Raw genomic sequence first — 57,671 nt, forward strand, 5'->3', positions numbered from 1 at the left:
GGCAACCAGATCGCCGCATCGGCGTCGCTGTCCAGCGCTGCATCCAGTTGCAGTTCCCTGTCGATCTGCGTGTCCCGCACCAGTTGCAGAATGTCGCGTTGCAACTCGCGGGCACGGCGCGGATCGAGCAGTTGCGCCTCGTAATATTCGTCGGCCAGCAGCTCCAGATTGCGCAGCGGGCCGTAGGTTTCGGCGCGGGTCAGCGGTGGCATCAAGTGGTCGATGATCACCGCCTGCGTGCGGCGTTTGGCCTGGGCGCCCTCGCCCGGGTCGTTGACGATGAACGGATAGATATTCGGCAGCGGCCCTAGCAACGCATCCGGCCAGCAGTTTTCCGATAGCCCAACGCCCTTGCCCGGCAGCCATTCGAGATTGCCATGCTTGCCGACGTGGATCACGCCGTGGGCCCCGTAGGTGTTGCGCAACCAGAAATAGAACGCCAGATAGCCGTGCGGCGGGACCAGATCCGGGTCGTGATACACCGCGCTCGGATCGACCTGATAACCGCGTGCCGGCTGGATGCCGACAAAGGTCAGACCGAAACGCAGACCGGCGATCATCAGCCGGCCGTCGCGACACATCGGATCGTTGTGTGGCGATCCCCAACGCTCGACTACCGCCGCGCGATTCGCCTGCGGCAACGCATTGAACATTGCCAGGTAATCGTCCATCGCCAGGCTCTGCTGGCACGGGCGCAAGTCGAGACTGTCGAGGTCGTTGCTGACGCCGCCGAGCAGTTGCTGGATCAGTTCGGTGCCGCTGTCGGGCAACTCGGCCGTGATCGGATAACCTTCGGCACGCAATGCGCGGAGGATGTTCAGCGCCGCCGCCGGCGTATCGAGGCCGACGCCATTGCCGATGCGGCCGTCACGGGTCGGGTAGTTGGCGAGGATCAGCGCGATGCGTTTTTCGCCGTTCGGCACGCGTGCCAAAGCTACCCAGCGCCGCGCCAGTTCGGCGACGAAATCCATGCGTTCGGGCTGGGCGCGGTAGCAGACCACATCGGACTGGCTGCGCTCGCTGCGCCAGGCCAGATCCTTGAAGCTGATCGGTCGGCTGATGATGCGCCCGTCAAGCTCTGGCAAAGCAATGTGCATCGCCAGATCACGCGGCCCGAGGCCCTGTTCGCTGTCGCGCCAGCCGGGCTCGTTGTCCTGGGCGCAGATCGCTTGAATTACCGGGATGTTGCGGCGAAACGGGCGCAGATGCGGTGCTTCGGGACTCGATTGGGCAAAACCGGTGGTGTTGATAATCACCCCCGCCTCGACTTCATCCAGCCAATCCTCGACCACCGACAAGCAACCGGGTTCTTTCAGACTGGCCACCGCGATCGGCAGCGGACTGAGCCCGGCTGCCTGTAAGCGCTGGCAGAACACATCGATGAACGCCGTGTTCGCCGCTTGCAAATGCGAGCGATAGAACAACAGCGCCGCCACCGGTTGACCGGGCAGCCATTCGGCTTGCCAGTCGCTCAGGGCAGCGCTGTTTTTCTGTGGGTGATAAATCGCCGTGCGCGGCAGGGTTTGCGGCTCGTTCCACGGGTAATCGCGGGCGAACCATTGGTGGCCCAGGCAACGGAAGAAATCCAGTGCATTGCCCATGCCGCCCTGACGCAGAAATTGCCAGAGTCTATCGCGTACTTCGGCGCTGACCGTGCTCAAGTCACTGAGCTCGGGGTCCGGGCGGTCATCGCCGGGCACCAGAATCAGTTGCACGCCGCGTTCGGACAACTCGACCAGCCGCTCGACACCGTAGCGCCAATAGGCAATGCCGCCGTGCAGTGAGATCAGAATGACCTTGGCGTGGCGCAGCACTTCGTCGACATATAGATCGACCGAGGCATGATTCTGCACCTGCATCGGGTTGGCCAGACGCAGGCTCGGGTAGTCATCGGGCAATTGCTGCGCAGCCTCGGCGAGCAGCGCCAGGCTGGAATCGCCGCTGCACAGGATCACCAGCTCGGCGGGGGTTTGTCCGAGATCGGCAATGTTGTCGTCCGAGACGAATCCGCCGGGCTGGGTCCTGAGCAGGTGCATGGCTTAAACGCTGAGCGCAGCGCGCAATTGCGCTTCGAGTTGCGCGGCATCGAGTTCCTGACCGATCAGCACCAGACGCGTGACGCGCGCTTCTTCGGCGCCCCACTGACGGTCGAAATGCTTGTCAAAACGCGTGCCCACACCCTGGATCAACAGGCGCATCGGTTTGTTCGGAATCGCCGCGAAGCCTTTCACGCGCAGGATGCCGTGCTGCACCACCAGTTGCGTCAGCGCGTCGAGCAGCAGGCTTTCATCGGCTTGCGGCAATTCGATGGAGATCGAATCGAAGGCGTCGTGATCGTGGTCGTCGTCATCACCGTCATGGTGGTGATCGTGGTGGCTGTGGCGGCCGTCGATATGCTCTTCAGAGCCGGCGCCGAGGCCGATCAACACGTCGAGCGGCAGGCGGCCATTGCTGGCTTCGATGATTTTTACCGCTGGCGGCAGCTCTTCGGCGACTTCAGCGCGCACCCGAGCCAGATCTTCCGCGCTGGTCTGGTCGGCCTTGTTGAGGATGACCAGGTCAGCACTGGCCAGTTGATCGGCGAACAATTCGTGCAGCGGCGACTCGTGGTCGAGGTTCGGATCGAGTTTGCGCTGGGCATCGACCTGATCCGGGAACGCTGCGAAGGTGCCAGCAGCGACGGCCGGGCTGTCGACCACGGTGATCACCGCGTCAACGGTGCAGGCGCTACGGATTTCCGGCCACTGGAAGGCCTGCACCAACGGCTTTGGCAGGGCCAGGCCCGAGGTTTCAATAAGGATGTGGTCGAGATCGCCGCGACGGGCAACCAGTTCGCGCATTACCGGGAAGAATTCTTCCTGCACCGTGCAGCACAGGCAGCCGTTGGCCAGCTCATATACGCGGCCGCTGGCCTCTTCTTCGGTGCAGCCGATGGTGCATTGCTTGAGGATCTCACCGTCGATGCCGAGCTCGCCAAACTCGTTGACGATCACCGCGATGCGCCGGCCCTGAGCGTTGTCGAGCATGTGCCGCAGCAGCGTGGTTTTGCCCGAGCCGAGGAAACCGGTGACGATGGTGACGGGGAGTTTGGCCAGTGTTTTCATCGGTATGCCCTTTGGCAAGCGGCGGGCATACGGGACGAGAACCGGCAGCGCGCATGCACGCCGGAAGCATTCGCCACCGGATCACCCCGCCCGGTTGTAGTGAGAATCTGTGACGAGGCAGGTCTCCTGGCTGACGGCGTTCAGGCGCGAGACCTGGCGTCCATTGCGCCTTCCCGCTGGCTCATCGGTTGAGCTGGCAGTGGCGTGGCAACGAACATCACCGTTCACAGTTGCGGGGGCAGCCGCGGCTTTGACCGCGTTCCCTTCTTAGCTTCGGCGAGTGCCGAAGAACCTCGAAAGCGCAAGGCTACGCATGGGTCCGTCGTGGGTCAATGGTCGGTGAGTCTGAAACTGGGGGTATATCCGTTGCTGCGGTAACGGCTTCTTATGGTTTCGCTCTTACAGCGAGTCCCTTTTTCAAACGCCGGAGTGCCGGCCCAGCAAAAAAGAAACCAAAAGGCTTTGCCCCGGCGTACGGCCCGCTCGCTGGAGCTCGGGGTACCTTCGTTACGGAGGGGCAAAAGATCAAAAGCAACAGCAAAAGCAAAAGCCAGATCAAAAGATCGCAGCCTTCGGCGGCTCCTACAGTTGGATTGGGTACCACTTCAAGAACAGGTCGGCTGTCAGGCCGCCTTCGCGAGCAGGCTCGCTCCCACAAAAGCAAAAGCAAAGCAGCGCAGCTGCCCGCGGCGAAGCCGCCCCACTCAACAATGAGCGCAAGCTCGAGTGCTCTTGATCTTGATCCACCGGCGACGTCGGAAGGCTGAGTGGAGGGATTGATCCGGGCGTGGGAGCGCAGCGACCGTTCGACGAAGTCGAACACAGCGCAAGGAGGTGCAGCGAAGCAAACCGGAGCCGCTGCGCCCGGATCAGTCCCGTAGCGAAGGAACCCGAGCCTGCGAGGGCCGAACGTAGGAGCAAGCGTTTTTTTGCTTACTTTTTTTAGGCGTTTGTAAAAAAAGTGAGTCGCCGTAAGGGCGAAACCCTAAGCAGCCGTTACCGCAGCAACGGATATACACACAAAAACATCAGAAAAACCCCCCACCGCAGCACCGACAACTCCCCGGAAATTGACTAAAAACCCAAACCCATGTTCTCCTGCCCACCTTGTTACGGGTGCCCTTCACAGGGTGAAACGGGAAACCGGTGAATCATGTGCTTTACTCAAAGCCATGTCAGTCCGGTGCTGCCCCCGCAACGGTAAGCGAGCGAAGCGTCAGATCCACTGTGCCCCGGCATGGGAAGGTGATGCTTGCAGGTCGGCGACCAGCCAACCCCTCGCGAGCCCGGAGACCGGCCCGCAACACCCAGCGCGCGCAAGCGCCGCTGACCACAAACAAACCCGCGGTGGGCGGGCGCTGTTCGAAATCCCTGCGTGCCCGGCTCGCAGGGATTTTCATGCGCTCTGTTTACCCGCTGACATTTCAGAGGGAAGCGCTATGTCGATCATCAGCAATACCGTCAGCCACACTGACCACATCTCCAGCAGCACCACACTCGGCCAACGCGTGGCCGCCGCCCTCTTCGCCTCGATCCTCGGTGCCAGTCTGGTCTGGTTCGCCGGCTTCTCGCACATCGAAGCGGTGCACAACGCCGCTCACGATACCCGCCACAGCGCCGCGTTCCCGTGCCACTGAGGCTTGCCGAGATGATCAAGCGTATTGCGCAAACCGCAGGCTTCACCGGCTTGCTGGCCGCCCTGCTGCTGACCCTGCTGCAGAGTTTCTGGGTATCGCCACTGATTCTGCAGGCCGAAACCTTCGAGAAATCCGAACCGGTCGCGCAAGTTCACGAACACGCCGCCGGCACCGCCGCCCACAGCCATGATGGCGAAGCCTGGGAGCCGGAAGACGGCTGGCAGCGCGTGGTCTCGACCACTGGCGGTAATCTGGTGGTGGCGGTGGGTTTCGCCCTGATGCTCGCCGGCCTGTACACCTTGCGCGCGCCAACCAAAACCTCGCAAGGGCTGCTCTGGGGTCTGGCCGGTTACGCGACGTTCGTACTCGCGCCGACCTTGGGCCTGCCACCTGAATTGCCGGGCACTGCGGCTGCCGATCTGGCTTCGCGGCAGATCTGGTGGATCGGCACCGCCGCTTCGACCGCCGTCGGCCTGGCACTGATCGCCTTCAGTCGTCACTGGCTGATGAAGCTTCTCGGTGTGGCGATTCTCGCCGTGCCGCATGTGATCGGCGCGCCGCAACCGCAGGTGCATTCGATGCTTGCCCCAGAGGCACTGGAAACCCAGTTCAAAATCGCTTCGCAGCTGACCAACGTCGCGTTCTGGCTGGCCTTGGGCTTGATCAGTGCATGGTTGTTCCGCCGTAAAAGCGCAGGTCCATATCAGGCATGACCGATGACCGCGCAGCGCCGACCCTCGTGGTCGGCCTCGGCTGCCAGCGCGGCTGCCCGGCCAGTACGTTGCGTGCATTACTCGATCAAGCGTTGCAGGCGCACCGCATCGAGCTGCGAGCGGTCAAGGCTTTGGCGAGTATCGACCTCAAGCGCCACGAACCGGGGTTGCTGGAACTGGCCACACAATTGAACCTGCCCCTGCAGTATTTCAACAGTGCCGAGTTGGCGCCCTATCAACAGCGCCTCAGTCATCAATCGCAGATCGCCTTTGAGCGCACCGGCTGCTACGGCGTGGCGGAAAGCGCCGCGCTGGCGCTGGCCGAGCAACTGATTCAGGCTCCGGTGAAACTGCTGATTCCCCGGCTGAAATATGCGCAGGCCACGCTGGCGTTGGCCGGCGCCGGGTAAAATCCCGATAATCCCCGCCATTGATCATGAGCACACTTCATCTGAGGTGCGGCTGCGCTTCTTCACAAGGATTCAACGATGACCGTCTACTTCATCGGCGCCGGCCCCGGCGACCCGGAACTCATTACCGTCAAAGGCCAACGGCTGATTCGCAACTGCCCGGTGATCATTTATGCCGGTTCGCTGGTACCCGCAGCGGTGCTGGAAGGTCATCAGGCCGAAATCGTGGCCAACAGCGCTGAACTGCATCTGGAACAAATCATCGATCTGATCAAAACTGCCCATGCTAAAGGCCAGGATGTTGCCCGTGTGCATTCGGGGGATCCAGGTCTGTACGGCGCGATCGGTGAGCAGATCCGCTACTTGCGTGAGCTGAACATTCCTTTCGAGATCATTCCGGGCGTGACCGCGACGGCAGCATGCGCAGCGCTGCTGGGCGCCGAGCTCACTCTGCCGGATATCTCGCAAAGCGTGATTCTGACCCGTTACGCCGACAAGACCGCGATGCCGGCCGGCGAGGAACTGGCCAGTCTGGCGCAACATGGCGCGACCATGGCGATTCATCTGGGGGTCAATCATCTGCAAAAGATACTGCTTGAACTGTTGCCGCATTACGGTGCGGATTGCCCGATTGCGGTGATTCACCGGGCAACGTGGCCGGATCAGGATTGGGTGGTGGGAACATTGGCGGACATTGCCGCAAAGGTCGAGGCCAAAGCGTTTCGGCGCACGGCGTTGATTCTGGTCGGGCGGGTGCTGGGCAGTGAGGTGTTTAGCGAGTCTTCGTTGTATCGCGCCGGGCATGCGCATCTGTATCGACCGTGAGTGGAACGCGGAGCGTCCCGGGCTGCGTACCCACGCAGAGCGTGGGCACGATCGAACCACAGGCATAAAAAACGGCGCTCACGGGGCGCCGTTTTTCATGTTCGCAGCGAACGCCTTAGTAGTAGGCGTTTTCTTTCTGCGTGTGGTCGGTCACGTCGCGAACGCCCTTGAGCTCCGGGATGCGCTCGAGCAGAGTGCGCTCGATGCCTTCCTTCAAGGTCACGTCGGCCTGGCCGCAGCCCTGGCAACCGCCACCAAACTGCAACACAGCGATGCCGTCCTCGACCACATCGATCAGGCTGACCTGACCGCCGTGGCTGGCCAGCCCCGGGTTGATTTCGGTCTGCAGGTAGTAGTTGATGCGCTCGTTGACCGGGCTGTCGGCATTGACCATCGGCACCTTGGCATTTGGCGCCTTGATGGTCAGCTGGCCGCCCATACGGTCGGTGGCATAGTCGACAACGGCGTCGTCAAGAAACGCTTCGCTGAAGGAATCGATGTAAGCGGTGAAGCTTTTCAGCCCCAGCGCGGTATCTTCAGGCTTCTCTTCGCCCGGCTTGCAGTAGGCAATGCAGGTTTCGGCGTACTGGGTGCCAGGCTGGGTGATGAAGACACGGATGCCGATGCCCGGGGTGTTCTGCTTGGAGAGCAGATCGGCCAGGTAATCATGGGCGGCGTCGGTAATGGTAATAGCGGTCATAAAAACTCCTCGCAGGCTTGGGCGCAGTTTACGCCAATCGGCGCGACTGACAAAGTCCTAGTTTTTTTGTCGGGAAAGAATCCCGGCATATGCCTGCGAATGCTCAAAGGTTCTCGTACCGGTTCATATCCAGCACACCCTCTTCCACCGGATCGGTTTCGTGGATGTACTGGCTCAGATCGTGGAAATACAGCCAGAACTGTGGATGACTGCGACGAATGCCCCAGCGTTCGACGATTTTTTCGAACCGATTGGCATCCCTGGCATTCTCCATCGCATCGACAAACGCTGGCACCTGCTCGGCCGGTACATTGAACATGAAGTTCGGGTAACTGCTGAGCACGCCCGGATAGATTGTCAGGGTGTCGAGCCCTGGCTGATAGCGCCGCGACTCACCGAGCAAAAACGCCACGTTGCTGTGCGCGCGGTTTCGCAGCACGCTGTAGACCTCGCGCTTGCCGCTGGCGGTTTCGACGCGCAGCAAGGTCGCCTCGGGCAACTGGTCAATGACTTTCAGTCCCGCTGCCGGTCGCGAGGCCAGACGGCTCAGGGCCTGCTCGGCGTTCTGCAACGCCGGATCGATATTCGGTCGCGAGCAATAAGCGCCGTCGCAGCGATTGATCGGGTCCGGCCGCGCGTTCAGATCACCGTAGCGCGCCAGCAACTGCATGGCGAAATCGTGTTTCGGGTCTTTTTCGTCGAGTTTGAGCGCGGTCGGTTTGTCGTCATCGATGGCCTCGTAATCGAGCCACATCTTGAACTGGCCGCCGTCCTGGTACCAATCGTTGAGGTAATCCTCGCGCGAGTCAGCGGGCATCAGGCGCAGGAAGTTCTGCTCGGCGCCGTTACGGATCAGGTCGAAATACAGACGGGTCTGCGCCTGATGGGAGACGTTGCCGAACACGTCGAAGTTGACCGCGAGCTGATAGTAGGTGCGCTCGAGCAGTGGATAGTCGAACAGCCACATGGTTTGCGGCACCTCACCGATCAGCCCCTTGGTCACCGAAGCACTGTCGAAATGGCGGAAAATGCTCAGCAAGGCATTGTCGTTGCCGGCCCACAGCGTCGACCAGCTCGGCGCCGGCAGATCGGCATAGCTGTCACGGCGCAGTGCCTCGTATTCGTTGCGCTTGTCGCGGTAGTTGCGCCACAGACTCAGCACGCTGCCGACATCGTCGTTCTGCCCCGGCATCGCCAGCAGCGGCGTGGCCTGGCCGCGGTAGTTCGGGTCGGTGATATAGAGATCATGTTCCGGCGCCTGGAACAGCGCCCAGAAGTTGTCGCGGATCACGTCGGTCGCGATCTGCCCACGGCACACCGGGCCGCGAATGAAGGTGCGGACGAAGTATTCGGCGTTATCGAGCATGAACTGATAGCGCGCCTGCGCCGGAATCGCCTCGAAAGTGGCAAACGGATTGGCACGGCTCTGCGGGCCGTAACCCGGCAGCGCATTGACCTGCCAGTTGCCGCTGTAGAACAGGCTCTTGATCCGGGCCATTTTCGCCGCGCTCAGCGGATAAGTGATGTGCGTCTTGTGCACGATCACCCCCTGCACCGGCCACAAGCGGTAATACACCTGCGTGCCCGGGTCGTCGTTGGGGCGGCGCGTGGCGATCAGGTCGATCGGCTGGCCGCTCGGCGTACGCGACCGTACCCACTGGAAATAATGCCCCGGCTCGCCGTCCTTGAAATAGATGTGCGCCAGATACCAGTGCTCGAACAGCCAGCGCCCGACCAGACTTTGCCGGGCGCCGGGGGCATTGAGCAGGTTTTCCCACTGCAGGATCTGCATCGCCTCTTTGGCACTCGGTGCCAGGCTCTGTTCGTCGATCGGCGCGCCAGACGCCAGCCAGCGCTGCAAGGTCTGGTATTGCTGTTCGGTCAGGCCAGTGACCGCCAGCGGCATGCCCTCTTTCGGGTGCGCGCCGGCATATCCGTCGAACTCCGCAGGCATTGCGCATAGATTGTTGCGATTGAGCCCAAGAACAATCTCTTCCGGCAGCTTGGCGTTGGGCGTCAGCGGCGTCTTGTGGCCGAGTTCGAGCATGCGTGCCATCAGCGCGGCCTGACTGCCCTGGGCGTCGAGCACCGAATAGAAGTCTTTCTGCTGCCAGGCGCGCTTGCCGAAGGCGTCGTAAAACAAGCGCGTGGTCGGTGCTGCCTGGGTGCGTTCGCCGTCATATACCGGCATCTTGCTCGCGCCACGGGCGGCGCCTTCGCCACTGCCGAGATTGAGCTGACAGGCCGAGTCATAGCACGCATGGCAGGCTACGCACTTCTCGGTGAAGATCGGTTGGATGTCTCGGCTGTAGGAGATGGAAGAAGAAATGGCGGGATCTTGCGCCGCAACGCTCCCGCTCAGGACCAGCAACCATAAACTGATGAAGCGGTGCGGCATGCTGCTGATCTCGATGGTAAAAAAAGGCTGCGATTCTACCGTCATGACGCTCGCACCAACATGAGCGATATTCATGCAAAAGCTGCACATGCTCCAAAAGCGCACAGGTTTGCTATGATCGCGCTCCTTCATAATGGTCTTTTCGAGTAGTCCACATGTCCGATCGCAGCGTCCGCCTTCAAGCTCTCAAGCAAGCCCTCAAAGAGCGCATCCTGATTCTCGACGGCGGGATGGGCACGATGATCCAGAGCTACAAGCTCGAAGAGCAGGATTATCGCGGCAAACGCTTCGCGGACTGGCCGAGCGACGTCAAGGGCAACAACGACCTGCTGGTGATCACCCGTCCGGACGTGATCGGCGGCATCGAAAAAGCCTATCTGGACGCCGGCGCCGACATTCTCGAAACCAACACCTTCAACGCCACGCGGATTTCCATGGCCGATTACGGCATGCAAGAGCTGGCGTACGAGTTAAACGTAGAAGGCGCACGTCTGGCGCGCAAGATTGCCGACGCCAAGACCGCCGAAAACCCGGCCAAGCCGCGCTTCGTTGCCGGCGTGCTCGGCCCGACCAGCCGCACCTGCTCGCTGTCGCCCGACGTCAACAATCCCGGCTACCGCAACGTGACCTTCGATGAGCTGGTGGAAAACTACACCGAAGCCACCAAAGGCCTGATCGAGGGCGGCGCCGACCTGATCCTGATCGAAACGATCTTCGACACCCTCAACGCCAAAGCGGCGATCTTCGCCGTGCAGGGCGTGTTCGAGGAGCTGCACCTCGAACTGCCGATCATGATTTCCGGGACCATCACCGACGCCTCCGGCCGTACCTTGTCCGGCCAGACCACCGAAGCGTTCTGGAACTCGGTGGCCCACGCCAAGCCGATTTCCGTAGGTCTGAACTGTGCCCTCGGCGCCAGCGAACTGCGGCCGTACCTGGAAGAACTGTCGAACAAGGCCAGTACCCACGTTTCCGCGCACCCGAATGCCGGCCTGCCGAATGAATTCGGCGAGTACGATGAACTGCCGTCGCAGACCGCCAAAGTCATCGAAGAATTCGCCCAGAGCGGTTTTCTCAACATCGTCGGCGGTTGCTGCGGCACCACACCGGGCCACATCGAAGCCATCGCCAAAGCCGTGGCCGGTTACGCGCCGCGGCAGATTCCGGATATCCCCAAGGCCTGCCGCCTCTCCGGTCTGGAGCCGTTCACCATCGATCGCAGCTCGCTGTTCGTCAACGTCGGCGAACGCACCAACATCACTGGTTCGGCAAAATTCGCCCGCCTGATCCGTGAAGACAACTACACCGAAGCCCTCGAAGTCGCTCTGCAGCAGGTTGAGGCCGGCGCGCAGATCATCGACATCAACATGGACGAGGGCATGCTCGATTCGAAGAAGGCCATGGTCACCTTCCTCAATCTGATCGCCGGCGAACCGGATATCTCGCGCGTGCCGATCATGATCGACTCGTCGAAATGGGAGGTCATCGAAGCCGGCCTCAAGTGCATCCAGGGCAAGGGCATCGTCAACTCGATCAGCATGAAAGAAGGCGTCGAGCAGTTCATCCATCACGCCAAGCTGTGCAAGCGCTACGGCGCTGCGGTGGTGGTGATGGCCTTCGACGAAGCCGGTCAGGCCGACACCGAAGCGCGCAAGAAAGAAATCTGCAAACGTTCCTACGACATCCTGGTCAACGAAGTCGGCTTCCCGCCGGAAGACATCATCTTCGACCCGAACATCTTCGCCGTCGCTACCGGCATCGAAGAGCACAACAATTACGCCGTCGACTTCATCAATGCCTGCGCCTACATCCGCGATGAGCTGCCGTACGCGCTGAGCTCCGGCGGCGTGTCCAACGTGTCGTTCTCGTTCCGTGGCAACAACCCGGTGCGTGAGGCGATTCACTCGGTGTTCCTGCTCTACGCGATCCGCGCCGGGCTGACCATGGGCATCGTCAATGCCGGCCAGCTGGAAATCTACGATCAGATTCCGGTCGAGCTGCGCGACGCGGTCGAAGACGTGATCCTCAACCGCACCCCGGACGGCACCGACGCCCTTCTCGCCATCGCTGACAAGTACAAGGGCGACGGCAGCGTCAAGGAAGCCGAGACCGAAGAGTGGCGCAACTGGGACGTCAACAAGCGTCTGGAACATGCGCTGGTCAAGGGCATTACCACGCACATCGTCGAAGACACCGAAGAATCCCGCCAGTCGTTTGCGCGGCCGATCGAAGTGATCGAAGGCCCGCTGATGTCCGGCATGAACATCGTCGGCGACCTGTTCGGCGCCGGCAAAATGTTCCTCCCGCAAGTGGTGAAATCCGCGCGCGTGATGAAGCAGGCCGTGGCGCACTTGATCCCGTTCATCGAACTGGAGAAAGGCGACAAGCCGGAAGCCAAGGGCAAGATCCTCATGGCCACGGTCAAGGGCGACGTGCACGACATCGGCAAGAACATCGTCGGCGTGGTGCTTGGTTGCAACGGCTATGACATCGTCGACCTCGGCGTGATGGTTCCGGCCGAGAAGATCCTGCAGGTCGCCAAGGAAGAAAAATGCGACATCATCGGCCTTTCCGGCCTGATCACGCCGTCGCTGGACGAGATGGTCCACGTTGCCCGTGAAATGCAGCGTCAGGATTTCCATCTGCCATTGATGATCGGTGGCGCGACGACGTCGAAAGCGCACACCGCGGTGAAGATCGAGCCAAAGTACAGCAACGATGCCGTGGTCTACGTGACCGACGCGTCGCGCGCCGTCGGCGTGGCGACACAATTGTTGTCCAAGGAACTCAAGGCCGGTTTCGTCGAGAAGACCCGCCTGGAATACATCGACGTGCGCGAGCGTACGTCCAATCGCAGCGCCCGTACCGAACGCCTGAGCTACGCCGCCGCGATCGCGAAGAAGCCGCAATTCGACTGGGCCAATTATCAGCCAGTGGTACCGACTTTCACCGGCAGCAAGGTGCTCGACAATATCGATTTGAACGTGCTGGCCGAGTACATCGACTGGACGCCGTTTTTCATCTCCTGGGACCTGGCCGGCAAGTTTCCGCGCATCCTTGAAGATGAAGTGGTCGGTGACGCCGCCACTGCGCTGTACAAGGACGCCCGGGAAATGCTCACCAAACTGATCGACGAAAAGCTGATCAGCGCCCGTGCGGTGTTCGGTTTCTGGCCAGCCAATCAGGTCAACGAAGACGACATCGAGTTGTACGACGATAACGGCAAGCCGTTGGCCAAGCTGCATCACCTGCGTCAGCAGATCATCAAGACCGACGGCAAACCGAACTTCTGCCTTGCCGACTTCGTTGCGCCGAAGGACAGCGAAGTCACCGATTATGTCGGCGGCTTTATCACCACCGCTGGCATCGGCGCCGAAGAAGTCGCCAAGGCCTATCAGGACGCCGGCGACGATTACAACTCGATCATGGTCAAGGCTCTCGCCGACCGCTTGGCCGAGGCCTGCGCGGAATGGCTGCACCAGCAAGTGCGCAAAGAGCACTGGGGTTACGCCAAGGACGAGACCCTCGACAACGATGCGCTGATCAAAGAGCAATACCGTGGCATCCGCCCCGCTCCCGGTTACCCTGCCTGCCCGGATCACACCGAGAAAGCCGCGCTGTTCACCCTGCTCGACCCGGAAGCCGCGGAAATGCGCGCCGGGCGCAGCGGTGTGTTCCTCACCGAGCACTATGCGATGTTCCCCGCCGCTGCGGTCAGCGGCTGGTACTTTGCTCATCCGCAGGCGCAATACTTTGCCGTGGGCAAAATCGACAAGGATCAGGTACAAAGCTACACCGCGCGCAAAGGCCAGGACCTGAGCGTGACCGAGCGTTGGCTGGCGCCGAATCTGGGTTATGACAGCTGAGTCGGACCTCAGACCTGGGAGCGCCCTGCTCCCAGGTCTGCTCGATCAATCAGTCGCGGCGCCACGAAGGCCCGGGTTTCGGTGAGGATGGGGCCGGTGGCGACGCTCCCGCATCCTGCGACGCCAGGCTCTCCAGTTCTGTGCGAGTCAAAGCCTTGAGTTTCTCGATACGCGCATCCGCCAGTTCGATTTCAAGCACCCTCATCGCGTCCAGATAATCGCTGTTTTCTTTATCGGGGTAGGCATCCTCGACCGCTTCGTGCCGCCGGGTGGCTTCGCGCTCAAGTGCCTCGAACGCCTCGATGTGGCGATCCTGCAGATAGCGGATCCAGTAGTCCCGCGCAATCAGATCTTCCAGAAACATGGGGGATGCCTCGTCCGCGAGAACCGCGGCGCGCGCGGCGAGCAATCGCCGCCCGCGAATCGGTGAGGCGTACAACATGTGTTCGGGTTGCGCCGGCAACTCCAGGTCGTCCGGCCAGCCGCGCGTCATGCCGATGCGGTATTGCAGGCGGACTTCCGCGCGGTCCTTGTTCCTGGCGGCGGCTTCGGCCAGTCGATCCACCCTTTCCAGGCGGAACAGCCGTCGAGTCAGATCAAGCAACGCCCTGCCGCGTTGCAGCGGACGATGCCGTGGAATGTCGCGCAGGGCGTTGAACTCATAGACGCGGGTTTCCAGTTCGCTGAAAGACAGGATCCGGCCATCGGGGCACGTGCCGTGGGTTTCGGCGTTGAGAAACAGCAGCTCGCGCAGTTCAGCGTTTTCCGTGGCAGCCTGGATCACCTGCCAGACCCGGTGGGTCAGATCGGCACCGGCAAACCTGAATTCCAGGGTGTCGGGCAAAGTCGAGAGCAAATGAAAGAACGCCTCATGGTTGGCCTGTCGAGCCAATTGCAGCCATAGCGCTTGCCGCGCTGCACGCGCATCTGCATGGGTATAGGTCATCCATATATCCATCGCCGGTGCCGCCACGTCCTGCGCCGGATTGGCAATCACCTCCGCTGCCTCCACACCGGCATGCACATCCACGGGCCTGCTACCGCCACCGCCTCCGCCACGCGGGTCATCATCGTTGTCGCTGTCGGAGCCAGAGCCAGAGCCAGAGCCTGAGCCCGAATCCGATTCGGAACCGGTATCGCTTTCCGAGTCGCTCATACGCTCGGCGATCAGGCGCTGCAAGGTCTCCGGCGTGTAGCCCAGCACGTCACCGCCGCCATGCGCAACGCTGTAGTCCCTGATCTGCTCCAGCGAGTTAAGCTCCAGCGAATTCTCCGACAGATCGGTGCCTGCCACGAGCGCCTCATGATTGCCGCCCAACAGCCGGTCCGGGAAAACCATGATGTTGTTGCCCGACAGGTCCAGCCTTTGCAGATGCGCCAGTTCAAGCACGCCTTCAGGCCAGCGTTCCAGGCCATTCTGGCCGAGGTTGAGGGTTTCCAGACGGCTGAAGGTTGCGGCGTTGAATTCTTCCAGCTGATTGTGACTGAGGTCGAGCCAACGTAGCCGCGCCCCGCTCGCGTGCTGATACACCGATTGCGCCTCGGCCAGGCGATTACCGCTCAATTCCAGCCGTTCGAGCCGGCTCAGACTGGCGACAGCTTCCGGCAGGCGTGCCCGGCCAGTGCCATTGAGCATCAGAGTGGTCAACTCAGGAAAGGCCGGGCAGAACAGGTTGAAGCTCTCGACGGAAAACTTTGCCCCGGTCAGGTCCAGTGTTCGCACATGGGAAAACACGTTCGACAGCGCAGGCAAATCACCCATGCCACCCGCTGAAAGGCTCAGCGTCCGCCCGGCGGATTCGGTATGGCCCGTGAGTCCGTCCCGCCAGCAAGCGCGGATTCTGGTCGCATCGAAGTACCTTGTTGATGGCTGCGCCCTTTCACCAGCCCCTTGCGCCGCGTTGAAGATCCAGCCGTTCAACTCACGCGTCAACGCCTCGTTACTTGCTCGCCACTGATTCAGTCTGCCGACCATTTGCTCAGGGGACAGACCTTCATTGCGTAAACGCTCAACGCTGGCCTGGGCATTTTCAAGCGAAAGTGACGGAAAGATTTCCACCACGGTACGGCTCATGTCGGCGCCTTGCGTAATGGCCGTGGCGGGTGGCAGCGGCAATAGATGAGCGGCGCGATTGGATGCCGTGTCAGGCGTGGCACCGCCGAAACCGGCGGGTAACGAAGCCGATTGCGATTCGAACCGTTGCAGCGCCCCTTCGGGCAAACCCAAGGTCATTTCGACACGTCGCTGCGCCGCCTCCATGCTCGCTTCGCCGCTGACACTGAAGCGGTTGTTCAGCAGCCGGGTCTTGAGCAGCACGGTGTCGTTGGCAAGCACCTGTTCCGGGAGCGATCCGATGGTGTTATGGCGCAGATCCAGTGCCTGCAAATGCGCCAGGTTCTCCGCCCCCCTCGGCCACTCATTGAGCCCGTTTGAGCTGAGGTTCAGCGTCCTGAGCCCGGTCAGGCGAGAAACGTCCAGTGTGTCCAGCCGATTGAGGCGGGCATTGAGATGTTCCAGATTGCTCAGCGCGTTGAATTGACCTTGAACCTCAGGGGTCACGGCGATACGGTTGAAAGACAGGTCCAGCTGTGCAAGCCGGGTCATATCGGCTGCCCGGACCGGCACTTCTGTCAAACCGCAAGCAGTGACTTCCAGGCTTGTGGCGCCACTGAATGCCTGGAGAAAGCCGCGGATCTGTTCGACCGGCACAGTCAACCGGTCCAGCCGAACCCTCTGCACATGAGCAAACGTACCGGCCGGCAATTGCGGCAGCTCACTGACCGACTCCGCGCCCTGCGTCCAGGCGGTGTCAATCAGTTCAAACATGCTGGCGTCGTCCAGATCGCTGGCGGATATCCCGTCCTCAGCATCGAAGGGACGAACGTCATCGTTCAAGCGATAACGCCGGCGTATGGCCGCGCGCCAGTTTTTTTCCAGTGCACGAACCACCCGGGCATTGGGCGGCGCTTGCCAGCGCGCTGCCGGCGTCGCCGTACGCAACTCCGCGGATGCGCTGGCCTCGTAGAACTGGCGGAAAATTGCGTTGTGTTCCACGCGCAGAATCTCCACGGCTTTAAGTCGGGTTTCCGGCGTGTTCCACAGACTCATGATGCGCTGAGGTAACGGGTTGAGACGCCCGGCCTCACCCGTCAGAAACTTCAGTTCCCCGGCGCAGTAGCGGCGGACCATCGAATCCAGGTCAACCAGATGCCCCCACTCCCCCATGTAGTTTTTTACATAGTCGTAAGCCGGTTTGAACGCTCCATGGGAGAACCTCGACCAGTCCAGGGACAAACCGGCCCAGAGTTTCTCGTGCCCGGCATAGAGGGTCTGTGGTAGGGAAGCGATGGCGGTCTGCGTCAGATCCAGACGCTCCAGCTCAGGCAGTTGTTCCACATAAGCCGGCCACTGCCTCAGACCCGCCGCTTCGATCTTGAGTTTCTTCAGTCCTGCAAGGGGGGCCAGATCCAAATCAGGCGGACTGCCTGCGCCGCCGAGAAAATCGAGATGAAGCTCCTCAAGGGCGGTCAGCCTACGCAATCTTGTCGACAGATCGGAAGCCATCACTCTGGCTGGCGTTCTGAACTTGAGCTTTTTTAGCGCGGACATGCGAGTCACGCTCAGGGGCAAGGTCGTCAGTGACTGCTCGCGCGCCATATAGGTGCCGAACAGACTGCCCCGCTCCCCCAGCGACAACTTTTCGATATTGGCAAATCGTGCCAGGAAGGCGTCAGCATTGGCGTCGGTCAAGCCGCCGCCGCCAATCGAAAGTTCACGCACGTGAGCAAAGTCGGCGGTCAGCTCTGGCAGAGGATCGTAGGTGAGAATCAAGAGCTGATCGGCACCCGCGAGCCCAGTGGACGAAGCGTTGCGCCAGCAGGCTTTGAGCGCTTGAGCGGTGCGAAACTTGTAATTGGTTCCGGAACGTTCCCAGGGCGCCGCCGTCGCTGTCCCTGCCCATTCATCCAGCGTCGCATTCAGTTGTTCCCACTCACGCCGACGGGATTGCAACAGCTCGAAAATGGCGCGGTTGTCTTTTCCTGCCCGATATTGGTCAAGGAGGAAGCCGCGAGCCTGTTCGTCGGTCAGTTGCGGGTAGATATCCTGCACATGAGCCAGCAAATTCGGTGCCCATCCCGCGCCGCGTCCACTGGCGGGATAACCGATCAACGTGCCGTGCACCCGCACCGGCGGTTTCATCCACTTGGCCTGGGGGGCCAGCAGCGCGTGGGCATCACCCTGGTGCTGGTCGGCGTAATCGATGATCTTGGCTTGCAACTCTGCGGACTGCCCGACCTCAGGGACACCGAGGCTGCGGCGCGCATGATCAGGCAGGGCATGCATGATCGAGGAGTAAAAATTGTCGCCGTTGCGAGGCAGGCTGTTGAGTGCCTCACCGCGCTCGTTGTATGCCTGAAACTGAACGCCTGTTTTGATCAGGTATTTTTTCTCGCCGGCGGTTTCACTGCCGATGCTGTCGAGCAGCATGCCGGCGTCGTGGCCTTCGCGTACTTCAATGCGAAGGCTGTCGGGCCAACCCGCCAATTGCTCCAGCGTGTGCAACGCCAGGCGCCGGCTGTCCGCAGAAGCGACGTTTTCGCTGCGCAGACCGGCATATGCCGCTACCTGTCGACTCTGGCGCGCGTACCAGCGGGCCTCCTCCAACAGACGCAGCGGTATTCGTTGCCCTGCGCCGAGTTGCTCAAGATCATCGGGGCGAGCATGTGCCAGCACCGTTTGTGCCGCCGGTTCACTGAGTCCCGGGCAGGCCTTCTGTAAACGCACGACCTGCGGATCGACGGGGTCGGTCCCCAGGTAAATGCTGTCGTAAATCGCCGGCTGGCGGGTGCTGGCGTAGTCGGCGATCTGCTGGCCGAACTCTGCCGGCCGGGCATTGCGCACCCGTGCACCCTGCTCGCCCAGCAGCCGAGTGATTTCTGACTCGTCCAGCGCCGCGAGGATACGTGCTGGCAGTTCACCGCTGGAGATATCGGCCCGCGATATCTGAATGGGTGACTTGACGCCGATGTCGCGAAACCGCCGCGCGGAGCCATACCTGACGGACTTGCCGGACAATTGCTCGCCGTCGAAGACTTCCAGCACCCGGTTCTCCGGCCAGCGCGGCATTTCGGTGATCAGCGGCAACGCGTAGAGGTACAGTTCATCGATCGGTTTTATCCCGCGCAACTGCTCGACAACCAGTGCCGCGTTGCCGTCTGCTTGCATCATGCGCATGGCCTGGGTCAGTTCCGGTGGTGGCAGCGAAGAATCAATGTGCATCTTGCGCAATGCGGCTTCACTGACACCGCTGATATCGGCAGCCTTGATCAGCTGTGCATCGGAGAAGGCTTCGGTTGCATGGCCGATGCGCCGCAACAGTGTCAGACGATCCCAATCCTGCGGACGTTCCAAAGTATGCCGCCAGGCACCGCTTCCATTGCTGTGGAGCACCGGCTGCCAGGCGTTGATGTCGGTCGGATGCCTGATTCGCCATTTGCCGATCGATGCATCGAAAAACTGCTCATAGACCTTGCCGCTCTGGCGAATATAGGTTTTACCCTCAAGCACGTGCTGGCCGGCACTGTTTGGCCCGGGACTGTCAGGCAGTGCAACAGTCGACTCGTAAGCGCTCAGGTCGGGTTTCCACAGCCGGGTTTCGCCGTTGGGCAACTTCACCGGATGCAGACTTTCAATGACCGGCACGGCTTTGGCGCTCGAGATTTTCCTTACGGCGGCGCCCACACCGGCCATCAGCGCAATCTGCGCAAGGTTTTCCGCCACATCGATCAAATGATCCTTGGCCGCACGCCGATCGCCCTCGGCCCATTCGATTGCGCCCTCAAGCGTTTCATAGAGCAGTTGCCCGGCCATCACCACCATCATCACTTCGCCCAACACAGGCACGAACATCGAGACCATGTTCAGACCGAGCATGCCAAGTTGCATCAGATGGGCCAGTTTGGCGTCCCTTGCTCGCGCGTCTACCTCGGCAGTCGGTACCGCGTGGCTTCGGGCATCATCGATCAGCTTGGTGCGGTTCTGGCTATAGAGGTATTGCCACAGGTCCTCGTTAGGAGCCCAAAGTCCCTGCCCCTTGCGTCCCAGGGTGGACGGTGCGATATAAGGGTCCGCCACTGGCTCCCATTTGACCTGGCGTTCGGGCGGTACCTGCTGAATGCGGGTGAACGCTGAACCGCCGGTGAATCCCTGCAGCACTGCCAGCCATGGCGAGCGCAGCAGATCCCAGCCATCGCCCGGTGAGTCAGCCGCCTTTTGCCTGAACTGGCTGAAATACTCGGGACGCTGGTCATAAGGCAGGAACTGGCCGAGAAAGCGCTGGTAGGCGGTGGGCTCCGCGCCCGTCTGTTGCAGAGCGTCGCGTGCAGTGAGCAAGCGTTTGAGTTCGTCGCGCATCTGCTGGAACGTGTAGCGCTTGAGCGGATGTTCAGGATCGTGCGGGATGTAAAGAATCAGTTCGTCGGTGTAGCGGTATTTCTCGCAGATGACGAACGCGACGCAGCCGGTGAGTCTTTTTTTCATCAACCCCAGGTCCTTGAACCAGACCTGTTTTTTACCCATCCAGGGGTGCATCTCGCCGTCAATCACCGAGAGGATCATCGCGTGATCCGCCGCCTCGATATCCTTCTGCAACAGCGCCTGCTCGGCCGCAGCGCGCAGCGTCGCCTTCTGGGCGGCGATGAAGCGTTCGGCAAGCAACGCCTCAGCCACCGCTTCCTCAGGATGAAAGAATTCTTGCAGGTAAGTCTGGTATTGCTGGCCGATATCCAGATCGCGGCAAAGGCGCAGAAACTGGCTGACCGAAATACCGATCTCTACGTGGTCGAACGTCTGCGCCGTGGTGGTTGCCACGACAAAACCAGAGCTTGAATGGTAGGTCCCTTCGCATTCGCCAGCTTCGAAGTTGTGCAGTGCGGCTTCCAGCAGCGTTATCTTCAGCGCCTCGAATGAGGCCAGCTCGATTCGCTGGATACCGATCTCAACCGGGCGGCGCAGACACAGCAGCGTTTTGTCGACATCGATATCCAGCGAGTGTTTGTCTTTCAGCGCTTTGATGACCAATGGCCGGGCAAACGTCTCGACGTCCTGAAGTTTCGCCATGCGCTTGTCGAGACTGTTCTGGGCGATGACACTGGCCTTGAACGTGTCGTCCACGGTTTTGCGCTGGGCCGGCGTCGCATCCTGATACCAGGCTGGCAACGTTGTCGCAACCGCCTTGAAGGCTTCGCGCCGTTGCGGCGAAGCCTCGGTCAACCATTGCGGGATCGAGGCCTCGAGAAACTCGCCGTGCAGGCTTTGCGTGGCAATGGGTTTTACTGACTGACTGACGTCTGCCGGCCGAGCGGTCGACGCAGGCTGCGTCGACACGGGTTTGGGGGGGATAGCGATCATGGTCACTCCTTGTTGATGGAGCGCTCAGCAAACCATGTCGCGTTATCGCTTCTGCGTTATCCGGATATAGCGCAACCATCAGTGGTAAGCGGATGTGACCTGTCCTGCCTCGGACCGCCTCAGCATGGCGCCCTCAGGAACCGGATGGTGAAGGCAGGCGCCCGGGTTGTTCGGATTCCGCGGCGAAGCTGTTCAGCTCGTTGATCACCCGGCGTGTCAGCTCGGCGCGTTTCTGTGTGCGCAGCACGTCCATGGCCTTGCCCAACCTGTACAGCTCAATGTCGTATTGCTCGGAACTCAGTTCATTGCGGGCGAGACGCTGATTGAGCTGGTCCCACAGTTGCTGGCGTCGCTCGTCAACCGCAACGTCCAGCGCGGCCATCTCTTGTGGGTGGAGATCTTGCAGGTAAGAGATCCAGTAGTCGCGCTCTGCCATGCTTACGGACAGCGCATCGGTGCCCTCTGCCTCAAGAATCGAGGCGCGGGTGTACTCCAGCAGTTCATCACTCAGCGGGACGTCATAAATCATCGACGCGGGTTGGCCCGGTAAATCGACACCGTCACCCCAGCCGCCCGTCAAACCGATGCGATATTTAAGGCGCACTTCCGCACGATCCATACCCAGCGCTGCGGCTTCAGCCAGCGTTTCGACGCGATCCAGACGAAACAGTTGCCGCGACAGACGCAGCAGCGCCCGACCTCTGGGGGCCATTCGATTCAACGGAATGTCATGTAATTGGTGATGTACCGCAACCCGCACTTCCATATCACTGAATGTCAGAATTCGCCCGTCCGGGCAGGTACCATGGGTCTCGGCGCCCTCAAACAACAGTTGCCGCAGCTCAGTATTTTCGGCAGCGGCTTGCATGACACGCCAGACTCTCTCGGTCAGGTCGCCTCGCACCTGCAAGTAGTCTTGCGTGTCGAGCAACAAGCGCAGCAACTGGAAAAACCGCTCATGATCAGGTTCTTGCGCCAATTGCGCCCAGAGTTCGGTTCTCTGCGCAACCTGCTGCGGATCGCTGTCGGCCAGCCATGGATCGCGCGAGCGTGGCGCGACATCGTTGGCTGGATCGAAGACGTCCTCGGGAGGAAATACTTGCGCATGGGGGTCGTGAACAACGCCGCCAGCGTTTTCAATTGCAACGCCGTTTTCGGGAATTCCTAACAGATCACCAAACACCAGACGTTCGATCATTGCCTCAATCTGGCCGCGCGTCATGCCCAGCACATACGGTGCCGAGTGTTCGCGGCTGTAGCGCCTGAGGTCCTGGAGTGCCGAGAGCGACAAACGGCGATTATCCGACAAATCCGAGCCCGCGATCAGACCGGAATGATCATCAGCGAAAAGCGCCCTGGGGATGTCGGTGATTTCGTTACCGCACAGGTTCAATTCCCGCAATCCGGGCGCTCTCAACACCCCGTCAGGCCATTCGCTCAATTGGTTGTATCGCAGATCCAGAGACTCGATCACACCATAGTCGGGCGGATTGAATACGCGAAGTTCGTTGTAACTCAAATCCAGCGTGCGCAGCCGCGCATTGCCCAGCAAAGGGTAAACACTCGTCGCACTGCGCAAGCTGCAATACTGCATCTCCAGTCGCGTCAAATGGCGCATTCGCAGCACCGGAGCAGGTACCGTACCTAATTCGTTACCACCCAGAAACAACGTATCGAGGTCGGGAAAACCCTCGAGAAAACCCGCGCTTCCCCGCGCTGTGATCCCTGCCCCGCTCAGATCCAGCATCGTCACGCCCGGAAACTGCACCACAAGCGCCGGCAGTTCTCCAGTCTGCAATCCTGCCAATTCGAGCTCCAGACCGACGCTGCCGGGGTGTTGGGTCAGGGTGTCGCGCCATGTCTCGCTGATTCGCCGGGCCACCAGTGAACGCACTTGCGCACTGACCAGGACAGTGTTCGTTCGTACTTCCCTGGTATAAAGCCAATCGTTCAACTGACGGGTCAGCGCCTCGCAGCTCAGATGCCATTCGCTGATCTGCGCATCGATCTGAGCGTCATTCAAGGCCCGTGTCCGCAGCACCAGCAGACTACGTTGCGCCCGTTCGCGATTCAGTATCACCGCCAACCGCTGCAAATGCCCCGAAACGCCTGAACTGACAGGCGCCGGCTGCGGGAGCGGCAGAAGCAGATCACTGAACGAACCGCCGGTTTCCAAAGGCGGAAAATGCTCAGGCACCGGCTCTGCGGCAAAGCGTGACAACGTGCCCTGGTGCAACCCCCGCTGCTGCTCGATGCGCTGCAGCGCCGCGTGAAAGGCTGCTTCACCTTCGGCACTGAAGACGTTGCCCGACAGATTCGCCCTCATCAATACGTCAGGATGCGCCAGCGCTTGCGGCGACAGGGACGCGATCCGGTTGTCTCGTAAATCGAGCCATGACAGCCGTGAAAGAGTTTCCGCCCCGGTGGGCCAGGCCTGCAAATCCGTCGATCTCAGATTCAAGGCCTCAAGCCCGCTCAAGGCTGTGGCATCGAGTCGCCCCAGCGGGTTATGACTCAGGTTCAGTCGTACCAGTTGTGGCAGGGCATCGAGTTGGCGCTGGACCATCGCCGTCACGGTGATTCTGTTACCGGACACGTCGAGCCGACGTAGCGCGGGCAATTCCTGGGCTGCAAAAGGGAGCTCGGTGAACGTACTTCCCCCCAGTTCAAGGGTTTCGATATGACTGAAGGCGCGAATAAAATCCCGCGCCTGGCCGGAGGGCACGTTCAGCCCTCCCAGGCGCAGTGTGCGCACATGAGCGAAACTGCCGGCCGGCAACGAAGCAAGCTCGACACTCGTGTTGGCGCCGGGCGGCTCGACGAAGGTAAAGCGCTCGACGTTGGCTGCCAGGCCATAGCGCTGACGAATTGCACCGTGCCAGCTGCTTTTCAGCGCTTGTAACAGGTCTGCGTTGGCCCCTGTCGACCAGCGCCGCGCAGGCGCTGCATAGCGTGATCCCTGCAGCGGGGATGGTGGATAAAACGCGGCGAAGATGGCCTCATGTTCGGTCCGAAGCTGCTCGATTGCCGCCACCCTCGCCGACGGTGTTGACCAGGCCGCGTTGAATGCCTGCGGCAAAGGGTCGGCGCTATCCGCCACGACGGCCATGGTATCGAGTTCGGCGCGGCAATATTCACTGACCATCTGATGCACGTCGAGCAGGTGGCCACGCGGGCCGGAGTGGCGGCTGACATACTCATAGGCCCGACGGAACGTCGCTGGGGTGACACGTGACCAATCCAGCGATAACCCGGCCCAGAGTCTTTCATGGCCGCTGTAGAGCGAGTCGGGCAAGGTTTCAATCAAGGTGTGTGTCAGGTCAAGGCGTCTGAGCTGCTGAAGTCGTTCAACGTATCCCGGCCATCGCCATAACGCGTGGGGCGCATCGATGCGTAATCTGCGCAGTCGTGTCAGCGATTGCAGATCAAGACCATGCAAGGTGGTGGAATCGAATCCGTGATAGTCGATGCGCAGGTCCTCCAGCGAAGTCAGTGCACCAAGCCTTCGCGCAAAGCTCTCCGCCAGCAATGGCGCGTCGGTAGAGAAACGCAGACGTCTCAGGCCGGGCAGCCGCTCAACGGCCTCTGGCAATGTGCTAAGCGGTCGGGTGACAGGTGTCTGGCCATAGCGCCTCAATTCACCGATCCGTAAATCGGTGACATTCGGGAACGCCGCCAGAAACCCGTCCGCATTGACGTCGGTGATGCCGATGCCGGTGATGGCCAGTTCGCGCACGTGGGGAAAGCCTGTACTCAGCTCGGGCAATGGCGTGTCGCAATGGATTGTCAGGCGGGCCGCCGCCTGCCCGTCCAGCGGACCATTACGCCATGCCTCTCGCAGTGTCTGCGCCAGTTGCGCCCTGTGCGTTGCAGTACGGCTATCACTCGGCGCTGCCTGCCATCGCTCAAGTGCAACGTTCAATGCCTCCCATTCCTGGCGGCGAGATTCCAGTTCGATATGAATCTGCGCTTCACTCTGGCCGCTTTGCCGAGCGAGGAATGCCCGCGCCTGGCGCGAGTCGGGGTATAGATGCGCAATGCGTGATTCGAGAGATGGATTGAGACCGGTACCACGGCCGCTGGCGTAATAACCCAGCAGTCGCGTGCCCACGCGTACCGGCGGTTTGAACCACTTTGCAGCCGGTGACAGCAATCGCGCAGCTTCGGCTCGATGGAGGTGAGCCGATTCGATGATCCTCTGTTGCAGCTCACCATGGGCGTTGCCGACAGACAATCCGATTGATGAACGTGTGTCCTCAGGCAACGCATGCATGAGCGAACTGTAAAAGCTGTCCTGGACCCTCGAGACTCTGTTCAATGCCTGGCCGTGATCATTGAACGCTTGATAGAAAGGTCCGTTTTTCACCAGATAGCGTCTAACCGGTGCCATAGGCTCGCCGATGCTGTCGAGCAAGTTGCCAGTCACGCTCCCCTCGCGAATTTCCAGACGCAGCGAGTGCGTCCAGCCAGACAATTGTTCCAGAGCGTGCAAAGCCAGTCGCCGACTGTCCGCCGACGCCAGGTTTTCGCTGTGCAAACCGGCGAATGCGCGGGCCTGGCGACCTTGGCGGGCATGCCATCGAGCCTCTTCCAGCATTCTCAACGGGGAACGCCCGGTCGCATCCATTCGGGCGAGCTCGTGCATCGAAGCATGCTCGATCACATCCTGGGCAGCCGCGTCGCTGAGACCGGGACATTCACGCTGCAACAGGCGCACGGGCGCACTCGACGATTCGGTACCCCGATAAAGACTGTCAAAAATCGCCGGTTGACGCGTATAGGCGTATTCGGCGAGTTGTTTGCCGAACTCATCGGGCCGTGCCGGGCGAAATTGCGCAGCGGTTCGTCCCAGCAGATAGTTGATTTCCTGCTCTTCCAACGCAGCCAGAATCCGCGCCGGCATTTCCCCGTTCAACACTTGCGTACGTGTCAGGCGGATAGCGGGCTTGTGGCCCAAGCCGGGCAGCGTATTTTGCGCACCATAGCGGATGGGCGGCCCTGCTCCGTGCGGATCAGCTGTCATTTCCAAAACCCGATCGGCAGGCCAACGGGGCATCTCGGTGACCAGCGGGACTGCATACAGGTAGTGCTCGTCTATGGGCCTGGCTCCGCGCAACTGCTCGACCATTTGCCTCGCCTGCGCATCGGCATCGAACAGGCGCATGGCATCTCGCAGTTCAGGGGGCGGGGGCAATTGATTCATATGCATCTTGCGCAGGGCGCCATCGCTGATACCGCTGATATCGGCCAGCGCCAGCAATGTGTCATCGGAGTAAGCATCGGCGAGGTGCCCGATGCGTCGCAGCAGGGTCAAGCGATCCCACGCCATGGGCTGTTCCAGGCTCAGGCGCCAGGCACCGTGGCCGTTATGGCTCAGCAACGGTTGGTAAGCCAGAGAATCGGTGGGATGTTTCAACCGCCAATGCCCGGTGGAGTGGTCAAACGTCTGCTCATAGAGCCTGTCGCCCTGGCGCATCCAGGTTTTGTCGGCGACGCAGTACTGTCCCGGCGTGTCGGGCCGCGACAGCTTGCCGGGCATGAGTTCTTGTTCATAGCCGCGCAAGCTCGGCCTCCACAGGCGCCTCTTGCCATCAGGCAGAGTCACCGGGTGCAGATCTTCGATCACCGGCTCCGGTTTAACGGCTGTCACCCGATTGAAGGTTGCTCCTGCGGCGGCCATCACGCCGATCTACGCAAGGTTTTCAGCAACATCCACCAGATGCGCCCTGGCGGCGTGCTTGTCCCCCTCGCTCCACTCGATCACGCCTTCGACAGTTTCGTAGAGCAACTGGGCCGTCATGACAACCAGCATGATTTCCCCCAGTACCGGAACGAACATGGACGCCATGTTCAGCGCCAGCAGACCGAATTGCAGCAGCCCTGACAGCTTGGCATCGCGCGCCTTGGCGTCGACGTCGGCGGTGGGCACCGCGTGACCACGAGCGTCGTTGATGACCTTGTCACGGTGTTTTTCGTACAAGTACGCCCAGAGATCGTTGTTCCTCGCCCATGGATATACCTGGAGGTGCGGCATCAACGAAACAGCCACGTAAGGATCGGTGTCCGGCACCATTTTTTGATATTTCGGTGAAGTCTTCCAGATCTCTACGAAAATCAACGTTGTCTGCAGAATCTTGCGCCACGGTGACGACAGCCAATCCGATGCGCCGTCTGCAGACTTTACGAATTGACTGAAGTAATACGGACGCTTCTCGTAAGGAAAAAACTGACTGAAGAATCGCTGATAGGACGTGGGCGCCGTGCTGTCCGCCTGTTGCGCATCGCGAGCACTCAGCAGACGCTTGAAGGTGTCCTGCATTTGCGTGCCGGTATAGCGCTTGAGCGGGTGTTCCGGATCGTTGGGTACGTACAGAATTACCGCGTCCACCGGGCCATACTTTTGCGCGATCTTGAACACCACACAACCGACCAGCCTGTGCCGCATCAAGCCCAGGTCTTGAAACCACACCTGCTTGTCGCCGATCCGGGGGTGCCTGTTGCCTTTGATCACCGAAAGGATCATTGCGTGATCCTCAGGTTGAATATCCTTGGTCAACAGTGCGCGCTCGGCTGCCGCGCGCATGGCCGTTTTCTGACTGGCGATAAAGTGCCGGCGCAACTTCGCTTCCGCGGCCGGATCGACCGGATGGAAAAACCTTGTCAGATAAGCCTGGTACTGGGCACCGATATCCAGTTCGCGGCACAGGTTCAGGTAGTTCCTGACCGACACATTCACCGGAACAGCCTTGAGGGCACCTTGTACGGCGGTTGCGGTTGCGAAGCCAGAGCTGCTGTGAAAGGCGCCGTAAGCACACTCATCACTTTCGAAGTTGTGCAAAGCGGCCTGGAGCATCGACAGCGTCAATGCCTCGAATGAACCGATTTCCTCGCCGAGAATGCCAGCGCGTATTGGCCGCCTGAGGCACAACAGCGTGTTATCCAGATCCACGGCGACCTCGTAGCGGCGCTTCAGCGCCTGCGCCAGTAGCGGCCGGGCGAAGGTTTCGATGTCTTTGAAGGTGGACATGGTGCGGTCCAGCCTCGTCTGAGCAATAAAACTGATCCTGTAGCTGGTATCGACCACCTGACGCTGGGCCGGCGTCGCTTGCGTGTACCAGTGCGGGAACACTGTCTGCGCCTGCTTGAGCTCGGTTTTCCTGTGCACCGGCGCCTGAATCAGCCAATGCGGCATCACGGATTCGAGCCAGGGTGCGTGAAGGCTCTCGGACGCCGCAGGTTTGAGGGGGCGGTCGGTAATGGTCGAAACGTCTGAATCGGTGGACATACATCGCTCCTGTAAATGGAGCGACAGCACATCACTGACGCCGCGGTGTCCGGCGGTACATGGATATATCCGCCGCGCAAAAGTTGTAACGTGGCATTCGGGACCACAGCGATTGACTATGCTTCGGGGGACGATTTTTCGCAGAGGGATTTATGGACGATCCAATCGACAACAAACCGCCGAGTTTCTGGCAGATGCTGCACAGCGTCATGGCGGCGGCTTTCGGGGTGCAGAGCGGCAAGAACCGGGAAAGGGATTTTACCCACGGCAAACCCAGTCACTTCGTGATTCTCGGCGTATTGTTTACAGCAGTGTTCGGCCTGACGCTGTTTGCCATCGTCAAACTGGTGTTGTATCTGGCCGGGGTGTGATGCTACGAAAAAAGGTATCTGATGCAGGTTATCCGGGCCTTGGGAGAAAGGCCCGGAAGCGCGGATGTTACTGGTGGCTGACCCAGAAGACTGCTGTTCCTACAACGAGAATGATCAGGAACAAAATGGCCCACGCGTCGACGCTACTGTCGCTTTTCCTGGCTTTGGTCGGGTTGCTCATTGCATCGCCTCTTGTCGGTTTTATCGGTGATTGCACAAAGACTCGATCACAGTTAAGACGATGATTGTCCGCACGACAAATGTGGATTAGATGACCGGCATTCGCGTTAGGCGATTTGGTTCTTTACATATACTCAAACATCACTTTTGCGCATAACTGCAAACGGGTATATTGCCCCGGCTCCGTGACGGAGTGCGCGGCCGTGCGCGCAGAATTGCAGAGGCAACATCGGACTCCAGCAAGCGAAAACGCAGCGTTTTCCGAGTAGCCCAAGCCTGAGAACAGGACTTATATGTACGTATACGACGAGTACGATCAGCGGATCATCGAGGACCGCGTCAAGCAGTTCCGTGATCAGACCCGACGCTATCTGGCAGGTGAGCTGAGCGAAGAAGAATTCCGCCCCCTGCGCCTGCAAAATGGCCTGTACATCCAGCGTTTCGCGCCGATGTTGCGCGTGGCGGTGCCTTACGGCCAGCTGACTTCGCGTCAGGTGCGCATGATGGCCAAAATCGCCCGCGACTACGACAAGGGCTATGCCCACATCAGTACGCGGCAGAACGTGCAGTTCAACTGGCCTGCGGTGGAAGACATCCCGGACATCCTCGCTGAGCTCGCGACGGTGCAGATGCACGCCATCCAGACCAGCGGCAACTGCCTGCGCAACGTCACCACCGACCAGTTCGCCGGTGTCGCTGCCGATGAAGTGATCGACCCGCGTCCATGGTGCGAGATCGTCCGCCAGTGGACCACGTTCCACCCGGAATTCGCCTACCTGCCGCGCAAATTCAAGATCGCCGTCAACGGCTCGACCAGCGACCGTGCTGCCATTGAAGTCCACGACATCGGCCTGGAACCTGTCTACAACGCTGCTGGCGAGCTGGGTTTCCGCGTGCTGGTTGGCGGCGGCCTCGGGCGTACTCCGGTGGTGGGCGCATTCATCAATGAATTCCTGCCTTGGCAAGACCTGCTGAGCTATCTCGACGCCATCCTGCGTGTGTACAACCGCTACGGCCGTCGCGACAACAAATACAAGGCCCGGATCAAGATCCTCGTCAAGGCGCTCACGCCTGAAGTGTTCGCGCAGAAAGTCGATGCGGAAATGGAGCACCTGCGCGGTGGCCAGACCACGCTGACCGAAGCCGAACTGCATCGCGTCGCCAAGCATTTCGTCGACCCGGACTACAAAACCCTCGACAACCAGACTACGCAACTGGCCGATCTGGACCAAGAGCATCCCGGTTTCGCCCGCTGGCGCAGCCGCAACACCCTGGCGCACAAGAAACCCGGCTATGTGGCTGTGACGCTGTCGCTGAAGCCGACCGGTGTTGCCCCGGGCGACATTACCGACAAGCAGCTTGATGCCGTCGCCGATCTGGCCGAGCGCTACAGCTTCGGTCAACTGCGCACCTCCCACGAGCAGAACATCATTCTTGCCGATGTCGAGCAGAGCCAGTTGTTCACCCTGTGGGGCGAGTTGCGTGAAGGCGGTTTTGCCACGCCAAACATCGGCCTGCTGACCGACATCATCTGCTGCCCGGGCGGTGACTTCTGCTCGCTGGCCAACGCCAAGTCGATTCCGATTGCCGAATCGATCCAGCGTCGCTTCGATGATCTGGACTACCTGTTCGACATCGGCGAGCTGGACCTGAACATCTCCGGCTGCATGAACGCCTGTGGTCACCACCACGTTGGCCACATCGGCATTCTCGGCGTGGACAAGAAAGGCGAAGAGTTCTACCAAGTCTCCCTCGGCGGCAGCGCCAGCCGTGATGCGAGCCTGGGCAAGATCCTCGGCCCGTCCTTCGCACAGGAAGCCATGCCTGACGTGATCTCCAAGCTGATCGACGTGTACGTTGAACAACGCACCGAAGACGAGCGCTTCATCGACACTTATCAGCGTATTGGCATCGACCTCTTCAAGGAACGCGTCTATGCAGCGAATCATTAAGAACAACGAAGTCGTCGACGAAACCTGGCACCTGTTGCCGAAGGATTTCAATATCGATGAAATCAGCAACTGCGACGATCTGATCGTGCCGCTGCAGCTCTGGCGCGAACACAGCCGCATGCTCCTGGCCCGCGACGGTGGTCTGGGTGTGTGGCTGGATGCTGATGAAGAGGCCGAGGAAATCGGTGACGACGTCGCCAAGTTTCAGGTGATCGCCTTGAACTTCCCGGCGTTTACCGACGGCCGTAACTACTCCAATGCCCGCCTACTGCGTGACCGTTATGGTTTCAAAGGCGAGCTGCGTGCGATTGGCGATGTACTGCGGGACCAATTGTTCTACATGCATCGCTGCGGTTTCGACGCCTTTGCCATTCGCGCGGACAAAGACCCGTACGAAGCACTGGAAGGCCTCAAGGACTTCTCGGTGACCTACCAGGCTGCCGCTGACGAACCACTGCCGCTGTTCCGTCGGCGCTAAGCCAGCGGGTTTATTGCGGACACAAAAACGCCGGTCATTGACCGGCGTTATTTTATGCCTGGTGTTTACCAGAAGCGTTGCTGAGTGAGGCGACTCCACCAGCTCAACAGCACGCGGTCTACCGAACCGCTGGCGGCCATGCCGATGCGTTCCTGCAGGCTTTTGCGCTCGGCGTAGTGCAGGTGATAGACCTCGGCCTGTCTGGCCTTCTGTGCCAGGTATTCATCGCTGGTCTTCAGTTCGTCCACCAGTTGGTTTTCCAGCGCAGCGATACCGAGCCACACCTCACCGGTAGCCACCTCATCGATCGCCAGTTGCGGGCGATAACGGGCCACGAAGTTTTTGAACAAGCGATGGGTAATGTCGAGGTCTTCCTGAAACTTCTCGCGGCCCTTTTCGGTGTTTTCGCCAAACACGGTCAGGGTGCGTTTGTACTCACCGGCGGTCAGCACTTCGAAATCGATATCGTGCTTCTTCAAAAGGCGATTGACGTTGGGCAATTGCGCGACCACGCCGATCGAACCGAGGATGGCGAACGGAGCGCTGATGATCTTGTCGCCGATGCACGCCATCATGTAACCGCCGCTGGCCGCGACCTTGTCGATGCACACGGTCAGTGGCACCCCAGCGTCGCGAATGCGCGCCAATTGTGACGACGCCAGACCGTAGCTGTGCACCATTCCGCCGCCACTTTCCAGACGCAGAACCACTTCGTCTTTCGGCGTGGCCAGGGTCAGCAGCGCGGTGATCTCGTGGCGCAAGCTCTCGGTGGCGGAAGCCTTGATATCGCCATCGAAGTCGAGCACGAACACCCGGGATTTGGTCTCAGGCTTGTTCTTTTGCTTCTTCGCGCTTTTTTCCGTTTTCGCTTCGCCCTTGCGCAATGCCTTGAGCTGATCCTTGTCGAGCAGGGTCTGCTCCAGGCGTTCACGCAGGCCCTTGTAGAAATCGTTGAGCTTGCTGACCTGCAACTGGCCCGACGATTTGCGCCGGCCCTTGCTGCGCAATGCAGCAAAACTGGCAAGCACCACCAGAATGGCGATCACCAGCGTGACGGTCTTGGCCAGGAAGCTGGCGTATTCGGTGAAAAAATCCACAGAGACTCCTCAAAGCAATGCGTGACGGTGTATTACACGCGGAATGGCTCCAGCATACCCATGCGCCGGCTCGTCGGCCAGCCGTGAAACCTCTGGCAACACGCCTGTAACGGGCATTTCAAACAAGCGTATGTTTTTTCATTGACAGCCTTACGCCATCCTCATAACCTCGCCTGACCTTCAACGTACCGGGACGACGCGGACGTGGGCAGCATCTACTTGATACGACATGGCCAGGCCTCCTTTGGTGCAGACGATTACGACGTGCTGTCGCCGACCGGTGTGCGTCAGGCAGAAATTCTCGGCCAGCACCTCGCCGACCTCGGTATCAGCTTTGATCGTTGCCTTGCCGGTGACCTGCGTCGCCAACAGCACACCGCCACCAGTGCACTGGAGCAATTCAGCGCCAGAGGCCTGCCGGTTCCAGTCCTCGAAACCGATTCCGCCTTCAACGAATTCGATGCCGATGCGGTGATCCGCGCCCTGCTCCCGGCCATGCTGCCGCAAGAGCCGGAAGCCCTCGACATCCTGCGCAACGCCGCGCAGAACCGCGGTGAATTCCAGCGCATCTTTGCCCTGATCGTCGAGCGATGGCTTGCCGGCACCTACGACACACCCGGTCTGGAAAGCTGGCTGGGTTTCGTCGAACGGGTTCAGGCCGGTTTGCACCGCATCCTCGACCTGGCGGAAAAAAACCAGAAAATCGCCGTGTTTACCTCCGGCGGCACCATCACTGCCCTGCTCCACCTGATTACGCAAATGCCTGCCAGACAGGCCTTTGAATTGAACTGGCAAATCGTCAACACCTCGCTCAACCAATTGAAGTTTCGTGGTCGCGAGGTGGCTCTGGCTTCCTTCAACAGTCACGCACACCTGCAACTGCTGAAGGCCCCGGAACTCATCACTTTTCGCTGAGTCCGGCTTACTGTGACCCTGGCTGTAACCACCCAGCTCCCATGACCAAGAAAGGATCGAACCATGACCTCCGTAGCTGATGCCGTAAAAGCAATGCAAGCCAAGTTCAACCCAGCCGCCGCTGCCGGTCTGGACCTGGTCTTCGGTTTCAACATCACCGACGAAGACAAGCAATACGCACTGATCGTCAAAGACGGCACCTGCGACATCCAGGAAGGTGAAAACCCGGACGCCAACTGCACGCTGGTGCTGGACAGCCAGACCCTGAAAGACATCGTCAGCGGCGAAACCGACGGCATGCAGGCCTTCATGGGCGGCAAGCTGCGCGTTGAAGGCGACATGATGCTGTCGATGAAACTGTCCGAGCTGTTCCCTTCGTAAGAAGCTTCTTGGTAAAACACAAATCCCGCTTATTGGCGGGATTTGTCGTTTCAACCATTGAAGAAATGGCAACGTGAGTTAACGCTTGGCTGAAGCCGTCCCATCAAGCTCTTTTTTTACCTGAAGGTATGCCGCCTCTTCATCACTTTTTTCGATCAGATTCGAAGCCATCGAGCGGGGCAAGAGTTTCTTTTCTGTCACGTCCCAATCGATCGTAACGACCACGGTCTTGTTTGCAAACGTGATGAAAAGCCAATAGGAATCCACCGGCCTGTCAGGCTCGGCAAATGAACTATAGGCATACCGTATCTGGCGGTGCAGGTCCGGCGTATTCAGAATGAGGTCTTCGGTGTCCAACTTCGGAAACTGTCGCCCTACAGCGAATAACGCTTCTGTCAAGAGAACATCATTCTCAATATGTCGCAAACTTTCAGGCCTATTGCGCAGCATGGTCACTGGGCTCTCTTCAGGCGGAGTACCCATGAGACGCGGGCGATACATACCTGAACTGAACCACCGGCTGGCGTCGAAACGGTTTTCTTCCGGACTCCACGGGCCGTAATACATCATTACTTTGGCTGGCATCTGGGCTTCCTTGGCGTAAATAAATAGTCCTGCAAAGCTGACAGCAATCAACAAGACACATAAGACGTGACGTTTGCCTATAAACTTCAGGAGCGTCATAGCGGTTTATAGGCAAGCAGGTGTTTGGGTACGCCGTCCGGTGTATCACCTGATCGAACGTCACGATGTGCGCCTAAGGCATCCAGCGGAAATCCAATCTTCCGTTCATACAATGCTCGGCTGTCATCGTGCGCCAGCAAATTGCGCTCTTCTTCAGAGACTGTTGGCGCTGGCGCCTGCGGCGCCTGTTCATCAGGTAATTGCGCCGTTGGGTCTTTGAGGGTCTTGCGATGTTCGATCAGCTTTCGTTCATAAGCGGTTTTTCGACTCAAATAATTCCGCATCGCTCGCCCATCAGCTGCTTCTCTTTCACGAATTCCCGGCACAGATCCCCGTTCCGCGGCAGTACCATAAGTCGTGTCGTAGTTGCTGCGTCTTGGAAATGCCCACACGGTGGTCCGGGTCGCATTAGCAAGAATCTGCGCCAGGCTGCGCTCGTAATAAGGATCTTCTGTTTCATTGACCTTGAAGTCGGCATCGATACCCAAACCTGTGCGACAAGCGTAGGAGTGAATTTTCGCATCATAGGCAAACGCTTCGGGTTTGGACATATTCGCCTGTGCATCACGCAGACGATAGCTATCGTTTTTATCCAGCTCGTAGCCCAACTCGATACTGCCCACCACACCATGGGAAAAAAAGTCGAGCTGTTTGATCTCGCGCCCGCGGCGTTGCCGAGCTGCGATGAAATCCACAAGACCGGATATCGAGTCCATCTCCCGGTACTGTGCTCCGTGCTGATTTTCGACAACGTCCTTCAAAGCCGCCAGCAAGTTCTCTGGATAGTCATTTTTGAAAATCAGAAATACACACTGGATTGTGAAGTTTGGAGTGCCGGTTGGATACTTTGTGAGTTGGCGGATACCCTGATTGATAAAGCGCATCTTGTTGCCCTTCTGGCCACGAACCTTTTCATAAAGGGACATGTAAGACGCACCCACAACCGTTACGTAATCCTGTGCCAGCGTACCTTTCACTTGGGTCGTTGTATGTCGATCGCTTGTTCGAGCTTGATTCTTTTTGGGGGCTGCCACCTGCCACCTCCCTTAGTAATCTAGGCCGAGCGCGTCGAGATGGGCGGCGGCTTCCTTACCCCACTGCACAACTATCGAAGTCGGGTTGGCCGTAAACACTCGCGCGGCGTTACCATGACTGTCGGTATGGCCTACGAGACGCTGACCGTCACCCGTTTCGATGCAATAAAGCATGTCGGGAATAGCTTCGCCGGTGGTCTCATCAACCAGTTGGAAGCGCTCGCTGTGTTTAGGAACAGTGATAATCGGGGAGAAAGGTGCGGAACCGACCTGGGTGCCGACAAAAACGTCGCCAGAGCCCGTGATTATCATGCCTCCGTGGGCCGTCGCACTGCCCAAGAAAGCAATAGGCTTGCCATTGATCAAAATATTGCTGATGCCTTCGGTGACAGTGTCTCCGCACGCTGGTGTCTCCGACACGCAAAACTGGCATTCCATTGATGTTTACATCACCGGAACCGCTGTTACCGGGATTGGTGCCATGGCCTGTGATCGGGCATGCATTAAGATCGCTGAGTCGAGCGGCAGGCTTTGCCATCTTTAACTTCCTTGTAGTAAGCGTGGGCGCGAAATGTACCGGATCTTTATATTGGTTGAAAGCCTGAATCCAGACGTAGAATGCGAGCCGCCGCGAATGTAGCTGGCAGCGACTCATCGGCCCTTGATCGCTCCCGGAACCTGGAAATTGTCGTCTCGGATTCGCAGGCCCACACAAATACGATCAACCCTCCTGCAACAACCGCGTATCCAGCCCAAACCGCTCTTGCGAAACCATCCTGAACTGACCCTCCGCCAGATCGCAACTCACCAGCAAATTCCACGAGTGTCGGGTGGCCACCGACGGCACTAGAACAAATGGATGTTCAGCCAACAGTGCATCGGCAAACTTTCGCTGGTTGGGTGAGGTTTTGATCGGGGTGAGCCAATGCGGATTAGGCACATCTTCCGGTTGCACGATTCTGACGCTGGCGTCGTGGGTGATTTCAAAACAGGTCAACACATAGGGTTCCTGATCAAGCGCATCGAAGCTGCCATGGGCGGCCACCTCCAGTATCGCCGTGGAGGGGTCGACCGACGCATAAACGACTCTGCGGCCTGGCGTATTCCAGCGGCCGCCGTCCCGTTTCGATCCAAGGCCGCTGTCCCAGGTCTCGCTGTACACCTCGCGATCCAGCCGCCAGGCGTACCAGCGATCATCCCAAGGCAAGGGGTTCATTGATAAACCCCGTATTTGATCTGGTTCAGATACTCCTCCACCATCCTGAAGCCCAGCGCATGTCCAACCAGATCGAGCGGCACATAACCGTAGAAGTAAGTAGCGCGTTGCTCCAGCCATGATTCGGCCTTGGCCTGACGCCCGAATACTTCGATGGCCAGTTCCAGCGCAGCGGCATATTGGTAGGCGATCACGCTCTGCGGCGTGTCCAGGCGCACCGACGCGCCTTCCTTGAGCAGGCGTCGAACGGTTCTCACAGATTTGCCGGTGATACGTTTGACCATCTCTCCCTGTTGGTACAGCTCGGAGGTTGCGATCATGTTAACCACATCAAGCAGCTCAAATCCTTCGCTTGTGCAGCGCAGGATGAGCATCGGATCGTCGCCGGTATCCTGCCCACGCAACAGCAACTCCAGAGGTTTGCCCTCGAGCTTCTTCAAGCCCGTGAGCCGGGGCACTTTTGCGCTCGGCATGGCAACGTCCTCCGAGGGACACCTGGCGCGATCGTCGCGCCAGTAATGGCGAGGCGAGTAAGCAGGCGTATGGCTTTCAATCAGTGGGATTCGCATAGTCCATCCTTTGTCCGGGTCCAGAGCGATCTGTGCGCTCGATGACTTCAATGTCAGGACTGATCCTATAGACCCGGCGTCCGACGACCAACCTGAAAAAGTCGTCAGAAATATCCCCAAATCTGATCAAAACGCTCCTGTTTCCGTAGGACTCAAACGCAATTTTCAGCGGTTCAATCCGTTGTTGCTTTCAGGTTGGGGAGAGAGCCTTTTGACTTACAATGCGCTCCACCTCCAGACACCGGCCCTGCCCCATGGACATCGACCTCGCTCGCACTTTCCTCGAAATCGTCCGTCACGGCAGTCTCGCCGCCGCTGCGCAGAAGCTGTTCGTCACGCAGACCGCCATCACCGCGCGGGTGCAGAAACTCGAAAGCCAGTTGGGCAGTACGCTGTTCGTGCGCAATCGCGCCGGGGCGAAGTTGACGGCCAATGGCGAAGCGTTCGTGATCTACGCCAATCAACTGGTGCAGACCTGGGAAGCCGCGCGCCGCGACTTGCCGCTGCCCGAGGGTTATCACAACGTTCTGCACATCGGTGGCGAGGTCAGCCTGTGCAACCCGTTGATGCTCAGTTGGGCGGCGGAACTGCGCGAGAAAATCCCCGGCCACGCACTGCGCATGGAAATCCGCGATGGCGAGAATCTGCTGCGTCAGCTCGAACTCGGTGTGCTCGATGCCGCGCTGGTTTATCAGCCGGAATACTGGCCGGGTCTGCAGGTCGAGCAAGTGCTGGAGGAAAAACTGATTCTGGTGCGCGCGCCCGAGCGTCCGGAGCCTTACGTCTACATCGACTGGGGCCCGGATTTCCGCCGTCAGCACGACGCCGCCCTGCCGGAAAAAGCCAAAGCCGCGCTGAGCTTCAACCTTGGCCCGCTGGCCTTGCAATACATCCTCGAACATGGCGGCAGCGGCTATTTCCGCACTCGGGTTGTGCGCACTTACCTGGAGACCGGCGCCCTGGAAGCCGTCACCAAAGCGCCGGAATTCGGTTATCCGACCTATCTGGTGTATTCCCGTGATCGCGACTCGGCCGTGCTGCAACAGGCCTTCGATCTGTTACGCGAAGTGATCCGCACCGATGACGACTGGTCGCAGCGCTGGAATCCGTTGAGCTGACGGACAGCCTCAGTCCAGAGCATGGCGCTTAAGGCCGCAAGGTTCGCCCTGCACAAGTCAGCGGATCGGCTAATCTGCCGGGTATAACAACAATACCCGCAGGTGAAACGCATTGAGGCAGACCACCGAGGCATTCCGCAGCCGCTACCGGGCGGCCATTCATCCTTTGTACAACCCATGGCTGCATGGCGCGTTCGTGCTGCTGTTCGGGATTTTCGCCGTCGCTGCGTTCTGGCACACGGTGCATTCGGTTAGCTGGCTGGAATGGCTGACGGTGCCGCTGAGCCTGTTGTTGTTCAACTTCGGCGTATACATGGTCCATCGCCATTTGGGCCATCACAAAAAAGCCTTCGCAAAGATGTTCTACGCGCGGCATGCCGGCGACCATCACAGCTTTTTCACCCCCGGTCACATGACCTACGACAGCGCGCGGGACTGGCGGGTGATTCTGTTTCCAGCCTGGCTGATCGTCATTCATACGCTGGTGATCACCCTGCCCCTGTGGTGGCTGCTCGCGCAGGTCAACGCCAATGTCGCTGGGCTTTTCGCCGGATGCATGGTGCTCGGTTATCTGCTCTATGAGGTGTTCCATGCCTGTGAACATCTGCCGCCGCAGAATCCGTTGACTCGTTTGCCGTGGATCCGCCAGATGCGCCGTCTGCACGAACTGCATCACCGCCGCGAGCGCATGCAGGAGCGTAATTTCAACATCGTTCTGCCCTTGATGGACTACCTGTTCGGCACGCTGTACCGCGAGCCGGAACCCGCCCCTTTGAGTGATTCGCAAATGCCCATGACGCGCATGCAGCACCAGATCGATATCGCCGGCGAGCCGGTCGCTGTGCTGGCCTATGCCGCCAGCGTCAGTCACTGGCCGGACTGGCATCCCTCCTCATTGAAGATTGACGGTCCGCACGGTCCACTGCATGCCGGTGCGCGTTTCGAAGAGGACATCCATGCCGGCGGACGTGCCGGTCACTTGCGCTGGGAAGTCACTGAATACCTGCCGGGCCGGCGCTGGTGCGCACGCGCGCAAAGTGATCAGGGCCTGTCCCTGCGTTTGACTTACGAGTCCTCAGCGGTGACTGGCGGCACGTGTTTCGTGCGCACGCTGGAATATCGCTTCGACGGCTTGCTGATGCGTCTCGCCAATCGCCTGCTGCTCAGGCGGCGCATCGAACGCGAATCTGCCGCCTCGCTGCTTGCGTTGCGCGACACGGCTGCGCAGTTTATTGGCGCGGCGAGGGCCAGCGCGTGAAATTACGTTATGTGCTGTGCCTGCTCATCGCGCTGGTCATCGCCTTCTTGTTGTTGCTGCCAACCAAAGTCGAACCAGTGGCCTGGACACCGCCACCGGCGCCCTCGTTGAAAGACGGCATCTACGCGGACAACCAGCGCCTCAAAGCTGTGGCGAAGGTCGGGCCGAGCGACATCGAAGGACCCGAGGCGTTGTTGCTCGAAGACGACTTTCTCATCACCGGTTTGCATGACGGTCGATTGATCCGCAGCAGCCTCGACGGCACGCAGCGCAAGGTCCTGGCCGACACCGGTGGCCGTCCACTGGGCCTGGCCCGTCATCCGAACGGCATGCTGGTGATCGCGGATGCGGTCAAGGGCTTGCTGTCGCTGGATGCACAGGGCCGCGTGATCCCCTTGACCACCGAGGCCAACGGCGTGCCATTTGGATTTACCGATGATGTGGCGGTCGACAAGTCAGGCCACTACGCCTACTTCAGCGATGCCTCGAGCCGCTGGGGCTATGGCCATGACGGTGAGGCGATCATCGAGCACGGCGCCGACGGCCGTTTGCTGCGTTACGACTTTCAGAGCGGCAAGACCAGCGTCTTGCTCGACAAGTTGCAGTTCGCCAACGGCGTCACCCTTGGCCCCGACGAAGCCTATGTGCTGGTCAATGAAACCGGTGCTTATCGCATCAGCCGCTACTGGCTGAGCGGGCCGAAGGCCGGTACCCATGATGTGTTCATCGACAACTTGCCGGGGCTTCCGGACAACCTCTCGTTCAATGGCAGCAATCGCTTTTGGGTAGCGTTGTACGCGCCGCGCAACGCGTTACTCGATGGCACCGCGCAGCACCCGTTCGTACGCAAGATGATCGTGCGGGCGTTGACGGTTTTGCCCAAGCCTGTCGAAAAGCGTGGGTTTGTGCTGGGACTGGATCTGGACGGCAAGGTGATTGCCAATCTGCAGGACGCGAGCGATGGCAATTATTCGCCGATTACCACGGTGCGCGAATATGGGCAGTGGTTGTATTTCGGCTCGTTGAAGGCGAGGCATATGGGGCGGATGGGGCTGGATGCGGCGCTTAAGTGAGCCAGCGGGATTTGTATGTAATGGACTGACGCCTTCGCGAGCAGGCTCGCTCCCACAGGGGAAACGAATTCCAAAGTGGGAGCGAGCCTGCTCGCGAAGGCGGTCTGTCAGTTGCCGGACCGGTCGAACTTCTCCGGATCTTCATCCGCCGGCAGTTCTTTCACGGTTTTTTCCGGATGCGCTGTGGTATGCGCCGGGCTGTTGGGCTCAGGGCGGGTCGGAATCGGGTCGAAGCCGCCCTGCTCTTCACTGGGGAATTTCGGATCGTTCATGAGGCACCTCGCAACGAGTCGATGGTTTGCAGACTCTGCACATTGGAGGTGCCATTGGCCGTAGCCGTTCCCTTCAGAAAATGACCACGGGTCGGGGGACTACTGTCCCGTCAGCGGCTGCCCGGCGAGTTGAGCAACGATCTGTTCCTTGACGATCACGCGCTTCTCTTTGAGCTTTTTCAATTCGTCGTCAGTGGGGGCGTCTGACTGGGCGTTCTCGGCTTCGACCACGGCTTTATCCACGTCGAAATACTTGTTGAGCAGCGAATCCAGCTTCGGATCCTCGGAGCGTTTTTGCTCGATCTCTTCCTTCTTGCAGCCCAGGTCCTGATACAGATCATGTGAAACCGGCATGAAACACCTCCATCAAATTGATCGACAACCAGCGCGACCGATGCGCTGACTCGTTATCAGCATGGCCTTGCGCAATGGCTTCTGTCGACACCCTGTCAGACCAGCGGTTGCCGTTCGTCGCCCTGTCGTAAATGCGATAAAACCTTTGGCGTTTGCGTCCGCTCCATTGGATAACGCTCACAAAAACCTGCGTGGAGATACCCAATGGACGGATTCAACCTGCGTCATCTCGCTCTGGCTGTTGCACTGTCTGCCGGCATGGGCAACGCCTTTGCCGCGACCGACAATGACTTTGTCGATAACGCCGCCGCCGGTGGCATCGCTGAAATCGAAACCAGCCGCTTGGCTCTGGAAAAAAGCCAGTCCGCTGACATCAAAGCCTTTGCCAATCAGATGATCACGGATCACAGCAAGGCCAACGATGAGCTGGCAGCAATTGCCAAGGCCAACGACATCGAAGTCCCGGACACCACCACCCTGGTCAAACAGGCCAAGGAAAAGATTCTCGACATGCGCGATGAATCCTTCGATGCGGCCTACGCCAACAACCAGGTCAAGGCTCACGAAGAAACCATCGAGCTGTTCAAGAAACAGGCGAACACCGTGACCGATGACAAGGCCAAAGGCGCCACTGAACTGAAAGCGTTCGCGCAGAAGATGCTGCCAGCGCTGGAAAAACACCTGGCCCACGCCAAAGAGCTGCAAGCCAAACATCCGAGCAAGTAACCGCCCGGCAATAAAAAGGCCGCATCCTTCGATGCGGCCTTTTTGCGTTTCAGCGATCAACCGCCATCGGTGTCGATATCGGCGTCGGTGCTTTCGCCCGGTTCAGGACGGTCCGGGTCAGGCTTGAAGCCGGGGCTGAAATCGTTGCTGTTGTCATTGTGATGCTGCTTCTGATCGACCTCGGCAGCCGCGCTGTCAGCCTGTCCTTGTTCAGCCGGCGCGGGGGTATTTTGTCCCGGTGCCTGCGGGTCGATGGCCGGGTCGTTGCGGTTAATTGACTCTGAGGACTGATTTTGCTGTTGCGGCGCTTGCTCGTTCATATCCACCTCATTCATAGTCCTGCCTCCTTCTTCCAGCACGACTGGAAAACGTCGGGCATGCAGATTCGAAGCCTGACGCCGTAGATTCGTTCAAAAGATCGCTGCCTGCTGCCACGCCGACTAGAGTTAGCGGGGCGTTCGACGCGGCAGGCAGAAAATTTCACCGCTGGATGAACAACTATTTCAAGCGGCAAATGTCAGTCAATTCGCGCCGGTCATTTCGCTGAGCCGGCCCCTATACGTAACGGAGCGACACGCACATGGCAGCACTGCAGAACAGCACAGTTGAAGCAATCAGGAACAACCAGGCTCAACTGCTGAGCGAATGGACCAAACGCCTCGAAGCCAGCGGTGCCACGCGCAATCTCAAGGAACACGACCTCGCTCAGCAAACCCGCGACTTGCTCTCCCTGCTACTGGCCGGTCTGGAAAACGGCAACGGCAGCAAGATTGCCGCCGCAGGCTGGGAAAACACCCGTCAGTTCCTTGAAAAGCTGTCGCAGAGCCGCGCCCTGCTCGGCCAGGATTCCCAGCAAACCGCCAATTTCATCTTTGCCCTGAAGGGACCGTTGTTCGCCCTGCTGCAAAACCATTATCAGGACCAGCCGGCACTGCTCGCCGAGCAACTGCTGGAAGTTTCCGAACTGCTCGACACAGTCGGCATGCACACCATCGGCACCTTCCAGAAATCCCGTGAAGCGGTGATCAAGCGTCAGCAGGAAGAATTGCTGGAACTGTCGACTCCGGTGGTCAAGCTGTGGGATGGCGTCCTCGCCCTGCCAATGATTGGCACACTCGATTCGCAACGCACCCAAGTAGTCATGGAATCGCTGCTGCAACGCATCGTCGACACCGGTTCCGAGATCGCCATCATCGACATCACCGGCGTGCCGACCGTCGACACCCTGGTTGCCCAGCACCTGCTGAAAACCGTGACCGCCATTCGCCTGATGGGCGCTGATTGCATCATCAGCGGCGTGCGTCCGCAGATCGCCCAGACCATCGTTCACCTGGGTCTGGATCTGCAAGGCGTTGTGACCAAGGCCAACCTGGCCGACGCCTTGAAACTGGCCCTGACTCGCCTGGGCATCAGCCTCGGCAAAGCGGTCTGAGCCGATGGAACGTATTCCGATTCTTCAAATGGGCGATTTGCTGCTGGTGACCATTCAGGTCGACATGCACGACCAGCTCGCCATGACCCTGCAGGACGATCTGTCCGAGCGCATCAGCCGGACCTCGGCCCGTGGTGTGCTGATCGACATTTCCGCACTGGACATGGTCGACTCGTTCATCGGGCGCATGATCGGCACCATCTCGGGGTTGTCGAAAATCATGGACGCCGAAACCGTGCTGGTCGGCATGCAGCCGGCCGTGGCGATCACGCTCGTTGAGCTGGGCATGACCTTGCCGGGCGTCAGCACCGCCCTCAACGTCGAACGCGGAATGAAACTGCTGCAGGATCGAGTACGCCTGCAATGACCGTACGCAGCAGTGGTACTCAACCCATCCTGATCGAACAGGACGTGGTACTGGCCCGCCAGACCACGCGCAAGCTCGCCACCGAATGCGGCATGCGCCTGATCGACCTGACCAAACTGGTCACCGCCGTCAGCGAGCTGGCGCGCAACACCATGGTCTATGGCGGCGGCGGTGACATGGATTGGCAGATCCTCGAGGAAAACGGCCGGGTCGGTTTGCGCATCACGTTCCGCGACGAAGGCCCGGGTATCCCCGACATCAAACTGGCGATGACCGACGGCTGGACTTCCGGCAGCGGACTAGGCCTCGGCCTGACCGGCGCCAAACGTCTGGTCAATGAATTCGAACTCGACACAGAGCCCGGCAAAGGCACGCGCATTACGATCACACGATGGACATGAATATCACCGGGTCGTTGACCCAGGTTCTGCCGATCGAGGACAGCAGCCAGATCGGCCACGCCCGGCGCACCGCGCAGAAACTCGCCGAGCAGCATGGCTTCGACGAAAACGATGCCGGCCGCGTGGCACTGGTCGCGACGGAACTGGCAAGCAACGTGCTCAAGCATGCCCAGCGCGGCGAGTTCCATCTGCGTGTGCTGACTCGTCCGGATAACGGTTTCGGCATCGAAATGCAGACCGTGGATCGGGCGCAGGGCTTTGATCTGGATGCCTGTCTGGCGGATGGCTTTTCCACTGGCGGTACGCAGGGCATCGGTCTTGGCGCGGTGTCGCGGCAGACCAATGTTTTCGATGTCTACGCAGACCACCGTGGCGCGGTGTTGCTGGCGAGAATTTTTCCGCGCAGCGATCGTCAGGCGGATATCCGCTTCGGCGTCAGCCAGCATTCGCTGCATGCCGATCCAGCCTGCGGCGATGTCTGGCATCTGGCATATGAAGGCTCGCGGATCAGCGCGCTGGTGGTCGATGGCCTCGGTCATGGCGAAGACGCCGAGCGCGCAGGCCTGGCCGGTGCGCAGGCATTTGCCCGGGCACCGTTTGCCGATCCAGTGGTATTGATGGAAGACCTGCATCAGGAAATGCTCGGCACCCGCGGCGGCGCCGTCGCTTTCGCGCAGTTCGACAGCCAGCGCGATGGTCTGACGTTCGCCGGTGTCGGTAACATTGGCGCCAGCTTGCTGGACCCGGCAAAGTCACGCGGGCTGGCCTCGCATCCCGGTATCGTTGGCGGCCAGTACCGTAAAGCCAAACCCTTTGACTATGCTCACGTGAACGGACATTTATTGATCATGTACAGCGACGGCTTACAGTCCCGTTGGAATCTCAAAGACTACCCCGGACTGGTGCATCGCCATCCGTCCGTGATAGCCAGCGTCCTGCACCGCGACTTCTGTCGTGGTCGCGATGACGTGACGGTGCTGGTCGTTGATCTGGAGGCCACACATGGCTGAATCGACAACCCTGAGCCCTGCTGAACAGGCGGCGCTCATCGCTCAGTTGCAGCGCGAAACCACTGCCCTGCGCGAAGAGCTCGATGAAACCAACCAGGGCGTGCTGGCGCTGTACGCCGAGCTCGACACTCAGGCTGAAGAACTGCGTCAGGCATCGGATCTCAAGAGCCGTTTCCTGTCATACATGAGCCATGAATTCCGCACGCCGCTGGGCTCGATCCTGAGCATCAACAGTCTGCTCGCTGACGAACTTGACGGTCCGCTCAGCCCTGAACAGCACAAGCAGGTGGCCTTCGTCAGCACCGCTGCCCGCGAGCTCAGCGACATGGTTGATGACCTGCTCGATCTGGCGAAGATCGAAGCCGGGCGCATCAGCATCTCGCCGGCCTGGTTCGACATGTTCGACCTGTTTTCGGCCCTGCGCGGGATGTTCCGGCCAATCGTCGATGCTTCGGCGGTGGATCTGATCTTCGAAGAGCCGCTGGGCCTGCCGCGCCTGTATACCGATGACAAGAAGCTCGGGCAGATCCTGCGCAACTTCATTTCCAACTCGCTGAAATTCACCACCCGTGGCGAAGTGCGCGTCTCGGCGCGACTGGAAGGTGAAGACAAGGTGCGCTTTGCCGTCAGCGACACCGGCATCGGCATCGCTGCCGAGTTGCATGACACGCTGTTCGAGGACTTCTCCCAAGTCGATTCGCCATTGCAGAAGCGTCTGCGCGGCACCGGTCTGGGCCTGTCACTGTGCAAGCGTTTCGCCGCCCTGCTCGGCGGTGAAGTCGGGGTAGACAGTACGCCGGGCGTCGGCTCGACGTTCTTTGTCATCATCCCGCTGGCGATCGCTCTGGAGAACGTCGATGAATCGTGACATCCGCCTGTTGATCGTCGATGACAACGTCGCCACCCGTTACGCCCTGCGCCGGCGCCTGGAGCGCCATGGCTACACGGTGCTCGAAGCCGGCACCGGCAGCGACGGCCTGGCCCTGATCGAGAGCGAAGCCCTCGATGCGTTGATCCTCGACGTCAACCTGCCGGACATGAGCGGTTTCGACATCGTCCGCCTGCTGCGCGCCGACCCGCGCACTGCGCTGCTGCCGGTGATTCATGTGTCAGCGGCGTCGATCCAGACCGGCGACATCATCACCGGTCTCAACGCCGGCGCCGACGCCTATCTGATTCACCCGGTCGACCCTGATGTGTTGCTGGCGACGCTGCGTACCCTGCTGCGGGTGCGCGACACGGAAAATGCCCTGCGCGAAAGCGAGGCGCGTTTCCGCGAGATTTTCGCCAACGTCTCGGCGCCGATCGCAGTGCTCGATGCCAATCTGAAAGTGCATGAATGCAACCACGCCTTTGCCCAATTGATCGTCGATAACCGCGACCCGCAAGCGCTGCGTGAATGCTTCGCCGAAGATCAATGCTCGATCCTCGATGAACTGCGTCTGCGTCTGGTCGACGGCGAGCGCTGGAAAGGCACGCTGAACATGCGCGTGCAGGGCGAGATTCGCGAGACGCAATGGCAGATTTCGCCGTATCGCACGCCAGAGCTGAGCCTGGTGTTCGTCGAGGACGTCACCGAACACCGCCACCGCGAGCGCTCGCATCTGGCGCGACTGGATGACACCACCACGCAGCTGGCCAAGGAAGTCGCCGAGCGCGTGCACGCCGAAGCGCAATTGCTGCAAGTGCAGAAAATGGATGCGCTGGGCAAGCTCACCGGCGGTATCGCCCACGACTTCAACAACCTGCTCACCGGGATCATCACCAGTCTGGAACTGATCCAGAAACGCGTGGCCGATGAGCGTCTGGACAAGGTGCAGTTCTATACCGAAGCGGCGCTGAACTCAGCGATGAGCGCGGCCTCGCTGACCCATCGCCTGCTGGCATTTGCCCGTCAGCAGCCACTCGATACACGGCCGGTGGACATCAACGAGCATGTCCGCTCGCTGGAAGAATTGCTGGTGCGCACCATCGGCGAGCGCATCACCCTCAAGCTGGAACTGACCAACAAACCGGCGATTGCGCTGGTCGACCCGGTGCAGCTGGAAAGCGCCGTGCTCAACCTGGTGATCAACGCCCGCGATGCCCTGCCCTCCGGCGGCAATATCTGGGTCAATACTTACGCCGCTTATTCCCACGGCGATCCGAATCTGGCCGATGGCGCGTACGTAGCGCTGTCGGTCCGCGACGACGGCACCGGCATCGAACACAACGTGATCGACAAGGTGTTCGAGCCGTTCTTCACTACCAAGCCGCTGGGCCAGGGCACCGGGCTCGGGCTGTCGACGATCTACGGTTTTGCCCGTCAGTCCGGCGGTGACGCGCACATTCGCAGCGTTGCCCGCCGTGGCACCGAAGTGACGATCATGCTGCCCGGCACCAACGACCCGACCGGGGCCGACGCGCCTGTGCCCGTGCCTGATGCCAAAGGCAGTGGCGAGCATGTGCTGATCGTCGAGGACATGGCCACGGTGCGCTTGTTCGTCACCGAAGTGCTGGAGGATGCCGGCTATCGCTGCACGCAAGCGGCGGATATCGAATCGGCGCTGGAGCGCTTGCAGAATGACCCGTCGATCGATCTGCTTTTGACCGACGTCGGCTTGCCGCGCATGAGCGGCCGTGAGCTGGCGGATGTTGCCCGTGGCTGGCACGAGGGGCTGCCGATCCTGTTCATGACCGGCTACGCCGAAACCGCACTCAACCGCCAGGTCTTCCTCGGCACCGGCATGGACATGCTGGTCAAACCGTTCCAGATCAGCGAACTGCTCGACAAGGTCCGCCGCACGCTGGATGGCGCCTGAACTGACACACATCCCCGTGTAGGAGCGAGCCTGCTCGCGAAGGCGTCCGTCCAGTCAGCTCATCTGCGGCTGACATTCCGCTTTCGCGAGCAGGCTCGCTCCCACAGGGGGTCTGCTGCGTTACCACTTTATTGGGTACAGCCTGCAAAACTGTGGGAGCGAGCTTGCTCGCGAAGGCGTCCATCCAGTCAGTTCATCTGCGGCTTACATTCCGCTTTCGCGAGCAGGCTCGCTCCCACAGGGGATCTGGGTGTAACTACCTTTTCCGGGTACACCTTTCAAAACTGTAGGAGCGAGCCTGCTCGCGAAGGCGTTCGTCCAGTCAGCTCATCTGCGACTGACACTCCGCTTTCGCGAGCAGGCTCGCTCCCACAAGGGGTCTGCTGTGTTACCACTTTACTGGGTACAGCCTGCAAAACTGTGGGAGCGAGCCTGCTCGCGAAGGCGAGCGGCAGGTCGCTGCCATCATCGACTTAATGCCCGAGCCAGAAACGGCGCAGTCTTGCTCTTCTTGCTGGTGGCGACTTTCTGTGGTGTGCCGGCGGCGGCGATCCTGCCGCCCTGATCGCCGGCCCCTGGGCCGATGTCGATCACCCAGTCACTCTGCGCGACCACGCGCATTTCGTGTTCGACCACAATCACCGTGTGCCCCGCTGTCACCAGCGTATCGAGTTGTTCCAGCAAGCGATCGACATCTCTCGGGTGCAATCCCGTGGTCGGCTCATCCAGTACATACAAGGTCGCGCCACGCTGGCTGCGCTGCAACTCGGTGGCCAGTTTGATTCGCTGCGCCTCACCACCGGAGAGCTCCGTGGCCGGTTGTCCCAGACGCAGATAACCCAGGCCGATATCGCGCAGCACTTCCAGCGAACGACGAATCCCCGCCTGCTCGGCAAACACCGCCACCGCCTCATCGACGGTCAGTTGCAGCACCTGAGCGATGCTCAAGCCTTGCCAAAGAACCGCCAGCGTCTGCGGGTTGTAGCGCGCGCCATGACAGGTCGGGCACGGCGCATACACACTGGGCATGAACAGCAATTCCACACTGACGAACCCCTCACCCTCGCAAGTAGCGCAACGGCCCTTGGCGACGTTGAAGGAAAACTGCCCGGCGTCATAGCCCGCCGCTTGTGCCTCAGGTGTCGCGGCGAACAGCTTGCGCACGTTGTCGAACAGCCCGGTGTAGGTCGCCAGATTGGAGCGCGGCGTGCGCCCGATGGGTTTCTGATCAACCTGCACCAGGCGTTTGATCGACTCCAGGCCGGCGCTGATCTGCCCGGTGCTGGGCGGCGGCGTGTCATCTTCCAGGCTCGGTTCTTCTGACTCGGCCTCGGCCACTGGACGGCCCAACTGCGCGCCGACCAGTTCCAGCAAGGCCTGACTGACCAGACTCGATTTGCCAGAACCCGATACGCCGGTCACCGAGGTGAAACAGCCCAAGGGGAATTCGGCGCAGAGATTATTCAGGTTGTTGCGGGTGACGCCGTCGAGCTTCAGCCAGCCGCTCGGCTTGCGTGCGGCGCGCTCAGGGCGCTGGTTTTCCGCGAACAGATAGGCGCGGGTCTGCGAATCTGCAATATCAGCAAGTCCCGCAGGCGGACCGCTGTACAGCACGCGCCCGCCCTTTTCGCCCGCCGCCGGACCGACGTCAATCAGCCAGTCGGCCCGGCGCATGGTTTCGACATCGTGTTCGACCACAAACAGCGTGTTGCCGTCGGCCTTCAAGCGCTGCAACGCCTCGAACAGCGCCTCGCCATCCGCCGGATGCAGACCGGCAGACGGTTCGTCCAGCACATAAATCACCCCGAACAGCTGCGAACCCAATTGCGTGGCCAGGCGCAAACGCTGCAACTCGCCAGACGACAGCGTCGGTGTACTGCGTTCCAGCGCCAGATACCCCAGCCCGAGATCGGTCAGGGTGCTGACCCGCTCCAGCAAATCCTCAGCAATGCGCTGCGCCGCCAGACGTTTCTCCAGCGACAGGTTCGGCGTGTGGCGCACGTCCGGCGCGCTGGCGTGACCGCTGGCGCCATGGGCGACCCGCTGCTGACGAGCCTCGCGGGTTTGCGCATGGCTGAGGGTGTCGCCGCTCTCCTCGGCCTGTTCCAGATAATTTGCCGCTGCTACAGGCCGCAGCACTTCGGCCACTTGCAGCAACGGCATCTGTGACAACTCGCCAATGTCGTAGCCGGCAAAGGTCACCGACAACGCCTCGCGCTTGAGCCGTTTACCCTCGCACAATGGGCAAGGGCTGCCGCGCATGAACTGCGAAACACGCTTCTTCATCAGCGCACTTTGCGAGTGGGTGAAGGTGTGCAGGATGTAGCGCCGCGCGCCGGTGAAGGTGCCCTGATAACTCGGTTCCATCTTGCGCTTGAGCGCGACGCGGGTTTCTTCCGGGGTCAGCCCGGCGTACACCGGCACCGTCGGCGTCTCTTCAGTGAAGAGAATCCAGTCGCGCTGCTTTTTCGGCAGTTTTTTCCACGGAATATCGACATCAATGCCCATGGTCACGAGGATGTCGCGCAGGTTCTGCCCCTGCCACGCCAAGGGCCATGACGCCACGGCGCGCTGGCGGATGGTCAGGTTCGGGTCCGGCACCATCAGCGCTTCGGTCACTTCATAGACGCGGCCAAGTCCGTGACACTCCGGGCAGGCGCCCTGCGGCGTGTTCGGTGAAAAGTCTTCGGCATACAGCATCGGCTGCCCCGGCGGATAACTGCCGGCGCGGGAATAGAGCATGCGGATCAGGCTCGACAACGTCGTCACGCTGCCCACCGACGAACGCGCGCTCGGCGTGCCGCGCTGCTGTTGCAAAGCGACGGCGGGCGGCAGTCCTTCGATGGAATCGACATCCGGCACGCCGACCTGATCGATCAGCCGCCGCGCGTACGGCGCCACGGATTCGAAATAACGCCGCTGGGCCTCGGCATACAGCGTGGAAAACGCCAGCGACGACTTGCCCGAACCGGAGACACCGGTGAACACCACCAGCGCATCACGCGGAATATCGACATCAACGTTCTTCAGGTTATGTTCGCGGGCGCCGCGCACGCGAACCATGCCGGCGGGTGCTTTGGAATTGCGCTTGGAAATCATCGGCCTGCCTTGATTGAAAAACTGGGCAGCGCTCGGCATCAGGTGCCGAGCACCTCGCAAATCATCTGCAGTAAAGCTTGCGGGCTGTAGGGTTTGCCGAGCAGATGCGTATCGGGGCTGAGCTGGTGGTCGCGGGAAATGATGTCGCGGGTATGCCCGGAAGTGAACAGCACCGGTACCGGCGGTGTCTGCACCTTGGCCCAGGCAGCAAGATCGGAACTCTTGATAAGGCCGGGCATGACCACGTCGGTGAAGATCAGATCGATCTCGATGCCTTCCAGCAACATCTGCATGGCCACGTCGCCATTGCACGCGGTCATCACCCGATAGCCTTCCTCGCGCAGCAACTCGACCGCCGAAGCGCGCACCGCGTCATTGTCTTCCACCACCAGAATGGTTTCGTGGCCGCCGCTCTTGCGTTCGCCGACACTGGCGGTCTCTTCGCGAACCGGACGCAGACTGCGCGGGAAATACAACTGCACCCGCGTGCCTTCGCCGAGCTTGCTGTCGATCTCGACGTGGCCGCCACTCTGTTTGACGAAGCCGAAGACCATGCTCAAACCGAGCCCGGTGCCCTGGCCGTCGGCCTTGGTGGTGAAGAACGGTTCGAAAACCTGTTCCAGCATTTGTGGGGCAATACCCACGCCGGTGTCAGTGACCGCCACGCGAACATACTCACCGGACGCGATGCCCTTGCCGGCGCAGTATTCGCTGTCCAGGCAGACATTGGCGGCACTTAGGCCGATGACGCCCTCGCCCTTCATCGCGTCGCGGGCGTTGATGGCCAGATTGAGAATCGCGTTTTCCAACTGGTTACGGTCGACGTTGATATGCCACGGCTGCGGCGGCAACTGCACGTCGATCTGAATGGTTTCGCCCAAGGCGCGTTGCAGCAACTCGCCAACGCCTTCGAAAATCTGTTCTGGGTTGCACACGGCCGGTGACAGCGGTTGCCGGCGGGCAAATGCGAGCAATTGCGAAGACAGTTTGGCGCCGCGCTCGACCGCCGCCAGCGAAGCCCCGACCCGGCGCTGCACGTTGGCATTGTTCGGCTCATGCCGAGCGAGCAGATGCAGGTTGCCGGCGATCACTTGCAGCAGATTGTTGAAGTCATGGGCAACGCCACCGGTCAGGCCGCCGATGGCTTCGAGTTTCTGCGACTGGCGAAGTTGTTCTTCAGCCGCCAGCCGCGCATTCACCTCGGCGGCCACGCGCTGTTCGAGGTTGCGGGTGAATTTGAGCAGCGACTCTTCAGCATTCTTGCGCTCATGAATATCGATCAGCACGCCGGGGAAGCGAAACGGCCTTCCGTCTTCATCGAACTCGCAGGCACCACTGGCCAGCACCCACAGATATTGGCCATCGCCGCGCTGTACGCGGTACTCGGCGTTGTAGGGCTCGCCAGTGCGCACACAATGGGCGACCCGCTCCTGGACCCATGGGTGGTCGTCGGGATGAATGCGCGATTCGGCGATCTCTTGTTGCAGATCGCTCAAGTCCTGATCCGGCGGATAGGAAAAGGTGCGGGCGAAGCGTTCATCGGCGGAAAAGCGATTGTTTTTGATGTCCCAGACAAACGAGCCAAGCAGTGCGCCGGCATTCAGCGCCAGACGCACACGCTCGTTGTCGGCGCGATAGGCATCTTCGGCCGCCTGACGCAGGCGCTCGGAATGCACCAGTTCGGTGGTTTCGACCACCATCGCCATGACGCCGCCGGGCACGCCTTCGTCGTTGGCCACCGGGCTGTAATACAAATCCATCCAGACGTCTTCGGGCACGCCGTCGCGCAGCAAAACCAGCTCTTTGTTGCGATAGGACAAGGTGCCACCGGCCAGGCAGGTGTCAACCACGTGGCGGTTGAACTCGGCGACTTCCGGCCAGCCCAGCTCAACCGGAGCCCCGAGCAGATAGGGATGGCGGCCACCGGCAAATTCGGAATAAGCGTCGTTGTAGATCATGTAGCCGGCGTGGCCCCACAGCATCACCATCGGCAACGGCGAAGCCAGCATCAGTTGCACGGTGTTGCACAGGCTGGCCGGCCATTCGGCGAGCGCGCCCAGTTCGGTGTGGCTCCAGTCGAACGCACGGATGCGTTCGGCCATTTCGCCTTTCCAGCCTTCACAGCCGTGGCTTTCGGATAAAAACTGCATCGCCTGACTCAGTGTCCTTTTTTGCGGTTTTCCGATCTATCGCAACGCTACAACGACGCGACGCCCGTGTGTTTCGAGGCTGTGAAAACGCATTGGTTTCATCGCAGGTATAGCCGATTTGCGACGCAGAGCCATTCAGACGCCAATCAAGTGCTTGAGTGGGTGATAACCGGTTTTCATTTTTGCCGCGACGTCGAGGATCGCCTTCTCGATTCCGTTGAGGTGCGTACAGGTCAGTTCGATCGCGGCGCTCTGATCGCCGGCTTCGATGTACTCGAGCAAACGCAGGTGTTCATCGTCGCGGCAGGCTTGATGACTGTCATCATCGAGCGCGGCGGCATACAGCGAGGCCCGCGAGATCAGCTTCTGGAACCAGTCGAGCAGTACCGGATTGTTCAGGCTGCGCGCCAGTTTGAGGTGGAACTCGCCGAGCAGATGGATCAGTCGTTCATGGTCGCCGGCCGCATGGGCGGCGTCTTCCAGTAACAAGTGCTCACGCAGATCCTGCATGGCAACGCTGTCTCTACGCCGGCACAGTTCGGTGACGATGCCGATCTCGATCAGCCGCCGGGTTTCGAACAACGAACGCAGCTCTGCGTCACTGGGCAGCGACACCGATGCGCCTTTGTTGGGCTCGGTGGTGACCAGACCATCGGCTTCCAACTGCTTGAGCGCAGCCCGCACCGAGGTGCGACTGACATTGAACAGCTCGGCCAGCGAGGCCTCGCCCAGCTTCATGCCCGGGCGCAACGAACGCTTGCTGATCGCCGCATAAACCCCTTGGTAGACGCGATCGACCGTGGTTTCCAGCTTCTTTTCGCTCATTCGAACACTCCTTTGGCGTCGGGCAATTCATCCTGGCAGTCGCTCGCCATGGAGTTGATCGGGTTCCCGTACCAGTGTGAAGCGCAGAATATCTGCCTTCGGCCCAAAGGTGCAGCCTTTTGATTTATCTCGATTTTGAATAAACAGCCAAAAACCTGTGGGAGCGAGCCTGCTCGCGAAGGCGGCGGCACGTTCGACATCGTCATTGCCTGACACTGCGCTTTCGCGAGCAAGCTCGCTCCCACATTGATACGGGGCAGATCGACCATCTCCAGAGCAACCAAAGTCCCTGTGGGAGCGAGCCTGCTCGCGAAGGCGTCGGCACAGTCAATATCGTCATCGCCTGAGACTGCGATTTCGCGAGCAGGCTCGCTCCCACATTGATACGGGGCAGATCGACCATCTCCAGAGCAACCAAAGTCCCTGTGGGAGCGAGCCTGCTCGCGAAGGCGTCGGCACAGTCAATATCGTCATCGCCTGAGACTGCGATTTCGCGAGCAGGCTCGCTCCCACACTGATCCGGGGCCGATCAACCATCTTCATCGCAACCAAAATCCCTGTGGGAGCACGCTGCTCGCGAAGGCGGCGGCACGTTCGACATCGTCATTGCCTGACACTGCGCTTTCGCGAGCAGGCTCGCTCCCACACTGATCCGGGGCCGATCAACCATCTTCATCGCAACCAAAACCCCTGTGGGAGCGAGCCTGCTCGCGAAGGCGGCGGCACATTCAACATCATCATCGCGTGACACTGCGCTTTCGCGAGCAAGCTCGCTCCCACACTGATCCGGGGCCGATCAACCATCTTCATCGCAACCAAAATCCCTGTGGGAGCGAGCCTGCTCGCGAAGGCGGCGGTACATTCAACATCGTCATCGCCTGACACTGCGCTTTCGCGAGCAGGCTCGCTGCCACACTGATACGGGGTAAATCCACCATCTTCATCGCAACCAAAGTCCCTGTGGGAGCACGCTGCTCGCGAAAGCGGCGGCACGTTCGACATCGTCATTGCCTGACACTGCGCTTTCGCGAGCAAGCTCGCTCCCACACTGATCCGGGGCCGATCAACCATCTTCATCGCAACCAAAACCCCTGTGGGAGCGAGCCTGCTCGCGAAGGCGGCGGCACGTTCGACATCGTCATTGCCTGACACTGCGCTTTCGCGAGCAGGCTCGCTCCCACACGGGTCAGTGGAAATCCCGGCTCTGCACATGAATGCCATTGAGCAGCGGGCTCAGGTCGCTCATGCGCCCGGCGATCAGGTGGCGCACATCGCCTTCGCGTTCCCAGCGGCCGTCGACCTTGAGCAATTGCGACCCCACCAGCACTTGGCGCTGACGCTCGGCCAGGTCACGCCAGACCACCACGTTGACGTTGCCGAACTCGTCTTCCAGGGTCACGAACGTCACGCCGCTGGCCGTACCGGGGCGCTGTCGGCCGGTGACCAGACCGGCCACGCTGACCGGCCGGCCATGTTCGATATCCATCAATTCCCGCGAGCTGCGGCAGCGCCGGGCCTGCAACTCGCCACGCAACAATGCCAACGGGTGCGGCCCCAGCGTCGTCCCCACCGTGGCGTAATCAGCATGCAAGTCTTCGCCAACGCTGGGTTTGGGCAGGACGATTTTGACTTCTTCCTCGTTGGGCAGGCCGGCGAACAGGCCGAGTTGTTTCTGCACCCCGGCCACTTCCCAACGCGCACGATGGCGATGCCCGGCCAGACCGCGCAAGGCGCCGGAGTCTGCCAGCAAGGCCTGCGCACGACTGTCGAGGGCGGCGCGCTCACCCAGGTCAGCGACATCGGCAAAAGCTCCGTGGCGGCGCGCGGCTTCGATGCGCCGGGCATCTTCTTCGCGAAAACCCTTGATCATCCGCAGGCCCATGCGAATCGCCGGTTGCCCGGCACTCAGCGGTTCGAGGCTGCAATCCCAGTCGCTGGCGCGCACGTCCACCGGACGGATCTGCAATTGGTGCCGCCGCGCGTCCTGCAGAATCTGGTCCGGGCTGTAAAAGCCCATCGGCCAACTGTTGATCAGTGCACAGGCGAAGGCCGCTGGCTCGTGACACTTGAGCCAGCAACTGGCGTAGGTCAGCAAGGCGAAACTGGCGGCGTGGGATTCGGGGAAGCCGTAACTGCCGAAGCCCTTGATCTGCTCGAAGATCTGCGCAGCGAATTCCGGTGTGTAGCCGTTCTTTTTCATGCCGGCGGCGAGGCGTTCCTTATGCGGCTCCAGTCCGCCATGGCGCTTCCACGCCGCCATCGAGCGGCGCAACTGATCGGCCTCGCCGGGGCTATAGTCGGCAGCGACGATGGCGATCTGCATGACCTGTTCCTGGAACAACGGCACGCCCAGGGTTCTTTTGAGTACGACTTCGAGCGCCGGCGACGGATAGGTTTCCGCCTCTTCGTTATTACGTCGGCGCAGATACGGATGAACCATGCCGCCCTGAATCGGCCCGGGCCGGACGATCGCCACTTCAATCACCAGATCGTAGAAAGTCTTTGGCTTCAGGCGCGGCAGCATCGACATCTGCGCCCGCGACTCGATCTGGAACACGCCGACGGTATCGGCGCGGCTGATCATTTCGTAGGTCGGTTTGTCTTCGGCGGGGATCGTCGCGAGCGTCAGGTTCAGATCACGATGCCGGCGCAGCAGATCGAAGCAGCGGCGAATCGCACTGAGCATGCCCAACGCCAGGATATCCACCTTGAGCAGGCCGACCGCATCGAGGTCGTCCTTGTCCCACTGAATGATGGTGCGGTCGGCCATTGCCGCGTTTTCGACCGGCACCAAGGTGTCCAACGGCTGCTCGGAAATCACAAAACCGCCGGGATGCTGCGACAGATGCCGAGGGAAGCCGATCAGTTGCCCGGTCAGGCTCAGCACCCGGCGCAGCACCGGACTATCCGGGTCGAAGCCGCCTTCACGCAAACGTTCCAGCGGCGGCGTCTCATCGCTCCAGCGCCCGCAGCAGTCGGCCAGCGCGTTGATCTGATCCGGCGGCAGGCCGAGGGCCTTGGCCACATCGCGCACGGCACCGGTGGCGTGATAGGTGCTGACCACCGCCGTCAGCGCCGCACGTCGCCGGCCGTAACGGTTGAACACGTATTGCAGGACTTCTTCGCGGCGCTCGTGCTCGAAATCGACATCGATGTCCGGCGGCTCGTTGCGCTCTTTGGACATGAAACGTTCGAACAATAGCGTGGTGCGCTCCGGGTCGATTTCGGTAATACCCAAGGCATAACACACCGCCGAGTTGGCTGCCGAACCACGCCCCTGACAGAGGATTTTCTGTGTGCGGGCAAAGCGCACCACGTCGTGCACGGTGAGGAAATAGCTTTCGTAGCCGAGCTCGGCGATCAATTGCAGCTCGTCATCGATCTGCTTGAGCACCTTGGCCTGAGGCCCTTTCGGCCAGCGCCAGGCAATGCCCTCCTCGGTCAGATGGCGCAACCAGGAACTGGCACTGTGGCCCTCGGGCACCAGCTCTTTCGGGTACTGATAGCGCAGCTCGCTCAGATCGAAGGTGCAGCGGCTGGCCAGGTTGACCGATTCTGC

Annotated in this window: 39 protein-coding genes, 2 pseudogenes and 2 riboswitches (2 of these 43 only partly in view); of the genes and pseudogenes, 21 read left to right on the forward strand and 20 right to left on the reverse strand. The window is 60.3% G+C overall.

The genetic code is table 11. The features are described 5' to 3' along the window. Both cobN and cobW read right to left on the reverse strand, forming a co-directional pair. Positions 1 to 2,036: the 5' portion of a cobaltochelatase subunit CobN gene (cobN, locus tag AB4N47_RS11450; RefSeq protein ID WP_460154540.1), read on the reverse strand. It extends 1,813 nt beyond the left edge of the window; 2,036 of the gene's 3,849 nt are visible here — the first part of the coding sequence; its start codon is at positions 2,034 to 2,036; its stop codon lies beyond the left edge, outside the window. Positions 2,037 to 2,039: 3 nt separating this feature from the next. Continuing rightward, positions 2,040 to 3,104 carry a cobalamin biosynthesis protein CobW gene (cobW, locus tag AB4N47_RS11455; RefSeq protein WP_341637681.1) on the reverse strand — a complete coding sequence of 355 codons (1,065 nt, stop codon included), beginning with the start codon at positions 3,102 to 3,104 and terminating at the stop codon, positions 2,040 to 2,042. A gap of 99 nt (positions 3,105 to 3,203) precedes the next feature. Then, positions 3,204 to 3,415: riboswitch (cobalamin riboswitch) on the reverse strand. Between the two features lie 786 nt (positions 3,416 to 4,201). Continuing rightward, a riboswitch (cobalamin riboswitch) is annotated at positions 4,202 to 4,420 on the forward strand. Positions 4,421 to 4,543: 123 nt separating this feature from the next. Between cobW and AB4N47_RS11460 the strand changes: the two genes are divergently transcribed. The 4 genes from AB4N47_RS11460 to cobM all read left to right on the forward strand — a co-directional run bounded on the left by AB4N47_RS11460 (position 4,544) and on the right by cobM (position 6,689). After that, entirely contained in the window at positions 4,544 to 4,741 is a 198-nt protein-coding gene (locus AB4N47_RS11460) for a CbtB domain-containing protein (protein WP_016774486.1), read from the forward strand. A gap of 11 nt (positions 4,742 to 4,752) precedes the next feature. After that, a complete protein-coding gene (locus AB4N47_RS11465; RefSeq protein WP_056785224.1) occupies positions 4,753 to 5,454 on the forward strand; it encodes a CbtA family protein in 702 nt (233 codons plus the stop codon). After that, positions 5,451 to 5,864 carry a cobalamin biosynthesis protein gene (locus AB4N47_RS11470; protein ID WP_341637682.1) on the forward strand — a complete coding sequence of 138 codons (414 nt, stop codon included), beginning with the start codon at positions 5,451 to 5,453 and terminating at the stop codon, positions 5,862 to 5,864. The genes AB4N47_RS11465 and AB4N47_RS11470 overlap by 4 nt, the downstream gene beginning before the upstream one ends. Positions 5,865 to 5,942: 78 nt before the next feature. Continuing rightward, complete coding sequence (gene cobM / locus AB4N47_RS11475; RefSeq protein ID WP_341637683.1) at positions 5,943 to 6,689, forward strand: precorrin-4 C(11)-methyltransferase; 747 nt, start codon at positions 5,943 to 5,945, stop codon at positions 6,687 to 6,689. A gap of 115 nt (positions 6,690 to 6,804) precedes the next feature. On the opposite strand, the gene nfuA is transcribed toward cobM, so the two are convergent. Then, positions 6,805 to 7,389: a Fe-S biogenesis protein NfuA gene (gene nfuA, locus AB4N47_RS11480; protein ID WP_003225494.1), complete on the reverse strand. Its 585-nt coding sequence runs from the start codon at positions 7,387 to 7,389 to the stop codon at positions 6,805 to 6,807. 103 nt (positions 7,390 to 7,492) lie between these two features. Beyond that, positions 7,493 to 9,787 carry a fatty acid cis/trans isomerase gene (locus AB4N47_RS11485; protein ID WP_341638015.1) on the reverse strand — a complete coding sequence of 765 codons (2,295 nt, stop codon included), beginning with the start codon at positions 9,785 to 9,787 and terminating at the stop codon, positions 7,493 to 7,495. A 155-nt stretch (positions 9,788 to 9,942) separates the two neighbouring features. Here AB4N47_RS11485 and metH point away from each other — a divergent pair, with 155 nt between their 5' ends. Next, positions 9,943 to 13,653 carry a methionine synthase gene (metH, locus tag AB4N47_RS11490; protein WP_341637684.1) on the forward strand — a complete coding sequence of 1,237 codons (3,711 nt, stop codon included), beginning with the start codon at positions 9,943 to 9,945 and terminating at the stop codon, positions 13,651 to 13,653. Positions 13,654 to 13,702: 49 nt separating this feature from the next. On the opposite strand, the gene AB4N47_RS11495 is transcribed toward metH, so the two are convergent. The 3 genes from AB4N47_RS11495 to AB4N47_RS11505 form a co-directional block, all read right to left on the reverse strand. Then, complete coding sequence (locus AB4N47_RS11495; protein WP_341637685.1) at positions 13,703 to 21,064, reverse strand: dermonecrotic toxin domain-containing protein; 7,362 nt, start codon at positions 21,062 to 21,064, stop codon at positions 13,703 to 13,705. A gap of 133 nt (positions 21,065 to 21,197) precedes the next feature. Further along, positions 21,198 to 26,744 (reverse strand): NEL-type E3 ubiquitin ligase domain-containing protein, encoded by a 5,547-nt coding sequence (locus AB4N47_RS11500; protein WP_460154541.1) that lies wholly within the window; start codon positions 26,742 to 26,744, stop codon positions 21,198 to 21,200. 9 nt (positions 26,745 to 26,753) lie between these two features. Further along, the gene (locus AB4N47_RS11505; protein WP_460154542.1) at positions 26,754 to 28,379 is read right to left on the reverse strand and encodes a dermonecrotic toxin domain-containing protein; all 1,626 of its coding nucleotides are present in this window, start codon (positions 28,377 to 28,379) and stop codon (positions 26,754 to 26,756) included. Positions 28,380 to 28,501: 122 nt separating this feature from the next. Here AB4N47_RS11505 and AB4N47_RS11510 point away from each other — a divergent pair, with 122 nt between their 5' ends. From AB4N47_RS11510 to AB4N47_RS11520, 3 genes are all read left to right on the forward strand, one after another. Beyond that, positions 28,502 to 28,720: a DUF2970 domain-containing protein gene (locus AB4N47_RS11510; RefSeq protein ID WP_041478699.1), complete on the forward strand. Its 219-nt coding sequence runs from the start codon at positions 28,502 to 28,504 to the stop codon at positions 28,718 to 28,720. A gap of 473 nt (positions 28,721 to 29,193) precedes the next feature. Further along, entirely contained in the window at positions 29,194 to 30,852 is a 1,659-nt protein-coding gene (locus AB4N47_RS11515; RefSeq protein ID WP_122601782.1) for a nitrite/sulfite reductase, read from the forward strand. After that, the gene (locus AB4N47_RS11520; protein ID WP_122507084.1) at positions 30,836 to 31,330 is read left to right on the forward strand and encodes a DUF934 domain-containing protein; all 495 of its coding nucleotides are present in this window, start codon (positions 30,836 to 30,838) and stop codon (positions 31,328 to 31,330) included. The genes AB4N47_RS11515 and AB4N47_RS11520 overlap by 17 nt, the downstream gene beginning before the upstream one ends. Positions 31,331 to 31,395: 65 nt before the next feature. Here AB4N47_RS11520 and sohB read toward each other — a convergent pair whose 3' ends face one another. Beyond that, positions 31,396 to 32,427: a protease SohB gene (sohB, locus tag AB4N47_RS11525; RefSeq protein WP_341637687.1), complete on the reverse strand. Its 1,032-nt coding sequence runs from the start codon at positions 32,425 to 32,427 to the stop codon at positions 31,396 to 31,398. A gap of 204 nt (positions 32,428 to 32,631) precedes the next feature. Here sohB and AB4N47_RS11530 point away from each other — a divergent pair, with 204 nt between their 5' ends. Both AB4N47_RS11530 and AB4N47_RS11535 read left to right on the forward strand, forming a co-directional pair. Further along, positions 32,632 to 33,342, forward strand: coding sequence for a histidine phosphatase family protein (locus AB4N47_RS11530; RefSeq protein ID WP_341637688.1), 711 nt, complete (start codon positions 32,632 to 32,634; stop codon positions 33,340 to 33,342). A gap of 63 nt (positions 33,343 to 33,405) precedes the next feature. After that, on the forward strand, positions 33,406 to 33,723 hold the full coding sequence (locus AB4N47_RS11535) for an SCP2 sterol-binding domain-containing protein (protein ID WP_016774477.1): 318 nt from the start codon (positions 33,406 to 33,408) through the stop codon (positions 33,721 to 33,723). 78 nt (positions 33,724 to 33,801) lie between these two features. Here AB4N47_RS11535 and AB4N47_RS11540 read toward each other — a convergent pair whose 3' ends face one another. From AB4N47_RS11540 to AB4N47_RS11560, 5 genes are all read right to left on the reverse strand, one after another. Next, positions 33,802 to 34,308, reverse strand: coding sequence for a hypothetical protein (locus AB4N47_RS11540; RefSeq protein ID WP_130929838.1), 507 nt, complete (start codon positions 34,306 to 34,308; stop codon positions 33,802 to 33,804). A gap of 95 nt (positions 34,309 to 34,403) precedes the next feature. Next, positions 34,404 to 35,441, reverse strand: coding sequence for a hypothetical protein (locus tag AB4N47_RS11545; protein ID WP_341637689.1), 1,038 nt, complete (start codon positions 35,439 to 35,441; stop codon positions 34,404 to 34,406). Between the two features lie 12 nt (positions 35,442 to 35,453). Further along, on the reverse strand, positions 35,454 to 35,879 hold the full coding sequence (locus AB4N47_RS11550; protein WP_341637690.1) for a PAAR domain-containing protein: 426 nt from the start codon (positions 35,877 to 35,879) through the stop codon (positions 35,454 to 35,456). Between the two features lie 283 nt (positions 35,880 to 36,162). Beyond that, on the reverse strand, positions 36,163 to 36,657 hold the full coding sequence (locus AB4N47_RS11555) for an RES family NAD+ phosphorylase (protein ID WP_016774476.1): 495 nt from the start codon (positions 36,655 to 36,657) through the stop codon (positions 36,163 to 36,165). Beyond that, positions 36,654 to 37,130: an MbcA/ParS/Xre antitoxin family protein gene (locus AB4N47_RS11560; protein ID WP_024012725.1), complete on the reverse strand. Its 477-nt coding sequence runs from the start codon at positions 37,128 to 37,130 to the stop codon at positions 36,654 to 36,656. Before AB4N47_RS11560 ends, AB4N47_RS11555 begins: the two co-directional genes overlap by 4 nt. 350 nt (positions 37,131 to 37,480) lie before the next feature. Here AB4N47_RS11560 and AB4N47_RS11565 point away from each other — a divergent pair, with 350 nt between their 5' ends. The 3 genes from AB4N47_RS11565 (at position 37,481) to AB4N47_RS11575 (ending at position 40,675) form a co-directional block, all read left to right on the forward strand. Beyond that, the gene (locus AB4N47_RS11565) at positions 37,481 to 38,344 is read left to right on the forward strand and encodes a LysR family transcriptional regulator (RefSeq protein WP_024012724.1); all 864 of its coding nucleotides are present in this window, start codon (positions 37,481 to 37,483) and stop codon (positions 38,342 to 38,344) included. 112 nt (positions 38,345 to 38,456) lie between these two features. Then, positions 38,457 to 39,602, forward strand: coding sequence for a sterol desaturase/SRPBCC family protein (locus AB4N47_RS11570; RefSeq protein ID WP_341637691.1), 1,146 nt, complete (start codon positions 38,457 to 38,459; stop codon positions 39,600 to 39,602). Further along, on the forward strand, positions 39,599 to 40,675 hold the full coding sequence (locus tag AB4N47_RS11575; protein WP_341637692.1) for an SMP-30/gluconolactonase/LRE family protein: 1,077 nt from the start codon (positions 39,599 to 39,601) through the stop codon (positions 40,673 to 40,675). Before AB4N47_RS11570 ends, AB4N47_RS11575 begins: the two co-directional genes overlap by 4 nt. A gap of 107 nt (positions 40,676 to 40,782) precedes the next feature. On the opposite strand, the gene AB4N47_RS11580 is transcribed toward AB4N47_RS11575, so the two are convergent. Both AB4N47_RS11580 and AB4N47_RS11585 read right to left on the reverse strand, forming a co-directional pair. Beyond that, positions 40,783 to 40,947 (reverse strand): hypothetical protein, encoded by a 165-nt coding sequence (locus tag AB4N47_RS11580; RefSeq protein ID WP_341637693.1) that lies wholly within the window; start codon positions 40,945 to 40,947, stop codon positions 40,783 to 40,785. A gap of 99 nt (positions 40,948 to 41,046) precedes the next feature. Then, the gene (locus AB4N47_RS11585) at positions 41,047 to 41,301 is read right to left on the reverse strand and encodes a DUF465 domain-containing protein (protein WP_041478686.1); all 255 of its coding nucleotides are present in this window, start codon (positions 41,299 to 41,301) and stop codon (positions 41,047 to 41,049) included. Between the two features lie 204 nt (positions 41,302 to 41,505). Here AB4N47_RS11585 and AB4N47_RS11590 point away from each other — a divergent pair, with 204 nt between their 5' ends. Beyond that, positions 41,506 to 42,027 carry a DUF4142 domain-containing protein gene (locus AB4N47_RS11590; RefSeq protein WP_341637694.1) on the forward strand — a complete coding sequence of 174 codons (522 nt, stop codon included), beginning with the start codon at positions 41,506 to 41,508 and terminating at the stop codon, positions 42,025 to 42,027. Between the two features lie 56 nt (positions 42,028 to 42,083). Here AB4N47_RS11590 and AB4N47_RS11595 read toward each other — a convergent pair whose 3' ends face one another. Next, entirely contained in the window at positions 42,084 to 42,347 is a 264-nt protein-coding gene (locus AB4N47_RS11595; protein ID WP_341638016.1) for a hypothetical protein, read from the reverse strand. A 260-nt stretch (positions 42,348 to 42,607) separates the two neighbouring features. Between AB4N47_RS11595 and AB4N47_RS11600 the strand changes: the two genes are divergently transcribed. The 7 genes and pseudogenes from AB4N47_RS11600 to AB4N47_RS11630 form a co-directional block, all read left to right on the forward strand. Further along, a complete protein-coding gene (locus AB4N47_RS11600) occupies positions 42,608 to 43,459 on the forward strand; it encodes an STAS domain-containing protein (protein ID WP_341637695.1) in 852 nt (283 codons plus the stop codon). A 4-nt stretch (positions 43,460 to 43,463) separates the two neighbouring features. Beyond that, positions 43,464 to 43,826: an STAS domain-containing protein gene (locus AB4N47_RS11605; protein ID WP_016774466.1), complete on the forward strand. Its 363-nt coding sequence runs from the start codon at positions 43,464 to 43,466 to the stop codon at positions 43,824 to 43,826. Continuing rightward, positions 43,823 to 44,227 carry an anti-sigma regulatory factor gene (locus tag AB4N47_RS11610; RefSeq protein ID WP_016774465.1) on the forward strand — a complete coding sequence of 135 codons (405 nt, stop codon included), beginning with the start codon at positions 43,823 to 43,825 and terminating at the stop codon, positions 44,225 to 44,227. The genes AB4N47_RS11605 and AB4N47_RS11610 overlap by 4 nt, the downstream gene beginning before the upstream one ends. After that, positions 44,224 to 45,237 carry an ATP-binding protein gene (locus tag AB4N47_RS11615; RefSeq protein WP_341638017.1) on the forward strand — a complete coding sequence of 338 codons (1,014 nt, stop codon included), beginning with the start codon at positions 44,224 to 44,226 and terminating at the stop codon, positions 45,235 to 45,237. The genes AB4N47_RS11610 and AB4N47_RS11615 overlap by 4 nt, the downstream gene beginning before the upstream one ends. Beyond that, positions 45,230 to 46,105: a sensor histidine kinase gene (locus AB4N47_RS11620; protein WP_122507075.1), complete on the forward strand. Its 876-nt coding sequence runs from the start codon at positions 45,230 to 45,232 to the stop codon at positions 46,103 to 46,105. The genes AB4N47_RS11615 and AB4N47_RS11620 overlap by 8 nt, the downstream gene beginning before the upstream one ends. Next, positions 46,095 to 47,126: pseudogene (locus AB4N47_RS11625) on the forward strand (ATP-binding response regulator); the annotation flags it as partial. The gene AB4N47_RS11620 and the pseudogene AB4N47_RS11625, both read left to right, overlap by 11 nt. Before the next feature lie 201 nt (positions 47,127 to 47,327). Next, positions 47,328 to 48,038, forward strand: a pseudogene (locus AB4N47_RS11630) (response regulator); the annotation flags it as partial. A 465-nt stretch (positions 48,039 to 48,503) separates the two neighbouring features. Here AB4N47_RS11630 and AB4N47_RS11635 read toward each other — a convergent pair. The 4 genes from AB4N47_RS11635 to AB4N47_RS11650 all read right to left on the reverse strand — a co-directional run. After that, a complete protein-coding gene (locus AB4N47_RS11635) occupies positions 48,504 to 51,137 on the reverse strand; it encodes an excinuclease ABC subunit UvrA (protein ID WP_460154543.1) in 2,634 nt (877 codons plus the stop codon). A 38-nt stretch (positions 51,138 to 51,175) separates the two neighbouring features. Further along, positions 51,176 to 53,287, reverse strand: a complete 2,112-nt coding sequence (locus AB4N47_RS11640) for an ATP-binding protein (protein WP_341637697.1) — start codon at positions 53,285 to 53,287, stop codon at positions 51,176 to 51,178. 135 nt (positions 53,288 to 53,422) lie between these two features. Next, positions 53,423 to 54,112 (reverse strand): GntR family transcriptional regulator, encoded by a 690-nt coding sequence (locus AB4N47_RS11645; protein ID WP_122707997.1) that lies wholly within the window; start codon positions 54,110 to 54,112, stop codon positions 53,423 to 53,425. A gap of 1,186 nt (positions 54,113 to 55,298) precedes the next feature. Next, positions 55,299 to 57,671, reverse strand: partial view of an error-prone DNA polymerase gene (locus tag AB4N47_RS11650; RefSeq protein ID WP_341637698.1) — the 3' portion only. The gene runs 705 nt beyond the window's last position; 2,373 of the gene's 3,078 nt are visible here — the last part of the coding sequence; the start codon falls outside the window, past its right edge; it ends in the stop codon at positions 55,299 to 55,301.

Source organism: Pseudomonas sp. S3_G06, from assembly GCF_054667565.1.

Bases quoted from the DNA above. Each gene is read 5' to 3' on its own strand.
- cobW (WP_341637681.1), bottom strand. From the start codon at position 3,104: ATGAAAACACTGGCCAAACTCCCCGTCACCATCGTCACCGGTTTCCTC.
- AB4N47_RS11460 (WP_016774486.1), top strand. From the start codon at position 4,544: ATGTCGATCATCAGCAATACCGTCAGCCACACTGACCACATCTCCAGC.
- AB4N47_RS11465 (WP_056785224.1), top strand. From the start codon at position 4,753: ATGATCAAGCGTATTGCGCAAACCGCAGGCTTCACCGGCTTGCTGGCC.
- AB4N47_RS11470 (WP_341637682.1), top strand. From the start codon at position 5,451: ATGACCGATGACCGCGCAGCGCCGACCCTCGTGGTCGGCCTCGGCTGC.
- cobM (WP_341637683.1), top strand. From the start codon at position 5,943: ATGACCGTCTACTTCATCGGCGCCGGCCCCGGCGACCCGGAACTCATT.
- nfuA (WP_003225494.1), bottom strand. From the start codon at position 7,389: ATGACCGCTATTACCATTACCGACGCCGCCCATGATTACCTGGCCGAT.
- AB4N47_RS11485 (WP_341638015.1), bottom strand. From the start codon at position 9,787: ATGCCGCACCGCTTCATCAGTTTATGGTTGCTGGTCCTGAGCGGGAGC.
- metH (WP_341637684.1), top strand. From the start codon at position 9,943: ATGTCCGATCGCAGCGTCCGCCTTCAAGCTCTCAAGCAAGCCCTCAAA.
- AB4N47_RS11495 (WP_341637685.1), bottom strand. From the start codon at position 21,064: ATGATCGCTATCCCCCCCAAACCCGTGTCGACGCAGCCTGCGTCGACC.
- AB4N47_RS11500 (WP_460154541.1), bottom strand. From the start codon at position 26,744: ATGGCCGCCGCAGGAGCAACCTTCAATCGGGTGACAGCCGTTAAACCG.
- AB4N47_RS11510 (WP_041478699.1), top strand. From the start codon at position 28,502: ATGGACGATCCAATCGACAACAAACCGCCGAGTTTCTGGCAGATGCTG.
- AB4N47_RS11515 (WP_122601782.1), top strand. From the start codon at position 29,194: ATGTACGTATACGACGAGTACGATCAGCGGATCATCGAGGACCGCGTC.
- AB4N47_RS11520 (WP_122507084.1), top strand. From the start codon at position 30,836: ATGCAGCGAATCATTAAGAACAACGAAGTCGTCGACGAAACCTGGCAC.
- AB4N47_RS11535 (WP_016774477.1), top strand. From the start codon at position 33,406: ATGACCTCCGTAGCTGATGCCGTAAAAGCAATGCAAGCCAAGTTCAAC.
- AB4N47_RS11540 (WP_130929838.1), bottom strand. From the start codon at position 34,308: ATGCCAGCCAAAGTAATGATGTATTACGGCCCGTGGAGTCCGGAAGAA.
- AB4N47_RS11550 (WP_341637690.1), bottom strand. From the start codon at position 35,879: ATGGAATGCCAGTTTTGCGTGTCGGAGACACCAGCGTGCGGAGACACT.
- AB4N47_RS11555 (WP_016774476.1), bottom strand. From the start codon at position 36,657: ATGAACCCCTTGCCTTGGGATGATCGCTGGTACGCCTGGCGGCTGGAT.
- AB4N47_RS11560 (WP_024012725.1), bottom strand. From the start codon at position 37,130: ATGCCGAGCGCAAAAGTGCCCCGGCTCACGGGCTTGAAGAAGCTCGAG.
- AB4N47_RS11565 (WP_024012724.1), top strand. From the start codon at position 37,481: ATGGACATCGACCTCGCTCGCACTTTCCTCGAAATCGTCCGTCACGGC.
- AB4N47_RS11580 (WP_341637693.1), bottom strand. From the start codon at position 40,947: ATGAACGATCCGAAATTCCCCAGTGAAGAGCAGGGCGGCTTCGACCCG.
- AB4N47_RS11585 (WP_041478686.1), bottom strand. From the start codon at position 41,301: ATGCCGGTTTCACATGATCTGTATCAGGACCTGGGCTGCAAGAAGGAA.
- AB4N47_RS11590 (WP_341637694.1), top strand. From the start codon at position 41,506: ATGGACGGATTCAACCTGCGTCATCTCGCTCTGGCTGTTGCACTGTCT.
- AB4N47_RS11595 (WP_341638016.1), bottom strand. From the start codon at position 42,347: ATGAACGAGCAAGCGCCGCAACAGCAAAATCAGTCCTCAGAGTCAATT.
- AB4N47_RS11600 (WP_341637695.1), top strand. From the start codon at position 42,608: ATGGCAGCACTGCAGAACAGCACAGTTGAAGCAATCAGGAACAACCAG.
- AB4N47_RS11605 (WP_016774466.1), top strand. From the start codon at position 43,464: ATGGAACGTATTCCGATTCTTCAAATGGGCGATTTGCTGCTGGTGACC.
- AB4N47_RS11610 (WP_016774465.1), top strand. From the start codon at position 43,823: ATGACCGTACGCAGCAGTGGTACTCAACCCATCCTGATCGAACAGGAC.
- AB4N47_RS11615 (WP_341638017.1), top strand. From the start codon at position 44,224: ATGAATATCACCGGGTCGTTGACCCAGGTTCTGCCGATCGAGGACAGC.
- AB4N47_RS11620 (WP_122507075.1), top strand. From the start codon at position 45,230: ATGGCTGAATCGACAACCCTGAGCCCTGCTGAACAGGCGGCGCTCATC.
- AB4N47_RS11635 (WP_460154543.1), bottom strand. From the start codon at position 51,137: ATGATTTCCAAGCGCAATTCCAAAGCACCCGCCGGCATGGTTCGCGTG.
- AB4N47_RS11640 (WP_341637697.1), bottom strand. From the start codon at position 53,287: ATGCAGTTTTTATCCGAAAGCCACGGCTGTGAAGGCTGGAAAGGCGAA.
- AB4N47_RS11645 (WP_122707997.1), bottom strand. From the start codon at position 54,112: ATGAGCGAAAAGAAGCTGGAAACCACGGTCGATCGCGTCTACCAAGGG.